Source organism: Corynebacterium sp. KPL2825, assembly GCF_037908445.1.
Taxonomy (GTDB): Bacteria; Actinomycetota; Actinomycetes; order Mycobacteriales; family Mycobacteriaceae; genus Corynebacterium; species Corynebacterium kefirresidentii.
Genome location: NZ_JBBMGI010000012.1, coordinates 1 through 56,717, shown reverse-complemented (window position 1 = coordinate 56,717; position 56,717 = coordinate 1). Strand labels below are relative to the sequence as shown.

Annotated in this window: 52 protein-coding genes (1 of these 52 running past the window's edge); 32 read left to right on the top strand and 20 right to left on the bottom strand. The window is 58.4% G+C overall.

Annotated features, from left to right (window positions below; translation table 11 throughout):
- The 5 genes from WMQ00_RS09940 to WMQ00_RS09920 all read left to right on the top strand — a co-directional run.
- Window positions 1-497, top strand: the 3' portion of a protein-coding gene (locus WMQ00_RS09940; RefSeq protein WP_023021977.1) for a response regulator transcription factor. It extends 202 nt beyond the left edge of the window; 497 of the gene's 699 nt are visible here — the last part of the coding sequence; its start codon lies off the left edge, out of view; its stop codon occupies window positions 495-497.
- On the top strand, window positions 494-2,053 hold the full coding sequence (locus tag WMQ00_RS09935) for a HAMP domain-containing sensor histidine kinase (RefSeq protein ID WP_023021976.1): 1,560 nt from the start codon (window positions 494-496) through the stop codon (window positions 2,051-2,053). Before WMQ00_RS09940 ends, WMQ00_RS09935 begins: the two co-directional genes overlap by 4 nt.
- Before the next feature lie 109 nt (window positions 2,054-2,162).
- A complete protein-coding gene (locus WMQ00_RS09930; RefSeq protein ID WP_200287938.1) occupies window positions 2,163-3,611 on the top strand; it encodes a S1C family serine protease in 1,449 nt (482 codons plus the stop codon).
- An 85-nt stretch (window positions 3,612-3,696) separates the two neighbouring features.
- On the top strand, window positions 3,697-4,305 hold the full coding sequence (locus WMQ00_RS09925; protein ID WP_023021974.1) for a MogA/MoaB family molybdenum cofactor biosynthesis protein: 609 nt from the start codon (window positions 3,697-3,699) through the stop codon (window positions 4,303-4,305).
- 16 nt (window positions 4,306-4,321) lie between these two features.
- Window positions 4,322-4,543, top strand: coding sequence for a hypothetical protein (locus tag WMQ00_RS09920; RefSeq protein WP_023021973.1), 222 nt, complete (start codon window positions 4,322-4,324; stop codon window positions 4,541-4,543).
- Between the two features lie 125 nt (window positions 4,544-4,668).
- On the opposite strand, the gene mscL is transcribed toward WMQ00_RS09920, so the two are convergent.
- From mscL to WMQ00_RS09905, 3 genes are all read right to left on the bottom strand, one after another.
- Complete coding sequence (gene mscL / locus WMQ00_RS09915; protein ID WP_023021972.1) at window positions 4,669-5,163, bottom strand: large-conductance mechanosensitive channel protein MscL; 495 nt, start codon at window positions 5,161-5,163, stop codon at window positions 4,669-4,671.
- A gap of 111 nt (window positions 5,164-5,274) precedes the next feature.
- The gene (locus WMQ00_RS09910; RefSeq protein WP_023027832.1) at window positions 5,275-5,955 is read right to left on the bottom strand and encodes an SAF domain-containing protein; all 681 of its coding nucleotides are present in this window, start codon (window positions 5,953-5,955) and stop codon (window positions 5,275-5,277) included.
- Between the two features lie 48 nt (window positions 5,956-6,003).
- Complete coding sequence (locus tag WMQ00_RS09905) at window positions 6,004-6,579, bottom strand: 5-formyltetrahydrofolate cyclo-ligase (RefSeq protein WP_023021970.1); 576 nt, start codon at window positions 6,577-6,579, stop codon at window positions 6,004-6,006.
- 67 nt (window positions 6,580-6,646) lie between these two features.
- Here WMQ00_RS09905 and WMQ00_RS09900 point away from each other — a divergent pair, with 67 nt between their 5' ends.
- The 4 genes from WMQ00_RS09900 to sepX all read left to right on the top strand — a co-directional run bounded on the left by WMQ00_RS09900 (window position 6,647) and on the right by sepX (window position 11,191).
- The gene (locus WMQ00_RS09900) at window positions 6,647-7,573 is read left to right on the top strand and encodes a UTP--glucose-1-phosphate uridylyltransferase (RefSeq protein WP_340440993.1); all 927 of its coding nucleotides are present in this window, start codon (window positions 6,647-6,649) and stop codon (window positions 7,571-7,573) included.
- Window positions 7,574-7,629: 56 nt separating this feature from the next.
- Window positions 7,630-8,940: a molybdotransferase-like divisome protein Glp gene (glp, locus tag WMQ00_RS09895; protein ID WP_023021968.1), complete on the top strand. Its 1,311-nt coding sequence runs from the start codon at window positions 7,630-7,632 to the stop codon at window positions 8,938-8,940.
- Window positions 8,940-9,650 (top strand): GNAT family N-acetyltransferase, encoded by a 711-nt coding sequence (locus tag WMQ00_RS09890; protein WP_023021967.1) that lies wholly within the window; start codon window positions 8,940-8,942, stop codon window positions 9,648-9,650. Before glp ends, WMQ00_RS09890 begins: the two co-directional genes overlap by 1 nt.
- A 143-nt stretch (window positions 9,651-9,793) precedes the next feature.
- Window positions 9,794-11,191, top strand: coding sequence for a divisome protein SepX/GlpR (sepX, locus tag WMQ00_RS09885; RefSeq protein WP_239207980.1), 1,398 nt, complete (start codon window positions 9,794-9,796; stop codon window positions 11,189-11,191).
- A 14-nt stretch (window positions 11,192-11,205) separates the two neighbouring features.
- On the opposite strand, the gene WMQ00_RS09880 is transcribed toward sepX, so the two are convergent.
- Window positions 11,206-11,922: a DNA-3-methyladenine glycosylase I gene (locus WMQ00_RS09880; RefSeq protein WP_023021965.1), complete on the bottom strand. Its 717-nt coding sequence runs from the start codon at window positions 11,920-11,922 to the stop codon at window positions 11,206-11,208.
- 154 nt (window positions 11,923-12,076) lie between these two features.
- On the opposite strand from WMQ00_RS09880, the gene WMQ00_RS09875 reads away from it, so the two are divergent.
- Both WMQ00_RS09875 and WMQ00_RS09870 read left to right on the top strand, forming a co-directional pair.
- Window positions 12,077-12,490, top strand: coding sequence for a DoxX family protein (locus tag WMQ00_RS09875; RefSeq protein ID WP_023021964.1), 414 nt, complete (start codon window positions 12,077-12,079; stop codon window positions 12,488-12,490).
- Window positions 12,477-13,178: a zf-HC2 domain-containing protein gene (locus WMQ00_RS09870; protein ID WP_023021963.1), complete on the top strand. Its 702-nt coding sequence runs from the start codon at window positions 12,477-12,479 to the stop codon at window positions 13,176-13,178. The genes WMQ00_RS09875 and WMQ00_RS09870 overlap by 14 nt, the downstream gene beginning before the upstream one ends.
- 17 nt (window positions 13,179-13,195) lie before the next feature.
- On the opposite strand, the gene WMQ00_RS09865 is transcribed toward WMQ00_RS09870, so the two are convergent.
- Entirely contained in the window at window positions 13,196-14,815 is a 1,620-nt protein-coding gene (locus WMQ00_RS09865) for a dolichyl-phosphate-mannose--protein mannosyltransferase (protein WP_023021962.1), read from the bottom strand.
- Between the two features lie 24 nt (window positions 14,816-14,839).
- On the opposite strand from WMQ00_RS09865, the gene rsmI reads away from it, so the two are divergent.
- The 3 genes from rsmI (at window position 14,840) to metG (ending at window position 19,782) form a co-directional block, all read left to right on the top strand.
- Window positions 14,840-15,694, top strand: a complete 855-nt coding sequence (gene rsmI / locus WMQ00_RS09860; RefSeq protein ID WP_340440992.1) for a 16S rRNA (cytidine(1402)-2'-O)-methyltransferase — start codon at window positions 14,840-14,842, stop codon at window positions 15,692-15,694.
- Window positions 15,695-15,941: 247 nt separating this feature from the next.
- A complete protein-coding gene (locus WMQ00_RS09855; protein ID WP_340440991.1) occupies window positions 15,942-17,798 on the top strand; it encodes a BCCT family transporter in 1,857 nt (618 codons plus the stop codon).
- 151 nt (window positions 17,799-17,949) lie between these two features.
- Complete coding sequence (metG, locus tag WMQ00_RS09850; protein WP_284798969.1) at window positions 17,950-19,782, top strand: methionine--tRNA ligase; 1,833 nt, start codon at window positions 17,950-17,952, stop codon at window positions 19,780-19,782.
- A gap of 113 nt (window positions 19,783-19,895) precedes the next feature.
- Here metG and WMQ00_RS09845 read toward each other — a convergent pair whose 3' ends face one another.
- Window positions 19,896-20,396, bottom strand: a complete 501-nt coding sequence (locus tag WMQ00_RS09845) for a GNAT family N-acetyltransferase (protein ID WP_023021958.1) — start codon at window positions 20,394-20,396, stop codon at window positions 19,896-19,898.
- A gap of 10 nt (window positions 20,397-20,406) precedes the next feature.
- Entirely contained in the window at window positions 20,407-20,901 is a 495-nt protein-coding gene (locus tag WMQ00_RS09840) for a GNAT family N-acetyltransferase (RefSeq protein ID WP_316359885.1), read from the bottom strand.
- 25 nt (window positions 20,902-20,926) lie between these two features.
- On the opposite strand from WMQ00_RS09840, the gene WMQ00_RS09835 reads away from it, so the two are divergent.
- From WMQ00_RS09835 to WMQ00_RS09820, 4 genes are all read left to right on the top strand, one after another.
- Window positions 20,927-21,754, top strand: a complete 828-nt coding sequence (locus WMQ00_RS09835; protein ID WP_232212582.1) for a TatD family hydrolase — start codon at window positions 20,927-20,929, stop codon at window positions 21,752-21,754.
- Between the two features lie 285 nt (window positions 21,755-22,039).
- A complete protein-coding gene (locus WMQ00_RS09830) occupies window positions 22,040-23,221 on the top strand; it encodes a resuscitation-promoting factor (RefSeq protein ID WP_023021955.1) in 1,182 nt (393 codons plus the stop codon).
- 71 nt (window positions 23,222-23,292) lie between these two features.
- On the top strand, window positions 23,293-24,153 hold the full coding sequence (gene rsmA, locus WMQ00_RS09825) for a 16S rRNA (adenine(1518)-N(6)/adenine(1519)-N(6))-dimethyltransferase RsmA (protein WP_239207985.1): 861 nt from the start codon (window positions 23,293-23,295) through the stop codon (window positions 24,151-24,153).
- The gene (locus tag WMQ00_RS09820; protein ID WP_239207986.1) at window positions 24,153-25,133 is read left to right on the top strand and encodes a 4-(cytidine 5'-diphospho)-2-C-methyl-D-erythritol kinase; all 981 of its coding nucleotides are present in this window, start codon (window positions 24,153-24,155) and stop codon (window positions 25,131-25,133) included. The genes rsmA and WMQ00_RS09820 overlap by 1 nt, the downstream gene beginning before the upstream one ends.
- Here WMQ00_RS09820 and WMQ00_RS09815 read toward each other — a convergent pair whose 3' ends face one another.
- Window positions 25,134-26,477 carry a hypothetical protein gene (locus tag WMQ00_RS09815; protein WP_248099115.1) on the bottom strand — a complete coding sequence of 448 codons (1,344 nt, stop codon included), beginning with the start codon at window positions 26,475-26,477 and terminating at the stop codon, window positions 25,134-25,136. It lies immediately after the preceding gene.
- Window positions 26,478-26,569: 92 nt separating this feature from the next.
- Here WMQ00_RS09815 and WMQ00_RS09810 point away from each other — a divergent pair, with 92 nt between their 5' ends.
- Together WMQ00_RS09810 and WMQ00_RS09805 are read left to right on the top strand one after the other, a co-directional pair.
- Complete coding sequence (locus WMQ00_RS09810) at window positions 26,570-28,378, top strand: ABC-F family ATP-binding cassette domain-containing protein (protein ID WP_316359880.1); 1,809 nt, start codon at window positions 26,570-26,572, stop codon at window positions 28,376-28,378.
- Window positions 28,345-30,078, top strand: coding sequence for an alpha/beta-hydrolase family protein (locus tag WMQ00_RS09805; RefSeq protein ID WP_239207989.1), 1,734 nt, complete (start codon window positions 28,345-28,347; stop codon window positions 30,076-30,078). Before WMQ00_RS09810 ends, WMQ00_RS09805 begins: the two co-directional genes overlap by 34 nt.
- 4 nt (window positions 30,079-30,082) lie before the next feature.
- Here the strand turns inward: WMQ00_RS09805 and WMQ00_RS09800 are convergent, their stop codons facing one another.
- The gene (locus tag WMQ00_RS09800; RefSeq protein ID WP_239207990.1) at window positions 30,083-30,997 is read right to left on the bottom strand and encodes an AEC family transporter; all 915 of its coding nucleotides are present in this window, start codon (window positions 30,995-30,997) and stop codon (window positions 30,083-30,085) included.
- A 167-nt stretch (window positions 30,998-31,164) separates the two neighbouring features.
- Between WMQ00_RS09800 and WMQ00_RS09795 the strand changes: the two genes are divergently transcribed.
- Window positions 31,165-31,755, top strand: coding sequence for a hypothetical protein (locus tag WMQ00_RS09795; protein WP_200287916.1), 591 nt, complete (start codon window positions 31,165-31,167; stop codon window positions 31,753-31,755).
- Window positions 31,756-31,841: 86 nt separating this feature from the next.
- Window positions 31,842-32,165, top strand: coding sequence for a putative quinol monooxygenase (locus WMQ00_RS09790; RefSeq protein ID WP_023021947.1), 324 nt, complete (start codon window positions 31,842-31,844; stop codon window positions 32,163-32,165).
- A gap of 184 nt (window positions 32,166-32,349) precedes the next feature.
- On the opposite strand, the gene WMQ00_RS09785 is transcribed toward WMQ00_RS09790, so the two are convergent.
- Both WMQ00_RS09785 and WMQ00_RS09780 read right to left on the bottom strand, forming a co-directional pair.
- Window positions 32,350-36,042 (bottom strand): acyltransferase family protein, encoded by a 3,693-nt coding sequence (locus WMQ00_RS09785; protein ID WP_200287914.1) that lies wholly within the window; start codon window positions 36,040-36,042, stop codon window positions 32,350-32,352.
- 120 nt (window positions 36,043-36,162) lie between these two features.
- Window positions 36,163-36,960: a Cof-type HAD-IIB family hydrolase gene (locus tag WMQ00_RS09780; RefSeq protein ID WP_023021945.1), complete on the bottom strand. Its 798-nt coding sequence runs from the start codon at window positions 36,958-36,960 to the stop codon at window positions 36,163-36,165.
- Window positions 36,961-37,028: 68 nt separating this feature from the next.
- Between WMQ00_RS09780 and WMQ00_RS09775 the strand changes: the two genes are divergently transcribed.
- On the top strand, window positions 37,029-38,072 hold the full coding sequence (locus tag WMQ00_RS09775) for a 3-hydroxyisobutyryl-CoA hydrolase (protein WP_340440990.1): 1,044 nt from the start codon (window positions 37,029-37,031) through the stop codon (window positions 38,070-38,072).
- Here WMQ00_RS09775 and WMQ00_RS09770 read toward each other — a convergent pair.
- Genes WMQ00_RS09770 through WMQ00_RS09760 form a run of 3 tightly spaced genes read right to left on the bottom strand, consistent with a single transcriptional unit; the run spans window position 38,049 to window position 42,237 of the window.
- Window positions 38,049-39,224, bottom strand: a complete 1,176-nt coding sequence (locus tag WMQ00_RS09770) for a DUF6882 domain-containing protein (RefSeq protein ID WP_239207992.1) — start codon at window positions 39,222-39,224, stop codon at window positions 38,049-38,051. The two genes, WMQ00_RS09775 and WMQ00_RS09770, sit on opposite strands and share 24 nt — an antisense overlap.
- Before the next feature lie 42 nt (window positions 39,225-39,266).
- Window positions 39,267-39,866, bottom strand: coding sequence for a TetR/AcrR family transcriptional regulator (locus tag WMQ00_RS09765; protein WP_340440989.1), 600 nt, complete (start codon window positions 39,864-39,866; stop codon window positions 39,267-39,269).
- Window positions 39,859-42,237, bottom strand: coding sequence for an MMPL family transporter (locus WMQ00_RS09760; protein WP_239207994.1), 2,379 nt, complete (start codon window positions 42,235-42,237; stop codon window positions 39,859-39,861). The genes WMQ00_RS09765 and WMQ00_RS09760 overlap by 8 nt, the downstream gene beginning before the upstream one ends.
- A 231-nt stretch (window positions 42,238-42,468) precedes the next feature.
- On the opposite strand from WMQ00_RS09760, the gene WMQ00_RS09755 reads away from it, so the two are divergent.
- A complete protein-coding gene (locus WMQ00_RS09755) occupies window positions 42,469-43,122 on the top strand; it encodes a hypothetical protein (RefSeq protein ID WP_200287906.1) in 654 nt (217 codons plus the stop codon).
- On the opposite strand, the gene WMQ00_RS09750 is transcribed toward WMQ00_RS09755, so the two are convergent.
- From WMQ00_RS09750 to WMQ00_RS09740, 3 genes are read right to left on the bottom strand one after another with little or no spacing between them, the layout of a single operon-like run.
- Entirely contained in the window at window positions 43,119-43,658 is a 540-nt protein-coding gene (locus WMQ00_RS09750) for a gamma carbonic anhydrase family protein (protein ID WP_200287904.1), read from the bottom strand. The two genes, WMQ00_RS09755 and WMQ00_RS09750, sit on opposite strands and share 4 nt — an antisense overlap.
- A gap of 20 nt (window positions 43,659-43,678) precedes the next feature.
- Window positions 43,679-44,056: a hypothetical protein gene (locus WMQ00_RS09745; protein WP_200287902.1), complete on the bottom strand. Its 378-nt coding sequence runs from the start codon at window positions 44,054-44,056 to the stop codon at window positions 43,679-43,681.
- An 11-nt stretch (window positions 44,057-44,067) separates the two neighbouring features.
- Window positions 44,068-44,409 (bottom strand): hypothetical protein, encoded by a 342-nt coding sequence (locus WMQ00_RS09740; RefSeq protein WP_234288113.1) that lies wholly within the window; start codon window positions 44,407-44,409, stop codon window positions 44,068-44,070.
- A 25-nt stretch (window positions 44,410-44,434) separates the two neighbouring features.
- On the opposite strand from WMQ00_RS09740, the gene WMQ00_RS09735 reads away from it, so the two are divergent.
- A complete protein-coding gene (locus WMQ00_RS09735; protein ID WP_259824449.1) occupies window positions 44,435-45,304 on the top strand; it encodes a patatin-like phospholipase family protein in 870 nt (289 codons plus the stop codon).
- A gap of 152 nt (window positions 45,305-45,456) precedes the next feature.
- A complete protein-coding gene (locus WMQ00_RS09730; RefSeq protein ID WP_259824448.1) occupies window positions 45,457-47,022 on the top strand; it encodes an aspartate-alanine antiporter-like transporter in 1,566 nt (521 codons plus the stop codon).
- Window positions 47,023-47,104: 82 nt separating this feature from the next.
- Here WMQ00_RS09730 and WMQ00_RS09725 read toward each other — a convergent pair whose 3' ends face one another.
- Both WMQ00_RS09725 and WMQ00_RS09720 read right to left on the bottom strand, forming a co-directional pair.
- Window positions 47,105-48,739 (bottom strand): peptide chain release factor 3, encoded by a 1,635-nt coding sequence (locus tag WMQ00_RS09725; RefSeq protein WP_239207997.1) that lies wholly within the window; start codon window positions 48,737-48,739, stop codon window positions 47,105-47,107.
- Window positions 48,740-48,763: 24 nt separating this feature from the next.
- On the bottom strand, window positions 48,764-49,600 hold the full coding sequence (locus tag WMQ00_RS09720) for an SDR family NAD(P)-dependent oxidoreductase (RefSeq protein ID WP_239207998.1): 837 nt from the start codon (window positions 49,598-49,600) through the stop codon (window positions 48,764-48,766).
- Between the two features lie 80 nt (window positions 49,601-49,680).
- Here WMQ00_RS09720 and WMQ00_RS09715 point away from each other — a divergent pair, with 80 nt between their 5' ends.
- Together WMQ00_RS09715 and WMQ00_RS09710 are read left to right on the top strand one after the other, a co-directional pair.
- The gene (locus tag WMQ00_RS09715) at window positions 49,681-51,033 is read left to right on the top strand and encodes a TrkH family potassium uptake protein (RefSeq protein ID WP_023021932.1); all 1,353 of its coding nucleotides are present in this window, start codon (window positions 49,681-49,683) and stop codon (window positions 51,031-51,033) included.
- The gene (locus WMQ00_RS09710; RefSeq protein WP_023021931.1) at window positions 51,026-51,718 is read left to right on the top strand and encodes a potassium channel family protein; all 693 of its coding nucleotides are present in this window, start codon (window positions 51,026-51,028) and stop codon (window positions 51,716-51,718) included. The genes WMQ00_RS09715 and WMQ00_RS09710 overlap by 8 nt, the downstream gene beginning before the upstream one ends.
- Here the strand turns inward: WMQ00_RS09710 and pth are convergent.
- On the bottom strand, window positions 51,715-52,362 hold the full coding sequence (gene pth, locus WMQ00_RS09705; RefSeq protein WP_340440988.1) for an aminoacyl-tRNA hydrolase: 648 nt from the start codon (window positions 52,360-52,362) through the stop codon (window positions 51,715-51,717). The genes WMQ00_RS09710 and pth overlap by 4 nt on opposite strands.
- A 35-nt stretch (window positions 52,363-52,397) precedes the next feature.
- On the opposite strand from pth, the gene WMQ00_RS09700 reads away from it, so the two are divergent.
- The 4 genes from WMQ00_RS09700 (at window position 52,398) to WMQ00_RS09685 (ending at window position 56,485) form a co-directional block, all read left to right on the top strand.
- Complete coding sequence (locus WMQ00_RS09700) at window positions 52,398-53,381, top strand: nitronate monooxygenase (RefSeq protein WP_248099084.1); 984 nt, start codon at window positions 52,398-52,400, stop codon at window positions 53,379-53,381.
- A 64-nt stretch (window positions 53,382-53,445) separates the two neighbouring features.
- Entirely contained in the window at window positions 53,446-54,900 is a 1,455-nt protein-coding gene (locus tag WMQ00_RS09695) for a glyceraldehyde-3-phosphate dehydrogenase (RefSeq protein ID WP_023021928.1), read from the top strand.
- 343 nt (window positions 54,901-55,243) lie between these two features.
- Window positions 55,244-55,837: a recombinase family protein gene (locus WMQ00_RS09690; protein ID WP_284799022.1), complete on the top strand. Its 594-nt coding sequence runs from the start codon at window positions 55,244-55,246 to the stop codon at window positions 55,835-55,837.
- 396 nt (window positions 55,838-56,233) lie between these two features.
- Complete coding sequence (locus WMQ00_RS09685) at window positions 56,234-56,485, top strand: hypothetical protein (RefSeq protein ID WP_340440987.1); 252 nt, start codon at window positions 56,234-56,236, stop codon at window positions 56,483-56,485.
- The last annotated feature ends 232 nt before the right edge of the window (window positions 56,486-56,717 follow it).

Here is a 56,717-nt window from a genome sequence, read left to right as displayed (position 1 = left end):
GCGAAGGCTGGGACCGTCCGATTCTCGTGCTGACCGCGCGCGATGGCGTATCGGACCGCGTAGCTGGTCTCGATGCTGGCGCCGATGATTACTTGCCAAAGCCATTCGCACTGGAAGAGCTCTTGGCGCGCGTGCGTTCCTTGGTTCGCCGCGCTTCCGCAGATTCCATCGCTGCTGAGGCTCCGGTGGAGAGCAAGCTTAGCTTCGAAGACCTAGAACTCGACGCTGATACTCGTGAAGTAAGCCGCGGTGGCCGCTCAATTTCTTTGACGCGTACCGAATTTTCCCTACTGCAGCTCCTTATGGAAAATCCCCGCAAGGTGCTTTCTCGTAGCAAGATTCTGGAGGAGGTATGGGGCTATGATTTCCCTACCTCTGGCAATGCGCTCGAGGTCTATATTGGCTACCTACGTAAGAAGACGGAGGGAGACGGCGACTCGCGTCTTATCCACACTGTCCGTGGCGTTGGTTATGTCTTGAGGGAGTCTCATCCGTGATCTTAAGGAAGCCCGCTTCCCCTGCAGTGGCTTCCGGGAAAGCACAGCCCACACCTCTTACTGAGTTCTCTGAAAGTCAAGGGAGCTGGGCTTCACGGGCGCCACTGCGGTGGCGCCTTGCTACTGTTACTGGCCTTGTGGTGGCCGTAGCCGTTGCCGTAATGACCTTGGCAACGTACTGGGTAGTATCTATGTCCCTGACTGCCTCCGTAGATGACCGCTTGGAGGCCAAAGCGGATGCCTTGTTGCGCAAGAGCCAGGACCCGCGGTTTATCGACAACGTGGATCAGGAAATTGAAGAATTTAAGTCCTATAACCCTGATACGCGCGTTTCCTTATCGCCGCCCTCAACGAGCTTGTCCTATGGCGATACTATTCCCCTCGGTGGAGACTTCCATCGGACGGAAGACTATACAGACACCTCCGTGCGTACGGTCGGCGGCGAACGTGTTCTGGCCAAACGCCACGATCTAGGCTCTACCGTTATCGTTGCGCAATCTCTGGCTCCGACCCAAGAATTCATCGCCATCCTCGGCACAGTTTTGCTGATTATTGTTGCGCTTGGCATTTTGCTCGCCATCTTTGCTGGTCTCATCGTGTCCAAAACCGGCATGCAACCCATTGCGCGCTTGAAACGCGCAGTGGATTACGTGACGCAGACCAATGATCTGCGCCCCATCGAAGTATCCAATAATGACGAGATGGCTCAGCTGACCACATCCTTTAACCAGATGCTGGAAGCTCTGCAAGAGTCTCGGTCGCAGCAGGCCCAGTTCGTCGCCGATGCCGGGCACGAGCTGAAGACGCCGTTGACCTCAATGCGTACCAATATTGAGCTTTTGATGATGCTTAATCGCGCCGGTGGCGGCTTTGGCATGAGCGATGAGGACCGCAAGGACCTTGAAGATGACGTCATGTCCCAGATGAACGAACTCTCCACCTTGATTGGTGACCTCGTTGACTTGGCGCGTGAGGATGGCAACGAACGAGAACCGGAACCGGTGGACCTGTGCGAGGTCATGATGTCTTCCTTAGAGCGTGCCCGTCGCCGCCGCCCGGACGTGGAATTTCTGGTGCGCTTTATCCCGTGGGAGCTGGATGGTGACCCCTTCGCATTGGGCCGCGCTACGTTGAATCTGATGGACAATGCGGCTAAGTGGTCGCCGGCTACTGGCACGGTACGCGTGTCCATGGAACAGCTATCTTCCCACGAGGTGCGCTTGCGCTTTGATGACTCCGGTCCGGGCATTGCGCCGGAGGAGCGGGAGAAGGTTTTCGAGCGCTTCTACCGTTCGGCAGAGGCGCGTTCTATGCCTGGCTCTGGTTTGGGCCTGGCTATCGTGAAATCGGTGATTGAGCGCCACGACGGCACGATTAAGATCCGTGAGTCTAATGATGGTGGCACGCGCATGGAAGTAGTCCTGCCGGGCAAGCCCGTGTCCGGAGAAATCTTTGTCGATGGTTTGGCAGAACCGCATGAGGGGCAGCCGGGCGGCAATGAAGATTCCAGCGATCGCGGTGAAATCTTTGCTCAACGCTGGTTTAACCAAGGGTAGGCTGCGGCCTTTTATACTGGTGATCGCATACAGCTACCTTTCAGGAATTCCTAGTAGGTTGGCAGATCAGTAACAGTCTTGACTAAGCGAAGTGAGGCATAGTTTTCTCATGAACATGAGGAATGACGATTACCGCGGCTTTGATGGTTCCTTCCCGGAGGGAGCGTCCCAAGAAGGGCCGGGTAAGGCCGAGCCGGTACACGGTGGTCCGAACTTTGGAGACATCGGGCAGCCAAACCCAAACGCTGGCACCGCCGGCCCCTATAGCAGCGACGCCGACGCGCAGGAATATGGGACTGGCTCGTATTCACAAGGCTGGAATCAACCACGCGGCGGTGCAGAAGGAGCTGATCCCAGCGCGCTAGGTTCACAGGCGCCGTACCCGCAGGGCCCGCAGACCCAAAGCTTTAATACTCAGGGCCAGGAAGGTCCGATGGTCACCCCGCTGCCCCCGCAACCGGAACAAAAGAAAAAGATTGGCCTCGGCGCCGCAACTGCCTTGGCTGCCGTAGCCGCAATCGCCGCGGGTTCAATCGCTGGAGCCGTGGTCGGTATGAATTCTGGGGGAGGCAACAACGATACGTCAGTGGTCAATGAGGCGCTCAAGGCCCAGCCGGCCAATAACAGCACCGGCAAAGAACCAGAAAAGGGCTCCGTTGAAGAGGTAGCCTCCAAGGTTTTGCCGGCGGTGGTTTCTATCCAGACGATGACCCGGACGGGCGGGGCAGAAGGCTCCGGTTCCGTTATCTCCCCGGACGGCTACGTGCTGACCAATTACCACGTGGTTGCAGGCGCTGAGCACGGCGGCATGATGCAGGTGACCATGAACGACGGCAGCAAGCATGATGCTGACGTGGTGGCTTCCGATGCGAATACTGACGTGGCCATTGTGAAGATAAAGGATGTCAAAGACCTGCCGTTCTTGCAGTTCGGTGATTCTGATTCCGTCGCCGTGGGACAGGAGGTTGTGGCCGTGGGCTCTCCTCTGGGCCTTAATGCGACCGTGACTTCCGGTATCGTTTCTGCCAAAAACCGCCCAGTGCGCGCCTCCCAAGAAGGCGGCGAGTCTTCCTTGATTGACGCCATTCAGACTGATGCCGCGGTCAACCCGGGCAACTCCGGCGGTCCACTGGTGGACCGGGACGGAAATATCGTGGGCATGAACTCCATGATTGCTTCGCTGTCCAGTAATTCCACCGGGGAGGGCGGATCCATCGGACTGGGCTTCGCCATCCCGTCGAACTTTGCCAAGCGCATGGCGGACGAGCTCATTAATGATGGCAAGGTCACTCACCCGACCCTAGGCGTGAAGGTGCTGGCGCGTGACGACGGCAATGGTGCCCGTATCGCCGGGGTTGAGCCAGGTGGCCCAGCAGATAAGGCGGGCCTGAAGGAAGGTGACATCGTCACCCGCGTCAATGATCGCTTGATCGAGAATGCCGATGCCCTGATTGCGGCGGCGCGGTCGCAAGATTTTGGCGCGACAGTGACCTTGGAGGTTACACGCGAAGACTCGGATGAGTCTCGTCAGGTAGAGGTAACCCTCTCAGGCGAGTAAATTACTGTGCAAGACCTCATTAGGTGCTGAATGCACCGTACCTCACACCGCCGAAAGGCCCTACTGCCTTAAATTAAGGAGAATAATGCCAGATTTGCAGCAGGACTTGACCGACTCCGCGCAACCGGAAGGCGAAGGCAAGCACGATTCCTTGATGGATGTTGCCGAACCCGATGATGCCTTCCTGCTAGCGAGCGAGCAGGAGGATAGCCTAGCCGCGCCACGCCGTGCTCTCATCGTTATTGTCACTGATCACCCTGGGGAGCAATCCGATAGCACCTCTCAGTTGGTCAGTGAGTTGCTCGCGGAAGCTAACTTCCGTGTCGATGGCGCCATCGTGGTGCGTTCCAAGAAGTCCAAGATTCGCCAGGCCATTGAGACCGCCGTGGTCGGTGGCGTGGATTTGGTGCTGACCGTAGGCGGCACCGGTGTAGGCCCGCGCGACAAGACCCCGGAGGCTACCCGCTCCGTCATTGACAAGATGGTTCCGGGCGTGGCCCAGGCGCTGCGTTCTTCCGGTCAAGCCTGTGGCGCGGTGGATGCTTGCACGTCCCGCGGCTTGTCGGGCGTTTCTGGTTCGACTGTAGTGGTCAACCTTGCCTCGTCGCGCGCTGCGGTTCGCGATGGCATGGCTACCTTGGCACCGCTGGTGCACCACCTCATTGAGCAGCTGCAACAATCCAGCGTTCAGTAATCACAAGGCATAGTCTATGACGTTCCGGAAAAATCGTCGGAGAGTCTTCCGTCAATCGGAAGCTGCCGATTATGACCGTAGTGCTGATAAGCCCGGCACATCGGCTGCCCACGGGGTCGATGAGGATCGAATTGTTAACGTTGATGACGCGGAATCGGCCACCGCAGCAGAAGGGGAGTCTGGTCAGCGCGATGAGCAGTTCTACCGCGAGAACCAGCCCCCACACTATGGCGGCTAGTGCGAAGGAGAAGAGTGCAATCACGCACTCAGTAAAGGGATAGATAAAAGCCCGCGGTTCCTACTTCCTCGGAAGCGAAACCGCGGGCTTTGTGCTGCGAACAGCGACAGGCGTATAGCGAAAGGCTACTTGGCCTGGTGGCGGCCGCCGCCGGTGGAACCGTAGTCTGCGTCCTCTGCGGCGTGGGAGGAACGGCTAGTGCCGGTTCCCGGGATGTCCGTATCGGAGACATTCTGGGCTTCGAGCAGATCGCGGATTTCTGCCAGGAGCTCCTCGGAGGTTGGGGCGGGAGCCTCAGGGTCGACACCGTGGCGGCGCTTAGCGGCCTCGGTGAGCTTATTAATCGGCATCACGATGAGGAAGTAGACTACTGCGGCGATAATGAGGAAGTTGATCGCCGCGGAGATGACGGCGCCGAAGTCCACAAAGGTGTTTTTCGCCTCCGTGATCTGGAAGCCAACGGCCCCAACCTCGGCGGAGCCGAGGGAGTTAATGATCGGCTGGATAATAGAATCCGTAATGGATTTGACGATTGCGGTAAAGGCAGAACCGATGATGACTGCGGTGGCAAGTTCGATGACGTTGCCACGCATGATGAAGTCTTTGAAGCCCTTGAGCATGGTGATAAGCACCAACCTTTCTGGGAATAACTAACGGTAGGTAAAAACCATGGACACTGCGAAACCTTAATGGAGCCGGTAACCGACCACAACTGTTGTGGCTGAAAAGGTCTAGTGTTGCTGCGGGTGAGCGCGATCACCAACTATGACCACCGTGAGCGGCTGGCTTAACGACGCCGCGGCAACATCATTAGCGTGATCTTGGGGCAATGCGAGTAAAACGGTCGACGAGGAAGCCTCGCCTTCCGGGCTGGAGGTAGACACCACGCGTCCGCCTGAGGCGATAACGCGTGCGGTAGGGGTTGCGGCGGCCGCCCCCGCCTCAACTGCGGTCACCACGTCCACGGTGTCGCCGTGATGCAAATGGGGGATGATATCGGGCTCGGCAAGTTTGACCGGAATCATCCGCCCGGCCTCGGCCCCTGTGCCACCCACCAAGCTGGAGACAAGATCTTCTCCTAGAAGGCGAGCACCGGTAATCACTTCGCCCTTGTTGGCGGCGGCGGTAATAACGCGGCCACTTAGTTCTTCTGGCTTTTCCGTTAGCGTAGAATCGGGGATAGAGGAGGCAGGAAGCCGGGCTAGGTCGACGTCGGCAAGCGCAAGCTCTGCTCCCGCCGGCAGATCGCGGCTAAAAACGGGAACGCGCGGTAGCTCCTTGGCCGCCGAAAGGGCCGAGGCTAGCGCGGCAATAAGGAGGGCCACCGCAATGGCGCGGCGCACTAGTACGCCGCGGCGGTGGCCAGGGGTGCGGAGGGTATCAACGAGGCGGGGAAAATGAGAAGTGGGCATACTTTTTTAGACTGTCCAAAACCGCTCATGGTTCCCGTACCCCGGAAACTAGAAGCGAGTGATGCCGTGGGCGGTGACGACGGCATCGACCTTGCGGTCGTGGTCCTCGGTAGGTAGCTCATCTAGCAGCTCGGTGGGGTAGACCATGGCGAAGACCGGTGGCTTGCCGTGGGGAAGTGGCTCTAGTGCGCGGTCATAGTATCCGCCGCCTTTGCCCATGCGGTTGCCCTTGGCGTCTACGGCCATGGCTGGGGCGAGTACCAGATCGCACTCGGCCAGGACGCTGCTATCAAAGCTTGGGCCTTGGGGCTCATTCAAACCCATCGCGCTTTCGTGCATTGCTTCTTTGCCGCGGTATTCAGCAAAGGTCAACGTGCCATTCTCGCCGGAAATTGGCAAGAGGACGCGGGAGACATGCTCCTTGAGCCACGGCACAAAATCGGCGCCGCCCGGCTCCGAACCCAAAGGCCAGTAGGCAGCCACGGTCATGGACTCGGTGAGTTCGGACTCGAGATGCTTACGCACGCCAGCAGTAAAGGCGTCGTGGTCTTCGGCGGAAAGTTCGCGGCGGGCCTGGACCAAGCGGGCCCGCAGCTCGTTTTTAGCAGTCATGGAAGAGGTCATAAATTAATCATAACCCCGCGGCGTAGCGGTGCACGGGAAAATAATGTGGCGTTGTACGCTATTACGCATGGCTATAGAACGCGAAGATTCCGCCCGCGGAATCACCACGGTTGTAGTTCCAGCGGCAGGTATGGGCACCCGATTTTTGCCCGCCACCAAGACGGTTCCCAAAGAACTGCTTCCCGTTGTTGATACTCCCGGCATTGAACTCATCGCAGAGGAGGCGGCCTCTGTAGGCGCCCGCCGCCTTGCGGTGATTACCGCGCCCGATAAGCAAGAAGTCATGCGCCACTTCGAAGCTTTCCCAGAACTGGTAGACACCCTTGAATCCCGCGGCAAGGACGAGCAGGTTGCCAAGGTTAAGCGCGCTAATCAGCTCATTCACCCTGTTGCGGTGGAGCAGGAAAAGCCACTGGGCTTGGGCCACGCGGTGGGCCTGGCAGAAGAGGTACTCGGCGAAGATGAGGATTCTTTTGCCGTCATGCTTCCAGATGACATCGTGCTGCCTGCCACCGTCATGGCAGACATGGCTCGCGTGCGCGCGGCTTTGGGCGGTAGCGTGCTGTGCGCCTTCGAGGTCCCGCGCGAGCAGACCTATAACTACGGCGTCTTCGACGTAGAAGATACCAATGCCCCCTGCGTTAAGAAGGTCGTGGGCATGGTGGAAAAGCCGGCGGTGGAAGATGCCCCGTCTAATCTCGTGGCCACCGGTCGCTACCTATTGGATCGCAAGATTTTTGATGCCCTCCGCCGTATTAAGCCAGGCAAGGGCGGCGAGCTGCAGCTTACCGACGCCATCGAGCTCCTCATCGAGGAAGGCGAGCCCGTGCACGTGGTAGTCCACCAAGGAAAGCGTCATGATTTGGGAAATCCCGGTGGGTATATCCCCGCCAATGTGGATTTTGGTCTGCGCGATGAAAAGTATGGCCCCACGCTGTATAAAGCGATTAAGCAGATTGTGGCCGAGTATGAGGATGAGCACGGCCTAAACTAGGGAGATTTCCCAAGGGCAGAGGACATGAAAGCGAAGAAAGGGCTGGCATAGACCTTATGCGTTCAGTTGATGACCAGTTGGCGCTGGTAACGGATGCGGCGAACACGCCGGAGCCGGTGCGCATCGGTATTTCCAACGCGTTGGGGTTAATGTGCGCCGAGGAGGTGCAAGCAAACCAGCCCCTGCCGGGCTTTCCGCAGGCAGCCATCGACGGCTATGCGGTGCGCGCCGTTGATATTGGAGGCGAGCGCGGCCTAAGGCTCCGCCGTCCCAAGGAGCAGGAGGAGCAGGCTGCGGAGGGGGAAGAAGAGAAGGCACCCCAGCAACCGGAGGTCGAGCGTTCCTTGCCTGTGGTGGGCGAGGTTCCGGCCGGCTCCAAGCAGCCGTTGCGCCTGCAGCCCAAGCAAGCCGTGCGTGTGTATACGGGTGCGCCTTTGCCCACGCTTGCCGACGCCGTCCTTCCCCTCGAGTGGACCGACCGCGGCCGCAAGCGCGTCACCGCCCATCGCCCGGTGCGCTCCGGTGACTTTGTTCGCCGGGTAGGCGACGATATCCAACCTGGCGATGTGGCTGTATCTTCCGGCACGGTTTTGGGCCCCGCCCAGATCGGCCTGCTGGCCGCAGTTGGCCGCTCTAAGGTATTGGTCTATCCGCGCCCGCGCATCACCATCATCTCCTTTGGCCGCGAACTGGTTGATTTGGACCAAGAACCGGCACTGGGCCAAGTCTTTGACGTCAACTCTTATTCCCTCGCCGCCGCGGCTCGCGAGGCTGGGGCAGAGGTGCATCGCGTTGGCATTGCCGAGGGGGAGCCGCGCCGCATCCGCGAAGCGCTGGAAAAGCACATCGCTCGCAGCGAGGTCCTGGTCATCTCCGGTGCGGTTGGTGGAGCCGGCGCCGAGGCCATCCGTGAGATTCTTGATGACCTCGGTGATATCGATACCTCTCGTGTTGCCATGCATCCCGGCTCCGTCCAGGGGTTTGGTCTGGTGGGCGAGGAACGCATTCCTACCTTCTTGCTGCCGTCTAATCCAGTATCCGCGCTCGTGGTCTTCGAGGTATATATCCGCCCGCTCATTCGCTTGGCACTGGGTAAACGCAATGCGCACCGCCGTGTGGTGCGTGCCCGCGCGCTGAACCACATCGATTCCCGCCCCGGCCGGCGCGGCTTCATCCGCGCTCGTTTGATGCGCGATGCGGAAACCGCGGATTATCTGGTGGAAGGGCTGGGCGGTGCCGCGGGTGCCCCAGCGCACCTATTGGCCGGTCTTTCGGAGGCCAATGCCATGATTCGCGTGCCGGAAGAGGTAACGGAAATCCGCCCGGGCGATGTGGTCGATGTGTTGTTTTTGACCCAGCGTAGCTAATGCTCGATCCCTTCGGCACTGCGGCGGATAGGTTCCGCCTTCCCGCTACCGGCCCCACGGATGACATGCATCCGGGATGGCCGGAATCTACTCCTTTTGTTAGGCTTCCCGCTTCCGCTGTCTTCCCTTCGGGGGCGCGGATGCGCCTGCGGCCGCTGCTGCGATCTGATGGGCATGAGTGGCGGCGCCAACGTATCGAAGATGAAAGCTTCCTCCGCTCGGTCGAGCCGACCCAAGCGGCACCTTGGGCGGCGGCGCATAGCCAGCAGGCGTGGTGGAATCATCTGATGTACCTGCGTACCGCCGCCCGTGAGGCACTGGTGGTCCCACTTGTCATTGAAGTGGAGGGCCAATTCGTAGGCCAAATCACCTTGGGGAATATTCAGCATGGCAGCATTCGCGATTGCTGGATTGGTTACTGGGTTTATTCCGCTATCCACGGCGCCGGGGTGGCTACGGCTGCCACCGCCTTAGGCGTGGACCACGCCTTTGGACGGGTGGGCCTACACCGGGTGACCGCTACCTATCTAGAGAGCAATCCTGCCTCTGGTCGCGTCTTAGCCGCCAATGGCTTTCGACACGAGGGATACTTGCGTCGCAATTTGCATATAGACGGTGCCTGGCAGGACCACCATTACGTGGCTTTAGTTAAAGAAGACTATGCCTCCACGGCTGTCGAGCGCCTGCGCCAGGCTGGCCGGTTGGCGTGAAATAGCTCCACAGTTGCTGGGATTTCGACCTCAATTTTCACAGAAGTCACAACATTGTAATTTGTGGGAATTTGGGGTGCTATGGTGCGGTTTCACCGTTTAGAGTGGAGTAATCATCTGTATTCAAGGGGAAGGTCCTTTTCGTGTCGACAGCTGTGCCGGTTATCGCGATCATCGTGGTGTGGCTCTTCGTCCTCGCACCATGGATTCTGGGTAGGAATAACCGCCCAATGAGCCATACTGGTGAGGCCTTTGAAGATACTCGCGTCCTTTTTGAAGGAGATTCTGGCAAGGTCGCTGGCCGCCGGCGTCCACGCCTGCGTGCCGATGATGTGCACCGCCGCGAGGACCAGGACGAGGCGGACTATGAAGTAGTAGAGGCCGCAGACACCGGCGTGGATGAGTCGGATGCCGAGGCTACTAAGCCCTCTTCGCGCTCCGTGACTATTGCCGGTGCTGCCCGCCGCGCTAAGTCCCAGCCTTTCGGTACCGGCAGCCGTGCGTTTTCTGCGGCGTCTTCCTCCGCAGCTGGTGAGGACACTCAGCCAGAAGCAGATACTATCGACGGCGAACTGGTCGAGGAAGCGACTGTAGAAGGCGACGATTCTGCAGTTCAGCCCCAAGCAGTCGCGGTCCCAGCCTCCCAGCAGGCTGATACGGCGGCAGTTGGTGACGACACCGAATTCGATGATGCCGATGACGTACTTCTTGAGGACGAGGAAGACGCCGCAGACCAGGCCGCAAAAGATGACTCTACCGATATTGCTGCCGCCGAGTCAGAGGTCTTTAGCGCTCCCGCAGTCTCTACCGTGGCGAGTGATGCCTATGACTACGACGAGACTTATACCTCGCCGGTGGACCTTATGTACCCCGGTGCCGTAGATAAGGCCGAGGTCGCTGAGAAGGATTCTGCCGATTCGGAAGTTGCGGCTGACGCTGAGCCGGTATCCGTGGACAAGGCAGAGGCCGAGGACTCTGGGGAACTCATGGAAACCGCTGCAGCAGACGACGCCGGTATGGATACCAACCTGTCCGAGGATGAGGTGGAATTCGCGCAGCGTCGCATGGGCCGTGGCGGCTGGGACCCGGTAGCAGAAAAGGAAAAGTCTGTTACTCGTTACCAGCGCCGTCAGCGCACCCTGCTGGGCCTAGCCGTGGCCGTGGTACTCACGGTGGCCCTGGGGATCGTGGCCGGCGGCTGGACCTGGTGGTTGGCTGCGGTGGCCGGTGCGCTCACCGTTGTCTATCTGATGGCTCTTCGCGCTCAGGTCCGTCAGGAGCGAGCCCTGATGCGCCGCCGTGTGCGCCACTTGCGCCGCGCCCGTTTGGGCGTGCGCAACGCAGAGGATGAAGCTTTGAAGATTCCGCGCAACTTGCGCCGCCCAGGCGCTGTGATCGTGGAGATCGATGACGAAAGCCCTGACTTTGTGCACCTTCCGCTGCGCTATAACGATGGGGAAGACGGCGATTTTGATGGCCCCCACGCCGGGCCCGACGGCTATAGCCGGCGCGATGACCTAGCAGCCCGTCGCGCTGGATAGGAACTGGTGCCGACTTAGCAGGCCGCGTTCCGGAGTTCAGTGGAAGGCGCTGACCGCGGGTTCGTGAGCGCGTTGTATTCCTGCGCTAGGCCATAATGCGGCACACCGCTGTCGTGCCATACCCCGGAGGTTCCGCGGCGGTGAGAGCCGATGAGATGGGTATCAATCATGCCGATCGCCTCCATGAGTGCGAAACAGGTGACGGGGCCGACAAAGCGGAAGCCCTTCTTCTTGAGTTCGCGTGACATCAACTTGGATTCGTAGCTCTTTTTCGGAATATCTTCCATTGCGGTGGGGTAGAGGTTCTCCGGCGGTTGGAAGGACCAAATGAACTCCGCCAGCCCGCCCTCTTCGCGTAGGGCGATGGTGGCTTTGGCGTTTGTGATGGCGGCGCGGATTTTGGTCTCGTTGCGAATAATGGAGGCGTCGCCAAGCAATCGCTCAACATCCGGTTCGGTAAATTGAGCGACTTTTTCAGGATCGAAGTCGCAAAAAGCCGCACGGAAGGCCTCGCGCTTTTTCAAAACCACCGCCCAGGAAAGCCCGGATTGGAAAGACTCGAGGCTCAAACGCTCGTAAAGAGCTGCTTCATCAAAAATAGGCAGGCCCCATTCGGTGTCGTAATACTCCTTCAACATCGGCGAGGACATTGCCCAAGGCGGGCGGCCAAGTCCATCATCGTCATAGACTAAGGCGGTGCGCTCTGCGGACTGCGTAGCTGGTTTGCTCATGGTGTTCTCCTTTAATCTTTCTGCCTGGTTCCCATTGAAACAGTCCGCGTGACTATATGCCGTTCCTTCCCCGGCAAAGGGCGAAATTCCCAGCAGTATGGGCGTAGGCCATTGCCTTCGCATCGGGTGAGGGGTTCAGGGTAATCTGTTCAGCATGAATAGACCTGCCGTACGCGATGCCGCTTTGCTTATTTTTCGAGCGGTCCTCGGATTAATCTTTATCGCACACGGCGTGGACAAGATGTTTATGACCGGCATGGACGAAACCGTGGGGCAATTTTCCGCCCTTGGGGTGCCGCAGCCACAGCTTTCCGGCTATATCGCCGCCATCGGGGAGATGGTTGGGGGCGCCTTCCTCGTCGTCGGTTTGCTCACCACTTTTGTGGCCGGCGCGCTTGCCCTGCTGATGGGGTGCGCACTGTACTTTGTGCATTTGGGACATGGTCTTTTTGCTGCCGAAGGCGGAATCGAATACCCACTGGTATTGCTGATGTCCTTATTGATGATCGTGATTTTTGGCTCCGGTCGAGCCAGCATGGACGGGGTGCTCAGCAATGTTGACGCATAGCCAAGTCCAAGCGGCGATTTCTGCGCAGCTGGACGGTGAGCACTCAGATCTGGCAGAGGACGTAATCGATGCACACTTGGAAAGCTGCGCCGAATGCCGCGCCTTTCGCGATAAGGCGGCCGCGCTTTCGCGATCATTGCGTTTTGTGGAGCCTGCGGAATCCGGTATGGCGCCGCCAACGGATCTCTCCGAAGTCATTTTGGCCGGTGTGGAGCCGGAATGGCGGCGCACCTCGAGCGCTCGCCAGGCCAACCTGACGGTTGCGCGTGCCGCCATGGTGCTCATGGGCGCCATCTTTGCACTCTGGGCAGTAGCGCTCATCGTCCATTCCTCCGGGCTCGTACCGTTGGGTGAGGAAGGAAAGGTTTTAGATCCCACGGCGGATCCGGAACGAGCCAACCTGTTGATGGAAGGCGCAGCCGTACGCTTTGGCATGGCCTGTGGCCTATTTTTTAGTGCCTGGCGCCCCGCAGCGCTTACCGGCCTGCTCCCGGTCTCGGCCACGATGTTTGCTTTCCTCTTCGGGTTCGGCATGCGCGATATTGCGCTGGGCACCGTAACCATCGAACAGGTATATTTTCTTATCGCTACCGCGCTGGCGACCTTCAGCTTGGCGTGGGCTTGGGCGGCAGAAAAGGGCTACTTGGTGCGCGCCTGGTGGAAGTCCCTCAACGCACAACCTCAATAAGCCCCGCTTTCGTGCGGCTAGGTCCAGCTAGGCAGCCACATCATGGAGTGGTACCAAGAATCTGGAATCTTGTAGCCGTACAAAATGGGAGAGAAATAGAAGAACATCGCCACTACCAGGGCTAGGTAGAACACGGCGGCGATTGTTCCCCAGCGTACAGGGCCGCCTGCCAAACTCTTGAGCCATCCCCACTGCACTGGCCTGCCATGGCCGATGAGCTGGCCGAGTGCTAAGGCAATGAGCACGATGACAAAGGGGATAAACGCAGTGGCATAAAAGAAGTACATCTGGCGGTCAAAGGCTGCAAGCCAGGGCAAGAAACCTGCCCCAAAGCCCACCAAGGGGATGAGGAAGCTGCGATTGCGACGAATGATAAGTGACCACAGTCCCCACAGGACGGCCGGGATGACCAGCCACCAGATAGCCGGCGTGCCAAAAAGGTAGAGCATCTTGCGGCACTCGTTGCTGCCATCACCGCATTGCAGGTCGGTGGAGGAGTAGTACAAGATGGGGCGGGCGGCTACCAGCCACGCCCAAGGCTTAGAATCCCACGGGTGGTGGTGGCCACCGGAGGAAGTCAGGCTGGCGTGGAATTCTAGGACAGAGGAATGGTAGTAGAACCAGCCTGCCAGGGATTCAGGCAGGTGCATCAGCCACGATCCATCCTCGATCGTTCCATCTACTTTGGCGTGGCGGTACACGGCGGTTTCGGAGGAAAACCACGCTCGCCAGGTCCAGGCGTAGAGCAGCACCGGCACCAGTACGAGGGAGGCTAGGGCAGCAGGAGTATCGCGCACGAGGGTGCCCACTATGTAGCGGCGTACGCCATAGCGCTTGCGCAGGGCAAGATCGCTAAAGACGGACATGAGGCCAAAGAACATGATGAAGTACAGGCCGGACCACTTCACCCCCAGGGAAAGGCCAAGACAGACGCCCGCGAGGAGTCGCCACCAGCGGAATCCAAAGCGTGGTCCGAAGGCGGAGGAGCCCAAACGATTTTTAAGGAAAGCGCTGTGGAGGCGCTCGCGCATCTGATTATGATCGCGAGCAAGTGCCCAGGCGGCCGAGACAACAAAGAAGACCTGGAAAATGTCCAACATGCCGAACTTGGAAGAGACCAAAAGCACACCATCAAAGACGGCGATGAGGCCAGCCAGGGTTGCTACCTGCCAGGATAAAGAGACGCGGCGGGCCAGGGACATCGTCAAGAGCACGGTGGCTGCGCCGAAGAGGGCAGTCATAAAACGCCAGCCCAGTGGGGAATAGCCAGCGACCCATTCGGACAGCGCCACAATCTGCTTGCCCAGCGGTGGGTGAACCACCAGGCCATAACCGGGGTTGGATTCTATACCTCCGATGAAGAGGTTATCCCAGCTTCGCACCATGTCCCAGGCTTGCGGAACGTAGTGCTTTTCATCAAAGACAGGAGTGCCCTTTGATACGGGCGCGGTCAATCCGGCAAAGCGGGTAATGAGCGCGAGTACGCCAACGACGCTAGTGCTTATCCAGTCAGCCTTGCCCCACTGATAGGTGCGGGGCGCTGGCGGGGCCACAGTGTCGTGCGTGGTGCGCGATGGGGCAGCGGTAGCAATAGTCACTTGGTTGAGTCTAGGCGACAAGGCACCGCGCCCGCGCATTAGAGAGTATGGAATGCTAGAGATATGTCTGTTTCAGGTCTGGATCCACTACCGCGCGGGGTCATCCTCGCCGCCACGCCGCTGGGAAACGTGGGAGATGCCTCCGCGCGTTTAATGCATGCCTTGCAGCATGCGGACGTCATTGCGGCCGAGGATACGCGGCGCGTGCGGAACTTGGCGCAAGCTTTGGGCATCGAGATTTCCGGGCGGGTGGTGTCCAATTTTGATCACAATGAAAAGGACCGAGCCCAGCAGCTTATCGACGCCGCCGCAGCCGGCACCGTCCTCGTCGTTACGGATGCCGGCATGCCCATCATTTCTGATCCAGGACTGTCTATTGTGGCTGCAGCAGCTGACCGGGATATTCCCGTGACTTGTTTTCCTGGCCCTTCTGCCGTCCCAACGGCCTTGGCGCTGTCCGGCCTCGGCGTGGGTCACTTCCTCTTCGACGCCTTTCCTCCCCGCAAGCCCGGACCTCGCAAGGCCTGGTTAGAGTCACTGCGTAACGAAAAGCGCGCCATCGTCTTTTTTGAATCCCCACACCGGGTAGCCGAAACTCTAGCCGAGGCCGCGGATATCCTCGGCGCCCAGCGCCCGGCAGCGGTGTGCAGGGAGCTTACTAAAACCTATGAGGAAGTCCGGCGCGGCAGTTTGGAAGAGTTGGCCGAGTGGGCGGCTGGAGGGGCACGGGGAGAAATCACTGTGGTGATCGAGGGCGGAACCGCCGCGGCCGCTACCGCCGCAGATTTGGTTCCCCAGGCGATGGAATTGGCGGCGGCGGGGATGCGGCTAAAGGATGCTTGTAAGCAGGTAGCGAAAGACACCGAGGTTTCCAACCGCGAGCTTTATGACGCCGCTTTAGCAGCTCGCAAGGACTAGCCCCTATCGACGTGCTGATTAAGTCACAACTTTTGGTACCCGCAGATGGCTTCACTAAAGCAAACTTTGTAACTGAATTGTTATAGTGCTCGGGCGTGTGGGTGGCTTAAAGCGCTATTTACATGGGGAAATGAAGCGTAAAAACTGTTCAAATTAGCGTGGAAAATTCCTGGGAAATGGCGCTGAGCAGCGAAGTTTCTTACTGCTTCGTTTGATAATTGAGTAGTTCCGCACCACTGTATAGTTCATGACAAACTCGGAAAATATGGGCACAGGCGTGCCAGAAGAAGGAAAGGAACCGGTCGGCGCACATGCGCAGCCGGCTTCGGCTTCTTCGAGCGAGCAGCCTATTGAGAATTATCAGACTGTAGACGAACAGCTGGACGCACAATCTGCCACCGGCCAGCTGCAGGATATGATTCACTCCGACGGTTTCCACCCGGAGCGCTACGACGATCCTGAGGTAGAAATTGCGGCCGATCGTGACAATATGCCAATCGATTGGTCCATCGTCGGCATCGCCGGCGTGCTTGTTGCCGCGATCGTCGTCTGGGGTTTGGCTGCCCCGGATAACTTTGCCAACTTCTCCGCTTCGGCCCTGACCTGGGTAGTCGACAACTTTGGTTGGGCATACATTCTCTTCGGCACCGTCTTTGTGGTGTTCGTTGTCTTCATTGCCGCCTCCAAGTTCGGCTCCATCAAGCTGGGCCGCATTAATGAGGAGCCGGAATTTTCCACGCCCTCATGGATCGCCATGATGTTTGCCGCCGGTATGGGCATCGGCCTGATGTTCTATGGTGCCTCCGAGCCGCTAGCTAACTACCGTGACGGCACCCCAGGTGAGGGCACCGGCAACGTTGGATCTTCCATGGCCTATGCAATGTTCCACTGGACGCTGCACCCTTGGGCGGTCTATGCCATCGTTGGCTTGGCCATTGCATACTCCACCTTCCGCATCGGCCGTAAGCAGTTGTTGAGCCAGGCTTTCGTGCCGCTGATTGGCGAGCGTAATGCTAATGGTGCAGTGGGCAAGCTCATTGACATCCTGTCTATCTTCGCCACCGTCTTCGGCACCGCCTGCTCCCTGGGCCTGGGTGCCCTGCAGATTCAGGCCGGACTGAAGGCATCCGGAATCATCGATAATCCCACCAACTCCGTGGTTATCGGCATTGTGTTGGTTCTGACCCTCGCGTTCATCCTGTCTGCGATGTCCGGCGTGGGCAAGGGCATTCAGTATATCTCCAATGCGAATATGGTCCTCGCCGCAGTGTTGGCGATCTTCGTGTTCATCTTGGGCCCGACCGTTACCATCCTGAACCAGATTCCTGGCTCCATTGGTAGCTACCTCAACTACTTCACCGAGATGATCGGCCGCACCGCCGAGTCCGAAAACGGCGCCGCCGCTGAGTGGCTTTCCGGTTACACGATCTTCTACTGGGCTTGGTGGGTTTCCTGGTCCCCGTTCGTGGGCATGTTCCTGGCTCGTATTTCCCGCGGCCGTTCCGTCCGCGAATTCTGCTTGGGCGTCCTGCTCATCCCAGCCGGCGTATCCACCCTGTGGTTCGCTATCTTCGGTGGCACCGCCATCCACATGGAGCAAAACGGCGAATCCATCACCGGCGAATCTGCCGAGGAAGAGCTGTTTAACCTCCTGCAGTCCATGCCTGGCGGTTTCGTTGCCGGCATCGTTGCAGCAATCCTGTTGGCTACCTTCTTCGTTACCTCGGCAGACTCCGCGTCCACGGTGATGGGCTCCATGTCCCAAAATGGTGCCGCTACTGCTAAGCCGTGGCTTTCCGCCGCGTGGGGTGGATTGACTGCCTTGGTAGGCCTGACCCTGCTCTTGGCCAATGAGGATGCACTGTCTAACCTGCAGAACGTCACCATCGTTGCTGCACTGCCATTCCTGTTCATCGTGGTTGGACTGATGTTCGCCATCTACAAGGCGTTGAGCGAGGATGTTATCTACCTCGAATACCGCGAGGCACAGCAGTTCCAGCGCAAGATGGCCCGCGAGCGCCGCCTGCACCGCGAGTACCAGCGCACGCAGGTTCTGAAGAAGCGCCGCAACGAACGCCTGAAGCACCCGATGAAGCGGAAGTAAATCGCTTTCTTCGCGGCTGCTCTAAAGCGCCCATTGTTTCCTTAGTGGTAGGGAAGCGGTGGGCGCTTTCTGCTGAAAATGCAGTTCACCTGCGGGAGAAATGTCTGCCCTAATCGTGTGTATAGGAGTCGGCTTCGATAAAGTAGAACCCATGACTGAGTCTGTAGTAGTTAATGTTGCTTGGCCCTACGCCAACGGCCCGCGCCACATCGGACACGTGGCCGGTTTTGGTGTTCCTTCCGACGTCTTTGCACGTTTCCAGCGAATGCGTGGCCGCAACGTACTCATGGTCTCGGGTACGGATGAGCACGGCACTCCGCTATTGGTACAGGCGGATAAAGAGGGCGTTTCCGTTCGTGAGCTCGCAGACCGCTATAACCGTCAGATCGTTACTGACTTGGCCAACCTTGGCCTGTCCTATGATCTCTTTACTCGCACCACCACCCGTAACCACTACTCCGTGGTGCAGGAGCTGTTCAAAGGCCTGTATGCCAACGGTTACATGCTCAAAGAGACCACCAAGGGCGCTATTTCGCCGTCTACCGGACGTACCCTGCCGGACCGCTATATCGAGGGCACCTGCCCAATTTGCGGTGCGGATGGCGCCCGCGGTGACCAATGCGATGAGTGCGGCAATCAGCTCGACCCCGTGGACCTTATCAACCCCGTATCTAAGATCAACGGTGAGACCCCGAAATTCATCGAAACCGAACACTTCCTACTGGATCTGCCAGCCATCAAGGATGAGCTGCAAAAGTGGCTTTCTACCCGCGAAGATTGGCGCCCGAACGTACTGAAGTTTTCCCTGAACCTGCTTGAAGATATGCGCCCGCGCACCATGACGCGCGATATTGACTGGGGAATTCCTATCCCCGTCGAGGGCTGGCAGGACAATAACGCCAAGAAACTCTACGTGTGGTTCGATGCGGTCATCGGCTATCTGTCTTCCTCCATCGAATGGGCGTACCGCACCGGTCAGCCCGAGGCCTGGAAGGACTTTTGGCAGAACCCAGACGCCCGCCACTATTACTTCCAAGGCAAGGACAATATCACCTTCCACTCCCAGATCTGGCCGGCCGAGCTATTGGGCTATGCCGGTAAGGGCAACAAGGGCGGGGAACTCCACAAGTACGGCGAGCTCAACTTGCCTACGGAAATCGTCTCCTCCGAGTACTTGACCATGTCTGGATCCAAGTTCTCCTCGTCCAAGGGTGTTGTCATCTATGTCAAGGACTTCTTGGCGGAGTTCGGCCCTGACGCCCTGCGCTACTTCATTGCCGTGGCTGGCCCTGAAAACAATGACACGGACTTTACCTGGGATGAGTTCGTTCGCCGTATCAATAATGAGCTGGCAAATGGCTGGGGTAACTTGGTCAACCGCACCGTATCTATGGCCTTTAAGAACTTCGGAGAGGTTCCCGCACCAGCAGCATTAGAAGAAAAGGACAAAGAAATCCTGCAGCTGGCGGAGGAGACCTTCGACACTGCCGGTGGTTTGCTGGAGCAGTCCAAATTTAAGCAGGCGATTACCGCTATCATGCACGTCGTCGGCGAGGCCAATGCCTATATTGCAGACCAGGAGCCATGGAAACTAGCCAAGGATGAGTCTCAGCGCGAGCGTCTAGCCACCGTGCTGTGGACCGCCCTCCAAGTCGTTTCTGACTGCAATGTCATGCTCACGCCCTACCTGCCGTTTACCGCGCAGAAGGTGCACGAAACCTTGGGCCGCAGCGGCGTGTGGGCCGCCCAGCCGGAGGTACACGACGTCAAGGACGATATTCCGGTAGAACTCGTGGGCGCTGGTTTACCGCCAGAGGGCCACGAATATCCGATTATCATGGGTGACTACACCCAGCAGCAGGCGAAGTGGGAGCGCATCCAAGTAGAGCCGGGCACCGCTTTGACAAAGCCTAAGCCGCTCGTCTCCAAGCTGGACCCAGAGCTGGGTGAAACCGGTCCAGAGTGGGCGCCTGTCTCCAAGTAACACCATATAAATAGCCGCGTTATCGCCCGATTTTTAGGAAGTTAAGGGCATAACGCGGCTATTTGTGTGCTCCAGTGCTGAGGGGCGCGGAGCGGCGGGGAAAAACCTGGCGGTTAGCGCTGGAAATCGCGCTGGAGGTGTACCAGGCCGAGGCGGACGCCGTCTTTGGTATGGATATTCGGCATACGGCCGGTCTCGGTAAAGCCGAACTTTTTATGCAAGGCGATAGAGCCTTCGTTGGTATCGACGATATAGGTGATCATCGTCTGTACGTAGCTGTCATCAGCGGCGTAGTCCATGAGGGCGTCGAGAAGCTCGGAGCCTACGCCCTTGCCCTGGGCGGAGGGAGCAATGTAGACGGAATCTTCGACGGTGCCGTAATAGATGGCAGGGGTCACGAACTGGAAATAGGCGGCCCAACCAATGATTTCATCATCGTGTACGGCTACGAAGACCGGGGAGCCGGCCTCAAACATCTCCTTGAGCCACTTTTCACGGTCAGCCACATCTTCTTGCCAGGTGACCAAGTTGGCGGCGGGTTTCGCTGCGGAGCCGGCGTTGTAGATGGCGGTGAGCGCGGGGGCGTCGGCAAGCTCGGCAGGGCGGATATGCATAGAAATTCCTTTACACCAGAAGTTGTAGGTGGGTGAGGCTCAGCCAACGATCGAACTTGTAGCAAACCTCTTTAAGAATACCCACGTTTTCAAACCCAAACTTTTCATGCAACTTAAGTGATGCCGCATTGGTGGAGACGATGAGGGCGAGCAGCGAATGAACCTTTTTATCGGCGCGCGCCGCCTTTACCAAGGCGCCAAGTAAAGCAGTGCCTACGCCTTGGCCCTGAGCGGTGGGGGAAAGATAGATGGTGGTTTCATAACAGCCTGTCCATACCTGCGGATCGCGGTAGGGGTGGTAGAGCGCCCACCCCAGGTAGTCGCCAGAATCGGACTCCGCGACGAGACATGGGCAGTCCTTTTCCCACAGCTCGCGTTGGTAGTCTTCGCGCTCTGCGATGCTGGCCGGGGTAGCGCGGAAGATGGCGTCGGTGTGTGCGATGGCCCAGTTGAGGGTTTCGGTCATGGCGGGCACATCCGCAAGGCCGGCGGGTCTGATCAACATGGCAGCCAATATTACAATTGCGTGCATGGCTAAAAAGAAGCGACGACCCACTCCCGTTCCGGCACCGGGCCTCAGTGGCCTTATTGATGCGCACACGCATCTTTTCTCGCACAAGGACACCGATGAAGTGCTGGTGAATCGCGCACGCACCGCCGGTATCAGCCGCATGGTGACGGTTGGTGATGACCGCCGCGAATCGGCAGCGGCTCTGGCGACTGCACATGCCTTCCCGGATGTTTATGCTGCCTGTGCCATCCACCCAGTGCGCGCTAATGAGTTGGATGCGCCGACCAAGGCAGCGCTGGAAGAGATGGTGGCGGATCCGCGCTGCGTCGCGGTGGGGGAGACAGGACTGGATGCGTACTGGGTGCAGCATGAGCCAGAGACCACCGCGACCATGGCCCAGCAAGAGGAATCCCTGCGGTGGCATATTGACCTTGCAGTGCGCCATGGCAAGACGCTGATGATCCACAACCGCGAAGCGGATGCGGACTTGCTGCGCATCCTTGCCGACGCCCCCGCTCCCCACACCGTCATGCTGCACTGCTTCTCCTCGCCGCTGAAGGTAGCAGAGGAGGCCTTGGAGCGCGGCTACGTGTTGTCCTTTGCCGGCAACGTAACCTTTAAGCGCAACGCCGAGCTGCGGCGGGCGGCTGCCAAGGCGCCGGCCGGCCAGCTGCTGGTGGAAACTGATGCACCGTATATGACGCCAGAACCCTTCCGCGGCCAACGCAATGAACCGGCTCTTATCGGGCACACATATGAATGCATCGCCCGTGTACGCCACCAGACGGTGCAGGCGCTAGCGGCGGAGGTTAACGAAACCTTTGACCGCGTCTACGGCCTGGGCTAACTCCTGGGTGATGGTTTTCACAATTTCAAAACCCGCTGGCCAGGGGTGGCGTGGGTGTTTGGTGTGGCGGTTGTGTGCTCAGTGAGGCATGTGGCGGATTGGTTCTCGACTTTATGTTGCTGTTATCGTATTGTTATTAATCGTTCGTTTAGGTTTTAGGGATCCGCAGCGCCGCCCACGGTGCGGCAGCAGCAGATCTGAGCAATGCAATTGCCTGCGCGGAAATTCTTGCTGGCCTAAACTCTAATAATTGTTGAAACCTGCACTATCGGAGATTCATTCAGCATGTCACCTCATCAAATCAAGCGCATCAATAACTCCCGCTCGCTGCCACTGCGTCTGGCAACGGGTGGCGTCTTGGGTACCTTGGCCGTGGGCGGCGTCGTTGCCGTTGCGGCACAAAAGGATGTCACCGTCGACGTTAACGGCGACAAGGTGGAACTGGCTACCTTTGCCAAAGACGTTGACGGCGCGCTGGAGGCAGCTGGCGTTCAGGTGAGCGAGGAAGACATCGTCTACCCGGCACCGTCCGAGTCTGTGGGCGATGGCGATGAGATCTCCGTTCGCACCGCCAAGCCGGTGGCCGTGACTATCGACGGCGTGCAGCAGCAGTTGTCCACCACCGACCTCACCGTTTCTGACCTATTGGGTAACTTGAGCGGCGTGGCCAAGGGCGCTTCCGTCAAGTCCGGTGACGCTGACGTGGACCAGGATGCCCAGCTGGAAGAGGGCATGGACCTAGAGGTCGTTTCCCCGAAGATCGTCAAGATTAATGATGGTGGCAAGGTAACTTATACCAAGATTGCTGCTAAGACCGTCGAGGACGTTCTTAAGGCGCGCAATATCGACGTTGATGACGATGATCGTGTCTTCCCGTCCAAGGACACCAAGGTTACCGATGGCATGTCCATTAAGGTGGATCAGGTTTCCACTACGACCTATGACTCTGAGGAAGAGTTCGAAGCCGAGCCTAACTTTGTTGATGACCCGGAGCTGGAAGAGGGCACCGAAGAGGTCCGCGAGGAAGGCGTTAAGGGCAAGCGCGTTATCACTCGCAAGCTGGTGATGAAGGACGGCGCCAAGGAATCTAATGACGTCATCAAAGAAAAGGTGACCGTAGAGCCTAAGGCTGCCACCATCGCCCGCGGCACCAAGAAGGCCGAAGAAGAAAAGCCAGAGGAGGGCGGTAACTCTGGTGCTGCTGCTCCGGCTGTCGCCGATGGCTCCGTCTGGGATTCCATCGCACAGTGCGAGGCTACCGGTAACTGGGCTATCAATACCGGCAATGGCTTCTCCGGTGGCCTGCAGTTCACTCCATCCACTTGGGCCGCATTCGGTGGCACCGAGTACGCACCGGAGGCATGGCAGGCTTCCCGCGAGCAACAGATTGCCGTGGCACAGAAGGTGCAGGCGGCGCAGGGTTGGGGCGCTTGGCCGGCATGTACTTCCAAGCTGGGCCTGCGCTAGACTGAAGCGCTTTATCGCCGCACACCTAAGTGGTGTGCGGCTTTTTCATCTCTTCTACTAAGTTAGAAGGCATGACTGATTCCACCGGCGCCGCGCTTTTGGGCCCCGTAGAGATCCGCGCCCTCGCGGAGAAGCTCAACATTGTGCCCACGAAGAAGCTAGGGCAGAACTTTCTGCATGATCCGAATACCATTCGGCGCATCGTCGCTGCGGCCGAGTTGGATCCCGCAGACCGCGTCCTCGAGGTGGGGCCGGGCTTGGGCTCGCTAACCCTCGGCCTGGTAGAGGCTGTGGAAAAAGTTACCGCGGTAGAAATCGACTCGCGCCTGGCTGCACAGCTGCCCGATACCGTGGCTGAGCGCGCCCCGGAATATGCCCAGCGTCTTCAGGTGGTGGAAAAGGACGCACTGCGGGTAACAGAAGCTGACGTCACTGAGCCGACCGCTCTGGTAGCCAACTTGCCGTATAACGTGGCCGTCCCGGTGCTGCTGCACCTATTGGAGACTTTTCCTTCCATTTGTCGCGTGCTGGTTATGGTCCAGCTAGAGGTGGCGGACCGCCTAGCTGCGCAGCCGGGCAGCAAGGTGTACGGCGTGCCTTCGGTCAAAGCGGGATTTTATGGCAAGGTCTCCAAGGCGGGCACTATTGGTAAGAACGTCTTTTGGCCTGCGCCCAATATTGAGTCTGGGTTGGTGCGTATTGACGTCTTCGACTCTGCTCCGTGGCCCGTCACTGACGAGTCGCGTGCTAAGGTCTGGCCGGTTATCGACGCCGCCTTTGCCCAACGCCGCAAGACCCTGCGTGCGGCATTGTCGGGTCACTTTGGTTCGGGAGCAGCCGCCGAGGAAGCATTGCGAGCTGCGGACATCGATCCGAAGCAACGCGGCGAAAAGCTCGCCGTGGAGGACTTCGTACGATTGGCAGGAATCTAATGACCGCCCCCATCGATAACGAACCATTCGTCTACACGGCGCGGGCTCACTCCAAGGTCAATATTCACCTGGGAGTGGAGGAACCGCGAGAGGATGGGTTTCATGAGCTTGCCAGTGTTTTTCAGTCCTTAGAGCTACATGACACAGTAACGCTGACTGACTTGGGGAACCCCGAGGTAGATAAGCCACGCATTCAGGGCCTGAAGGTTACAGGCCCTCACGCGCAGGGCGTGCCAGAAGACTATACGAACCTAGCGTGGACCGCGGTAAACCGTATCATGCAGTACCTGTACAGCACCCATGGGCCGAAGGCGCTGCCGGAGGTAGCGCTGGAAATCCACAAAGCCATTCCTACCGCCGGTGGCATGGCAGGTGGTTCGGCGGATGCGGCGGCCGCGCTGCGATTGGCCGAGCGCTGCTATGGCGGCTATTACGGCATCGATTCGGTGGGGGAGCCAATCCTAGACGCGCTGGGCGCGGCATTGGGCTCGGATGTTCCCTTCACCTTGCTGGGAGGCACCGCGCTCGGCACGGGGCGCGGCGAGCAGCTGACCCCGATGATGACGCGCGGTACCTACGATTGGGCGCTCATCGCCTCGGACCGTGGGCTTTCTACCCCGCAGGTCTTTCATAAGCTCGATGAGATGCGGGAAAAGGGCCGCGGCGGTGAGCCACACCTGGACACCGCAGCGGTATCGCAGGCGCTCATCTCGGGCGATCCGCACCGAGTGGCGCAGCACTTGCATAACGATTTGCAGCCGGCAGCGCTGTCGTTGCGCCCAGACCTGCGCAAGACCTTGGAGGCCGGTGTGGCCGCCGGAGCCCTAGCAGGGATTGTCTCCGGCAGTGGTCCGACCTGTGCCTTCCTTTGCGCTGGGGCAGAAGAAGCTCAGGAAGTAGTGTCCCAAGTGACGGTGGAGATTCCCGGAACCAAGGGAGTGGCTACCCAGGGGCCAGCTAGCGGCGCCGTGGTGCTGTAGCTAGAGCACCGTCATTTCGGTGGGCTCGATGTCGAGGTCGAAGCGGTTGACTTCCTTTTCCTGCAGGAGGTCAATGACTACGAGCTGCTTCTTCTGGGCGTCAGTGATAAAGGCATAGCCATCGGCAGCCTGAAGGATAGGTCCTGGTTGCTGCCATTCCTTGTTTTCCTTCCACCGGGAGATGGCATCAATCTGCTTGGTGATTTCACCGGAATCTGGGTCGATGACGTTGAGTTTGCCGTCGGTGGTCAGCACAAGTGCCTCGCCCAGCGGGCCGCGGGCTAGGGAGCGGAACCAATAAGAAGCATCGAGGTCTACCTTCTTGGCCGAAAAATCCTTGGTATCTACCAAGGTTACGGAGGTAGGGCGTTCGAGCTCTGCGTCTTTGTCGGTCTTATTATCGGCCAGGATGACATCGGATTCCTCCGAACCGGCGGCATTGCCAGAGCGCTGGTAGCCGCCTGCACCGGCATAAGCAGAGGCGTCTACCTTGTGGAACTCCTTGCCATCAAAGACCACCGGGCCGTCTTCGCAGCCAAAGAAAATATTGCCGTTTCCAGCGGCAGCCTCGCCGTGGACACCAGGGCATTTGGTGGTCTCAGTAAGAACTTTGCCCTCCTTATCCAGATGCTGGATGGTGTGGCGCTCGTCCTCGGTGCCCTTAGTGATGACCACCGAGCCATCCTTCAGCGGTACGGCCACGCCGTGGTGTGCGGCCCCGGTGTCAACGGTATTGACTGGCTGGGCGTCCTTTTTGCCAATGTCTTCGGTCTTATAAATCTTTGCCACGCCATCACCATCGGAAAATAGTGCGGTAAAGCCATCGTGGTGGACCACGTGGCCGGCATGCGGTGCCTTAATGGGGGCGTCGCCAAGCGCGGGCTCAGCGGTGTAGTAGTGGTTGTGATCGCCATGGCCCTTGGTGATGCGCCCAGTGTCGTAGGTGAGGAAGCTATCGCCCTTAGTGACCATGACGTGGCGATTATCGCCGGCATCGCTGAGACGAAGGAAGGCATTCATCTTGTCCTCGCCGATTACTTTGCCCGTTTTGGCGTCATAGGCGGTTAGACCATCCGCATGGGAGATAACGATGCGGGTGGGCAGCTGGGCTACCTCGGTTTCTCCCTCTTCGGCTTCAAAGCCTTCGTGTGAGTGTCCGGCGTGGTCATGGCCGTGCTCGTGGTCATGGTCATGGTCGTGTTCATGGGCATGCTCGGCTTCGCTATGTGCGTGGTCGTGGGAGTGCAGTGAGTCCTTTTCTTCCTCGGTGGGGGCAGAGCAGGAAGCGATGGCTATCGCCGCAGTGGAAAGCACGGCGCAGAGAGAAAGTGTGTAGCGTTTCATACATTGGCAGAGTATTGGACTTGAAAATCAATAGCAATAGGTTGCAGAAATGCGGGGGTACAGGCAGGGAGGTATTAAGATGGACACTCGTTATGGCAAACCTGATTAACCTCGAGCAAGTCAGCAAAACTTATGGATTAAAAACCCTTTTAGACGGGGTGTCCCTAGGTGTGCAAAGCGGCGATCGCATCGGCATCGTCGGCGTTAATGGCGGTGGCAAAACCACCTTGCTGGAGGTACTTACCGGCATCGAACCACCCGATGCCGGCCGCGTATCCCATACCTCTGATCTACGCATGGCCGTGGTCACCCAGCGCTTCGATCTACCCGATGAACTGACCATCGCCCAAGTCATTATCGAACCCCTCGAACTGGAAACCTATGAGTGGGCATCCAATGCCAAGGTGCGCGATGTCTTGGGCGGCCTGGGCATTGTGGATTTGGGATTGGATACCCCAGTTGGCTCACTCTCCGGTGGCGAGCGCCGCCGCGTGAACCTAGCCGCCGCGCTGGTACAGGACTTGGATCTCGTGGTGCTCGATGAGCCCACCAACCACCTTGACGTGGAGGGAGTGCAGTGGCTCGCAGATCACCTCCTTAAGCGCAACTTGGCCGTAGTCGTGGTCACCCACGATCGCTGGTTCCTCGACACCGTAGCCACGTGGACCTGGGAAGTCCACGATGGCGTGGTTGATACCTACGAGGGCGGCTACAACGATTGGACCTTCGCCCGCGCCGAGCGCGCCCGCCAGGCCGATGCCATGGAACAGCGACGCAAGAACCTCGCCCGCAAAGAGCTGGCATGGTTGCGTCGTGGCGCGCCTGCCCGCACGTCCAAGCCGCGCTACCGGATTGAAGCTGCCGAGGCGCTCATCGCAGACGTGCCGGAGCCGCGCAATAAGGTCGAGCTCATGGCCTTTTCTAAGCAGCGCCAAGGTCGCGTGGTCATCGAGCTTGAGGATGCCACCGTGAAGTCCCCAGACGGTCGCACCTTGGCGGATCACCTTACCTGGCGCCTAGCCCCCGGCGAGCGCATTGGTTTGGTAGGCGTCAATGGCTCCGGTAAGACCACGCTGCTGCGCACCCTGGCCGGCGAATACGAGCTGGCGGCCGGCAAGCGCATCGAGGGCCAAACCGTGCGCCTTGGCTGGTTGCGCCAAGAGCTCGATGACTTGGATCCGCAGCGTCGGCTTATCGACGCCGTCGAGGACGTTGCCACCTATGTCCAGCTCGGCAAAAAGGAACTTTCTGCCTCCCAACTTGCTGAGCGCCTAGGGTTTTCCGCCAAGCGCCAGCGCACCCCGGTGGGGGATCTCTCCGGCGGCGAGCGCCGCCGCTTGCAGCTCACCCGCGTACTGATGGCCGAGCCCAATGTGCTGTTGCTCGATGAGCCCACCAACGACCTCGACATCGATACCCTACAGGAACTGGAGTCTCTCCTTGACTCTTGGCCGGGCACGATGGTGGTTATCTCGCACGATCGCTACCTCATTGAGCGCATCGCGGACAATACCTATGCGCTCTTTGGTGATGGCAAACTCACCAACCTTCCCGGCGGCATCGATGAGTACCTGCGCAAGCGCGCCGCACTTGAGGCGCAACACAACTCCGGCGTGCTCAACTTGGGCGAAAGGAAGCCAGACAGCTCTGCTCCTAAGCCGGAAAAGAAGCTCTCTTCCCAGCAAGAACGTGAAATCACAAAGAAAATGAACGCGCTGGAGCGCAAGATGCACAAGCTCGAGAAGGCGGCCGCGCAGATTAATGAGAAGATGGCGACTGCCGCGGAAAAGGTCGACACTCAAGCCTTGACCGAGCTAGACGGAGAACTAAAGGACAACCGTAGCGCCTACGAGGAACTGGAGATGGAATGGCTAGAGTTGGGGGAGAAGCTCGAAGGGTAGAAGCCCGCATCGCCGATATCGTCGGCCACCTTGACCTGTGGGGCATTATCGGCGCTGCGGCGCTTTTTACCCTAGGCCTTACCCCATCCCTCCTGCCGCGTGACTGGCTCTACCAAGGGCTGGTCTCCGGCATTGCCGCAGGACTTGGTTATACGCTGGGTGTTGCCCTCAAACACGTGTGGTACCGCCTCGTAGTGCGTTATGCGGCACCACGGTATTCCTGGCTCGATGCCACCACGTGGCCGCCCCGGCGCTACCGCCTTGCTTCTCGCATCGCCACCGGAGTTTTTGTGCTGTGGATGGTGGGCTTTGCGGTCTTCGCCGTGCGCTGGCAGCGTCAACTTGCAGATGCCCTAGCCGCCCCAGCGCCGACCATTGCCAGCTATCTTCTTGTGGTTCCGCTCGCTCTTGCAGTATTCACTGCTTTCCTTTTTATTCTGCGCGTGCTGCGCTTTTGCGTGCGTTGGCTCTCCAGCCACTTTCCCCACCGCTTTCGCGCCGCCTACCGCGTCGTGGGTGCGGTGCTCATCGTTGCCCTAGTGGGCACGTATACCGTGGAAAACCTCATCCCTGGCGCCATCGTTGGCGTGGGCGAGAGGATCTTTACCGCTCAAAACGCCGACCCCGATCCCGCCATGAAGCGGCCTATGTCCGCAGAGCGCAGTGGTTCCCCGCAGTCCCGTGTGGACTGGAACGGCGTGGGCCTGCAGGGCTCGCGTTTCCTTTCTTCCGGTGCGCACCGCGCGGAATTGGAGAAGGTAAGCGGAAAGCCTGCCAAGGAACCCATCCGCGCCTATGCCGGATTGGGCAATCGTGACTCGAATGAGGAGCGAGCGCAGCTGCTCATCGACGAACTCGAGCGCACCCACGCCCAAGACCGCAAAGCCCTGCTTCTCATTATGACCACCGGTACGGGCTGGGTGTCTTCCTATTCTGCTCAAGCCTTCGAACTACTCTACGGTGGCGATACCGCCATTGCGGCTGCCCAATACTCCGCTATGCCTTCCGCCCTGCACTTCCTATCGGGCGGTGGCCAGGTAGAGCGCGCCGGGGAAGAGTTCATCAACCCCATCGTGGACTGGTGGAACGGTCTGCCAGAACGCAAGCGCCCGAAGCTCTACTTATACGGCGAATCCTTGGGTACTACGGGCATCGAAGCAGCGTTTTCTGGAGTGCGTGATATTGCCAATTCTGTGGACGGAATCCTCCTTACCGGCCCGCCGCACTTCAATCGCCTGCGCACGCAATTTGTGGAAAGGCGTGATCCCGGATCCTCCGAAATTTCCCCCGAATACGCCGGGGGCCTCGTGGTGCGTTTTGCTAACGATGACGCGCAGGTACGCCAGTGGGGACCGGTGCCGGAAGAAGAGTGGGGACGCACCCGCATGCTCTATATCCAACATCCCTCGGACCCAGTGGCCTGGTGGTCTCCACAGATGGCTTTCAAAGAGCCGGATTGGATGCGCGAACGGACGCCGTATTCTGCCGAGCGCGTGATGCGATGGATGCCCATCATCTCCTCTCTCCAAGTGGCGGCCGATCTGCCCGGTGCAAAAGACGTTTCCGATGGGCACGGTCACAACTATGGAGCATCGGTACTTGATGGCTTTGCCGCCATCGCAGGTCCAGACGTGGCAGGAGCCATCGACCCCGATGAGCTACAGCACGAATTCGCCGCGCTCGACGTCGGCGTTTACTAGGTGTTTAGCCAAACAGGGCCGCGATCGCCAACATCGCCGGCAGCGAGAGGAAGGTCGTGAGAAAAACCGTATCCCGGGCTACGGTTTCTCCTACCTCATAGGTGGCGGCATAGTTGTACACGTTCTGTGCCGTGGGCAAGGCAGCCAGAATTAACGCAGCATACAACTCCGCGCCGTCAAGACCTAGCGCTGCACCAACGGCCAGCGCGATAGCGGGCATTCCCACCAACTTCAATACCGTCGCGGTAATGGTGGGCAGGCGGTCTTCCTCCAGCAGCGCGTCGCCCTTTAAAGAGGCACCAAAGCTCATGAGAATCATGGGGATAGAGGCGCCGCCCAGAATCTCCAGTGGCTTCATTATTACTTCCGGTACCTGCCACCTTGCCGCGGAGACTATGAATCCCGCCACCGCTGCCAACACTACGGGCGCGGTAACCCCTGAGACTACGGAGCGCCATATAGATTGCAGGCTTGTACCCTGCGCATTGAGCCCCGCGATGATAAACGGAGAAAGCACCGCCATTTGCAGAACTAAGGCCGGGATAGCATACGTGGCATCACCAATGACATAGGTAGCGATGGGCAGACCGATATTGACTGAGTTGTAATAGCTTGCCGCTGCGGCACCGGCCATGGTTTCGGCACCGCTGCGGGAAAAGAATAGCTGGCTACACAGCCAATACAACGCAATGGTGGCGATGGATGCAGCAGCTATAACAGCCACCACTGGGGACACGAAGGCAGAGGTATCGGATTTAGCCACGCTGGAGAAAATGAGTGCCGGCGTGGCCGCCCAAAAGGCCGTTCGATTGAATTGCAATCGTGCCTCGCCTTTGCCAATAACGCCCCTGTGCGCCAGCACAAATCCCACACCGATGACTACGAAAATGATTGCAAAACCGGTCAATACGTCCAGCAACAGTCAACAACCTTTCGCAGTACTAAAGAAAAATTCGCTGTGGGCAATTGTCCCATTATCTCTGTCGGTCATAAGACACGGGGGACCATAACAAAGTTGTATCGAAATGCCTGAGCACCACGGAAACGCCTTCCACACTGCTTGTGCTTTATGGCACGGTGGAGGGCATGAAGCTTTCTCACCGCGCAATCGTAGCCACCGTATCCACCGCTCTTGTCGTCACCGGTACTTCCACCGTGGCCTCTGCTCAGCCGGCCTTGCCGCCACAGATCCAGCAGGCTTCTTCGCAGGCTCAGCAGCTTTCTTCTGATCCTTTCGCCGCTTTAGAAGATTTCCGCCTCACCCTGCCGCCGCAGGCCTATGAGCTGGCTGAGAAGTACAATATCCCGCTGCCAGAATTCCTCGCCAAACCGGTGGGCCAGGCGCCCAAGGTTGCCGGCCAGCTAGGCGCCGCCACCACCGCCCACCTCGAAAAGGCTGGGCACCATAAAGATGCGCGTGCAGCGGCTATCGCCCAGGAATGGGCCAATCAAGGTGCTGCCGGCAAGCTTGAGTACAAGGGCGGCATTGCTCACGGTTTGAATCACAAGGACGAGGGCCAGGGCACAGTTCGTCGCCTTAGCGAACAGCAGGCGCAAGATCGCCTGAACTGGTTCAACCGCGATGTCCCGGTCAACGCTGCTCCCCAGCACGGCTTTGGCGTGGCAACCGCCTACGACGGGACCTACATCTATGTTGCGGAGTTCTTCCTCAACTAAACTTTTCCCCAAGCCTCGATTCCGCCGCGTTCTTAGCATTCATCTGCAACGATGACGAAGCCGCACGGCGCCGGTAGAATCGGGGCATGATTTTGATCAACGTACAGTTCCACGTCAAGCCCGAATACGCAGAGACCTTCCTCGATGAAATCAACTGGTACACCGAGGCCTGCAATGCAGAGCCGGGCTGCATCGACTTCAAGTGGTTCCGCGATCCAGAAGATCGTCAGCGTTTCTTGCTTCTGGAGTCCTACGCCGACGGCAAGGATGTCGAGCACGTCCAGAGCGAGCACTTCCAGCGCTCGACCGAGGAGTTCCCGAAGTACCTCGTGGAAACCCCAGACATCATTAACGTCCATATTGACGGCCGCACCGGCTGGGACAAGATGGGCGAATTTTCCGTCGACTAATCCTAAAGAGAAAAGGCTCGTCCTCTACCACGTGGTAGAAGACGAGCCTTTTCCTTTAGCTCACTACCCTTCGCGCTCACTGTGGTCGTTGCTATCCGTGGAGCACGAGCCCTCCGTGAGCGCGAAGGGCGGGGGAGGGGCTAGGCGCTTGCCGACGCCGTTACCTCCCCATATTGCCTTTGCCTTACTGCGGCACGCACTGCGAGGACACGGTCTTGTCGTATTTCGAGTACTGCTGCAGAGCATCGTAGAATGCGTCCGAGTACTCGCCGGTGCGCTCTGGCATTGGGTGAACACCATCGGAATAGAGGATTGCGGGGTCGCTCTGAGCGTGTCCGCACCAGTCAGCGACGTATACATTGTCGTATTCTTTGGCTGCGTCGAGGACATCCTGCTGGGACTGGGACATCCATTCACGGTCACCATAGGGTACAGCCATGACAACGGTGCGGTCTTTGCCGATGATATCGAGAGCTTCCTTGATCTGATCCGGGAAGGCAGGGCCATTGGTACCGAACCCGAGGAAGACGGTATCGCGCAGCTTTCCGGAATCCTTGAGCTGCTGCAGAATCTGAATGCCTGCAGTGTAGTGGCGGGATACGTCTGCGTCGACGTAAATCTGCGGGAAGCGTTGTTTGAGGGCGCCGCTAGAAGCCAGCATCACTGAGTCACCGATGGCGGTAATGTCCTTGCCCTGCGGCATGGGGCGGGTCTTCGTATTCTTCGAGTCATCCTTGTCGGCGTCGCCCGCGACAGGCGGCTGCGGGGCAGCATCATTAGGTTGAGCCGGAGCATTGTTGCTGCTCTGGTTCTGCTGCTGAAGCTGCTCTAATTGCTGCTCCAACTCGGTCTTATCGCTGGAGTTAATTACGCCGTAGACTACCCCGGCCACCGAGGCGATGACGAGGAACGGGACTACCGGCCACATGGTTTTGCCAAATCCGTCGCGCAATTCGCTAAAACCTGGGCGGGACGACCAGTAGGTGTTCCATGTCTTCTTATAGCCGCCGCGGCGGAAAGGATTCTCAATGAACTGGTAGGAAATCTCGGACAGTAGCAGCGAAATAGGTACGGCCACCAGGCCCAGAATCCACGATTTATCGGAATTCTGGTTGCCCTCGAAAAGCGCCTTGAGCATCATGATGACCGGCCAATGCCAGAGATATAGCGAAAAGGACCGCTGACCAAACCAGCGCATGACCTTGGTCCTAAATAGCGGGGTCATAGGACCGTATTCGCGGACCACGCCCCACACCATAAGGACACCGAGCACGCTGGTGAGGAAGAGCCCACCGCGGTAGGTGAACTCCGCGTCATCCGGCATGAGGAATAGCTGCGCACCGTAGCCGATGAGAGCCAAAGTGCCGATGACTCCAGCGATGCGGGATTCAGCCTTGCCCGCCGCGGCCCAAGAATCGGCCTGTGGATTCGATTGGGTAGAAGTCATCAGGAGAGACAGCACGGCGCCAGTGAGCAGGCCAAAAGCGTGGGTGTCTGTGCCGTAGTAGACACGCGTCGGGTCCTCACCGGGCACGAAGATAAGCGCCATGGCCACGGCGGATCCGAGGGCTAAAAGCGTGGACACGAGGATAGGAAGTCGGCGCGGCTTATGGCGAGAAATGAGGAAAATGCCCGTGATAAGGAGCGGCCAAATTACATAGAACTGCTCTTCCACGGCCAGCGACCAATAGTGGGCAAAGACCTGAATCTCATTGTCCGCGAAGTAGGACTGGGAGGTCGCAATCTGTGTCCAGTTATTGACAAAGAACAAAGTGCCCAAGAACTGTTGGCGCAAGCCCACCGCTAAGTCCCCGCCGATCCATGCCACCAGTGCGGTGCACATGACGAGAACTGATACTGCGGCTGGGAGGATACGCCGGAATCGTCGCACCCAGAAGTCCTTCAAGCTAATCCTGCCGGAGGTACGGAATTCACGCACCAGCAACGAGGTGATGAGGAATCCGGAAAGGACGAAAAAGAGGTCAACGCCCAAGTAACCTCCGGGAAGGAGGGCAGGGAAGAAGTGATAGAGCACCACGGCAATGACCGCGAGGCCGCGCAGTCCGTCAAGCCCCTTGACCTGGCGGAGGCGGGCATGGCGCTTCTTCTTGACTACCTTGCTCTCCGGCGGTGTCGCCAGCGCCTCAGGGTCCTTGGTCTGTTTTTGAAGCGGATATTTGGACTTGCCTTCTGACTGCCCAGCCGGAGCCTTCTGAGGTGCAGGTTTATTCGCAGCCGCTGGTGCCTGCGTCGCCACAGCTTGGGCCTTTTTCTTATCGGACGCTGGTTGCTGTGACTGGGGCGACTGCGCGTTTTCGCGCTTCTTCTCTGCGGCGGTAGCGGCTACCGCACCCGACCCCGCGATGGCACCCTCAGCCGCGGACTTGCCTGCCTTGGCAGATGCTCCCTTAGAAGCAGCTTGGGGCTTTACCTGCTTCGGCTGAGGCTGTTCAGGCTGTTGCTTATCCTTTGACTTCTGGGCAGCGCGTGCTGGATTTTGCTGAGCCGGGGTGGGAGTGCCTACCTGTTGTGACTTTCGGGCCAATCCGCGGCTGATATCGTTTGGCTTTACCTGTGGACGCAGCTTTGTAGCCTTCTTGGCCTTGCCCTGTGGCATAGACTCCTTGGGCCGTGGCTGCTGTCCCTGCGGCTGCTGCTTGTGGAGGTTGGTTTGTGAAGGGCTGCCTTGCTGAGGCTTTGCTGGCGCTGCCTTCTCCTCCTTGGCGGCGGATTTATTCTGAGCCGGCTTAGTTTGCTTTTGGGGAGCGTTCGCTGCGCCCTTTGGGGTGTTTTCCTGTGGCTTTGGGGCAGTGGTGCCCTTCTTCGGCGCTGGGGCGTTCGATGATGCTGCTGGGGCAGACTTCTGCTGTGGTGCCGTAGGCGTGCGCGATGAACTTTTGCCTTGAGATGGCTGGGAACGATTAGAAGGCTGAGCCTTCTTCTTAGGTGATGATGGCTGTGGCTTGGACTGTTCCTTTGTCGGGTGTGTCTGTACGCGTTTCTGTGGGCCTGGCTTGTGCGTTTGCTGTTTACTTGGGGACGGTTTGGTGGTGGCAGGCTTGGGCTGTTGCGGATGGGATTTTTGTTGTGCGGCCGGTTTAGAAACCGTCTTTGCTTCAGTTGCGGACGAGCGCGGTGCCGCCGCTTTCTGGGAAGCCTTTTTTGCGCTAGGCGGAGTGGATGGCTTGGGAGGCTGCGCTGGCTTTTGCGTGGCAGGCCGAGCCTGCTGTGAGGGCCTTCCGGTCTCTTGCCGAGAAGGCTTTGCGGCAGGTTTAGGGGAAGCACCACGGGCAGAGTCGTCTTTTGAGGCGGCCTGGGTAGGCGGGGTACTAAAATTCGCACCGCGGCGTGGACGCTGAACCGGCTCATGTGCGTTGCGCTGTGGCTTCTTTTCCGGCGCGCGCGATTCTGCCTGCTTCTTTGTAGCTGCTTTAGGAGAAACCCCTGGCGCGTCTTGCTTGGCGCCGGCAGGCTTAGGCGCAGACTTTTGAGTGGCAGGCTTGGCCTTTGGCTCCTTGGCTGCAGGTGTCTGCGCGGACCGCTTAACCTGTTGCGGTTGAGCGGAATTGGTCTGAGAAGCGTGCGGTTTCGCGGTGCTGGGGCGGGGGGTGCCCTCAGCCGCGGGTTTGGCCTCGGGGGCCTTTGTAGGCTTCTCCTTGGCTTGGTCCTTGGACTTGCCTTGCGGCGTCGTGGGCTTTGCACCGGTGGTGGACTCGGTGTTGTCTGATTTTTGGGGCGCGGAGGCCTTGTTCTCAGAAGGGCGAGATGTACTGGTGGAGCCAGCTTTGGGCTTTACTGCCTGATAGACCGATGGGCGTGGTTCATCTGAACGCCCAGGTTTCTTCTTGCCCAGCAGTGAGCGCAAAATCTGCTTCACAAAAACTCCCAAAGCACTACGTATATTTTCTAAACGGACTATTTTAGCCTGCGTACGAGGTTTTCTCCCATGAGGGTGAAGTAAAGAAGCGGCACGCGGGCCGGAGACGAAAATTCGATTCTAGGACTCTTCGCTGTCAAAAAGCTGACGCAGGACTGTCATGACACCAAATTCGGTATTGGGTGGGGCTATGAGATCGGCGATTTCTTTCAATTTTGGGTGCGCATTTTCCATTGCGATAGCAGTGCCGGCCTCGCGGAGGAGCTCGTAGTCATTCAGGAAATCGCCGAAGGCGGCGGTGCGAGACATGGGAACCGCGAGGAGCTCGGCCATGGTGTGTAGCGCTTCGCCTTTATTGACGCCCGCGGCCATGACGTCGAGCCAGACGGCGCCGGAAATGGCGATATTGTGCTCCGGAACGGCCGCGAGGAGAGGCTGGTGGAGGTGCTTTTCGCTGCCGTCGGCGCAGTAAGCCGCGATTTTGATGATGTCCGCGTCGAGAAGGGCACCGAGGTCATCTACCCATTCCACTGACCTGTAGTACTTGGAAATTTCTGCGCGGGCCTGCTCATCGGCGCCCTTGTGGACAAAAGCGGTATCTGGGGTACACAGCACGACGGTATGCGCGGCGTCGACAGTGCGGAGAGCGGCAACGGCAGCGCGGACTGCCGCGGTGGGCAGGGTAGTAGCGCTAATGACCCGATTATCGTGCACGACGACGGAGCCATTTTCTGCAATGAAGGTATCTTCATGCGGAAACATTTCTTGCAGGGTGGCAAGCTGGCGGCCCGAGGCAGGGACAAGGGTGACGCCGAGCTGGCGGGCGCGGGTGCTGATCGCGGAAAAATCTGGTGGAAGTTGGCCGTTGCCGTCCAGTAGGGTGCCGTCCATATCCAGGGCGATGAGCTGTGGGAGCAAAATCCGAACCTATCTGTGAATCAATCAATGGTGGCTAAGGGGGTGAGCTGTGTGTCACACTAGGGGGTATGACCAACGCTTCACCCATCGTGTCCTCAATCCGTAACCATACCGGAGTGATTGAACTCAACCGTCCCAAGGCTCTCAATTCCCTCACCCCGGAGATGGTAGAACTCATCGCGGCGTCGCTAGCGCAGTGGCGTGAAAACGATGAGGTGGAGCAGGTGCTTTTTCTCTCGGCCAGCCCAAAGGCATATTGCGCCGGTGGTGACGTCCGCTATGCCCGCGAAAGGGTCCTGGAAGGAAAATTAGGCGAAGTCGACACGTTCTTTGCGGATGAATACACCTTAAACGGCGATATCGCGGAGTATCCCAAGCCAGTTATCGCGCTCATCGATGGCATCGCTATGGGAGGTGGCCTGGGTATCTCCGCCCATGGATCCCATCGAGTAGTTACGGATAAGACCTTTGCTTCTATGCCAGAGATGAATATCGGCTACGTCACCGACGTAGGCATGGCCTATGCCGCCCAGCGCGCGGTGGGAACGCGCGGAAAGGCCTCGCCCGAGCTAGCGAAGTTCTGGGGTATTACCGGGTATCGCATGTACGCCGCAGACCTCCTGTGGAGTGGGTTGGCCACTCACTACGTGGCAGACGCAGAGGCTTTTGCTCACGCGGTAATTGAGCAGGACATGGCCGCAGCGCTAACCCAGCACGCCACCGAACCCGCGGGTGAGCCCGCTTTGATTGAGCTTATTGATTCCATCGAAGACGCCTTCTCCCACGAGACCTGGCAGGATATCACCGCGGCCTTGGATAGTCACCCAGAGCTCAAGCAGCTGGTAGGGGAGCTGACTGCGCAGGCCTGCCCCACCTCTATCGTCGCAGCCATGGAGCTATTCCGCGCCGAGCAGGAGTGCAGCAGCGTGCGGGAGGCGCTGGACATGGAAACCAATCTGGGCGCCTTTATGTATCGGCGGGCGGACTTCGCCGAGGGAGTGCGTGCGGTTTTGGTAGACAAAACCAACGATGCAGCGTTTGAGCCAGCTGCGCTTGACGACGTCGACGTGGACGCCATCCGCAGCGCCCTACACGTCCACCCCGCGAAATGACGCGTAGGCGGCGCGGGCACGATCTGCATCGAGCCAATCGGGAGGGCTAACTTCTAACGTTGCCGCTGTGGCGGTGGGCGTAGGCTTGGGCAAGTGCAGCTCCGGCGCATCGAGGAGGACGAGGCCCACGCGGCCGTCGGAAAGCGTAGTGCCAGCCAGCGTCCAGATGCCAAGGATAGGCAAAGCCAGGTGGGGCAGTTGTTGCCTGCGCGCCAGCTGGAGCGGAAGGTGTGGGCGAACCAACTCGGGGACGACCTCGTTCATGCCAAAGCGTGCCAAACTGCCTGCCCACCGGGCGGCCGCAGAGTCCTTAAGCGAAGGATCGGCCCAAGCCCAGGTGAATTCCTCAGCGGATATGGTGGCTATAAGCACCGCCTTCGCCGCAAACTGCCCACCGCGATAGGACACGGTAGCGGTGGCCTTGTCTACATCGAGGTCAATTGTGGCGGCGGGGAAACGGCCCTGGAAATAGAGTTGGTTCTCCACACCGAGATAAAAGGCATCCTCGAGGATGCTGGTGGCGCTAAAACCCGGGGTGATGCTGGAAATCTTGTGCACGCCGTGGTCGGCTGGTTCGAAACACACCGTGGTGCCATCGGAAAAATGCACGTACGGCTCTTCCTCGGTGGAGTCCATGTCCAAGTAACGAGCAAGGGTGAGGGTAGGGGCCTTTTCATCCTCGTCCGCTCTGCTGTGCCGCAGGCCGTGCAGCAGGGCCTGGCGAAACTCCAGGCGAGGGTGAAAATCTACCGCAACGATAGCCACGTGCTCACCCTGCTGGGCCCGAAGTATCGGCATATTGCCCACGATGAGGGAAGCTAAAGCAATCATGCTTTCAGGGTCTCTCGTCATCGAGATACTCTGTGGCAAATCAGCACAATTCTCGGTGGCCGTGGTGGTCCAGTGCCAGGTGTCGGCAGAAATGACGGCTAGCCGCACGCCACGGAAATCAGAAACCTGCTGCGTGGAACTTATCCTCGCCTCCACTAGCTGATCGGTGACAAAATCGCCTTTACCATCCGTGGAGGGGCCGAGGAAATTAAATTCCACGTCGGTCGCCTTCCCAATGCGGTCTTGAAATGCGGCATTAACGCCCGCCTGAATGAAGCGGGCGTTATGCGCGGTGCTCGATATAGGGGCTTTCTTATCCATAACTACTGCCGAGCATACGGATTAAAGCGCCCATTAGGCTAGCTAGTCGATGGCGCGCACGGCAGCAAAGGCCGTGCGTACTATCTCATGCTTGGCGTGAGCACTCAGTGATTCTTCGGCCTGGGAGCGGCGGTGGATTTCTTTCATGCTCACCGCGGCGGCGCCCGCACAGGCCTGGAGGATGACCGCGACCTCAAAGCGCGATTTATCCGGAACGCGTTGGTGGAAAGCTTCCAAAACCTGCTCGGATACGACCTGGAATTGTTGGCGCTCTTCGGTGGTATGGCTCAAGTTTTCTAAAGCCTCGCCGATAGTGAAAAGAGAGGTGATGGAATGCAACTCTTTTCCTTCATTTTCGGTGGCATCGAGCGTTACCTGTTCGAAGAATTCAGAAATGGATGAGTTAGGAAAGACGGTGGGCACTTCCTTAGAAAACTCGGCAAGCACATTGGTGCCAAAGGACAACAGCGGATCAGAAACCGAGGAGAAGTAGTTATGGAAGGTGCGCGGGGAAACCCCGACGGCGGCAGTGATGCCTGAAACCGTGGCAGCTTCAGCGCCACCCTCGAGGACGAGGCGCGCTGCCGCATCGGCCATGGCCTGACGAGTAGCTCGCTTCTTTTCTTCGCGCAGACTAGTCACGGTGTGTTTCGCCTACCTTTTCTCGTTGGGTGCGCAAGAGCTCCTCGCGCTCTGAGTGCAAAGCCTCTCCCTCAATATCCATGTTTGGGGTGATCTTATCCAACCAACGCGGGAACCACCATGCCTTCTTATCCAGCACGAACATGGTGGCTGGGATGATCATCATGCGGACCACGAAGGCGTCGATAAGCACGCCAGCAGCCAGGGCAAAGCCCATGGTCTTAATAAACGGCTCGTCCATCAAAATGAAGGCGGCGAAGACCGAAATCATAATCAGGGCCGCAGCGGTTACCACGCGGGCGCCGTGCTTAAAGCCATTGGAGGTAGCGTTGCCAGCCGTTTTGCCATTGACAAATCCCTCGCGCATGCGGGTGACCAAGAAAACCTGATAGTCCATGGCCAGGCCGAAGGTAAGGCCGATGAGCATGATGGGCAGGAAGGAAAGAAGCGGCTGCGGGTCATCGACGATGCCGAACATACCCTCCTGCCAAATGGCTACGGTGATGCCGAAGGTCGCGGCCATCGACAAAGCGAAGCCGGCTGCGGCGATAAGCGGTACCCAGATGGAGCGGAAGACCAGCATCAAGACGATGAAGGCCAAGCCCAGCACGATGGCTACATAAGGAATGAGCACGTTATTGAGGCGCTCAGAAATGTCATCGAAGATGGGGGTGATGCCGGTGATGCCATAAGAGCCGCCGGTCTTTTCAAACTCACCCTGGTAATCGCGCAGGTGGTTGAGGGTCTCGGTGGTTTCTTCATCGGTGGCGCCAGTGGTTGGCGTGATCATGATCTGTGCAGCATCACCGTTGTCAGTGGTCTGCACGATCTGGGCGTTTTCTACACCCGAAGTGCTATTGAATTCCTGCAGCAGGTTTTGGAACGCCGGCATGCGATCCTGTTCGGACACGTTAGCTACGTCAACGAAGGCGATCATTGGCGCATTGCGGCCTGGGCCAAAGGCATCTGCCGTAATCTCATAGGCCTCGCGCTGCGGGGTACCCGGCTTCGCGGTGCCATCGGTGGGCATGGCCAAGCGCAGCTGGGCGAATGGTACAGCCAGGATGCCCAGCAAGACGACGCCGGCGATAAGATGCAGCCACGGATGGGCGCGCACACGGCGCACCCAACGCAGACCCATGGTGGGCTTTTCGTCCTCTGGGTCCGGCACCTTGGGGCCGGGGACGCGGCCGGCAAAAATCTTGGTGCCCAAAAGTCCCAGCAGGGCAGGGATAAAGGTATTGGCAACGAGCACTGCGATGATGACCGTTGCTGCCGCGGCGATCGCCATGGTGCCCAGGAACGGAATGCCGATGATGGTCAGAGCGGCCAAGGCAATGACCACGGTGGTGCCGGCGAAGACGACGGAACCGCCCGCGGTACCCAGCGCCATGCCCATGGCGTGAGCACGGGTGGCCTTATCCATCTTCTTGAGCTCTGCGGCTAGTTCCTTAGGCGAAAGATCATTGAGGCCAGAGGAGGTAATGAGCTCATTGCGGAAACGGTTAACAATAAATAGTGCGTAATCGATGCCGACCGCCAAGCCGATCATGGAGGCCAAGGTCGGGGTCATATCGGAAATGGTATCCGTGAATACGGTGGAAACCTGCACGCCAAGGATGCCGATGCCCACACCGATGATGGCGGAAATAAGCGGCATGCCGGCGGCGACGAAGGAACCGAAGGTAATCAGCAGCACGATTGCGGCAACGATAAGGCCGATAATTTCGGCGCTGCCACCCATCTCTTGACCAGCGGAGTTAAAAGCATTGCCCTGGTACTTGACCGTGAGCTCGCCCTCGTCGTACTTGTTCAACACATCCGTTACCGCAGTCATATCCTCTTCCGGGATGTCCATGACATTGTCGGAGTTGAAGGTAATAGTGACGGTACCGGTAGTTTTATCCTCGCTGAGAGGGGAGAGCTGTTGCAGGTTCTTCTTCACCTGCTCCTCCGGCATGTGCTGGGCCTTCATTTTTTCGCCCATTTGCTTTTCCATGCCAGCGGCGGCCATAACCGGGCTGACCAGCTTGTCTTGGTCCTTGAGCGCACCGGTGTCCTTGAGGTCACCGAGGAGGTTATCCACCTCGCCGGCCACCTGCTTATCGGTGAGGTCTTTGCCCTCCGGTGCTTGGATAACCACTGTGCCCTCGGGAGCGCTCATGGCATCGGTGTCTTGGCCAAAGCGTTCCATCATCTTGTCTTGGGTGGTGGTCGAATCCATCTCCGGCATGGAGAAGTTGGGGTTCGGCGACTTGGCAAAGCCGGCGGTTAGGCCCACCATGGCCACCAAGACGATAAGCCAAAAGGCCAGGAAGGGCCATACCTTGCGGTATGACCAACTTCCTAGTCGGTAGAGAAATTTAGACATATGCGTGCTTTCTAGTCGAGTGAACGGGCAATGTTATGCGCGCGGATAAGCGCGGATATGCGATCCGCGAGCAAAGATTGCATTTCATAAGAAACATTGCACAGTCTATGCAAAATTACTGAGTGTACGCAAAGGTACGTGTGGTGCATCATAAATTGACGCTCTCGAGAGATAAAACATTCAATCTCTGCAGCGTCGGAGATTTCGGCGTGGAGCGGTAGACTATCCGGCATGCTCCATGCCGTTAGTTTCGCCCTTTTGGATTCCGTTAATGCCTTGCTTATTGGCATCCTTGTGGCCATCGGCATCATCTTGCCCCGCGGTAAGTACCGGCGCATCGCCGCATTGGTGGTGGTAGGAGATTGGGTCGGGGTGCTCGTTGCAGCGGCCGTGGTCATGTTTTTGCTGCTTGGGGTAAAAGATCAAATTGAGGCCATTTTGAGCTCGCCCATTGCCGGCTGGGTGCTGGTCGCAGTTGGCATCGCCGTGGCTATCGGCTCGTGGCGCTCCAAAGGGAAACCCAACGCCTTGGTCAACCGGCTACTAGAGCCGCTCCGCACGCCGTCGCTGATTACGGCACTCATCGGCTTTGTGATGGGTGTGGTGCAATCACTGACCTCGGTGCCTTTTTATTACGGGCTCATGCACTTGGCCACAGAAGATATCTCTCCAGCAGCACAATATGGAGGCCTAGTGTGGTATGCCAGCCTAGCTCTATCCTTGCCTACCATCTGCGGCCTATTTATCGCTGTGGTGCGCGCACATCCCGATTCGGCGGCGGGCAGGCTTTTTGCCGCTGCCCGTGCCAATAGCACCCAAGTGGCGCTCTTTGGTGGTTACCTCGTGGCGATCTTTCTTATCCTCATGGGCGTATTGTCGCTCTAATCAAAGAGGACTTCATCCAGGCTTAATGCCTCATTAGATTGGCGCTGGGCGCACTCCACGTAGCGCGCCGCATGTGGGATGAAAGCTTCCGACTCCTCTGGGCTGAGTTCGCGGCGGACCTTGGCCGGCACGCCGACGGCGAGGCTGCGCGGCGGGATTTCTGTGCCCTCCAGTACCACGGCACCGGCGGCGATAAGCGAGCCCGCACCTATAGTGCAGCGCGAAAGTAGCGAGGAGGACATCCCAACTAAAGAACCTACCTCCACGTGTGCGGCGTGGACCATTGCCATGTGCCCCACCGTGACATCATCTTCCAGTACGCAGGGGGTATCTTCTTCCACGTGGAAGACACAGTTGTCCTGAATATTGCACCGCGCACCGATCCGAATTTCCCCAACATCACCGCGCAGCACGCTGCCATAAAACACGGAGGATTCCGGGCCGATTTCAACGTCTCCAATGATGGTGGCATTAGGGGCAATCCACGCGCTGCGATGGATGCGTGGCTTCTTTCCAGCAAAGGGCAACAGGAGCATGTGCGGATTCCTTTCAAAAGTTATTCGACTACTAAAGCCAAGGCGGGGGAGAGCTCATATTCGCCGGGGCGGGGAAGGTGGTCTAAGAGGGCGTCGGCAAGCGCGGGCGTAAGCGGAATAACCCAGCCGCGCCGGGGATCCTTGATGGGCAGGGCATCCTTCTTCGCAGCCGGGAAATGAACCGTTGCGGTGGGAGAAACCAGGGTGGCCGACTCGCGGGAGCGGGCTATCTCGCGCAGAACCTCCGCGCCGGGCTGATTGGTGACCACTATGATCAATGAGCCGGCGGTGTGGATTTCCAGCCTTTCCACCTGGGCAGTGGGGGCAGTGGAATCGGGGTGCGCTAAGCGCGGGGACTGCGTGCCGGTGAGCCGAGCAAGTGCATCTTTTAATCCCATAAGCCTCTAGCCTAGTGAGCGCGCACGGTAACGGTGTGGCCGCGCTCTAGATCGAAGTAGGTGCGTTGTCCCGTGGCGGCAACGTGCTCGCGAGCGAGAGATTCGTCTTGGGTAACCGACGTAGCAAAAAATACTAAAGGGCCGCCTGGGTGGCGCCAGGTACTGAAATAGCGTGCGCCCTCTCGCCTGGCTCGTGCGAGGGCTGTGCGTATCGCGTCCGGAGTGGGCTCATCTGCTTTCAGTAGCGCCGTTGCGGTAGGGGCGTAGGCAAACCCGGTGCGGGGTTGCTGGCCGGTTTCGATATCGAAGGTGCCTTCCTCGTCCGCGAGTAATTGCCGGAAAATGCGCTTCATTGGGTCCAGCGTAGTATGGGGCATCATGATTGACGCTAAGAACACCGCACTCGTTATCGAAGGCGGCGGCATGCGCAATTCCTATACCGCCGCCTGCATGGTTAAGCTCATCGAAGAAGGCGTGGACTTTGGTTGGGTAGGCGGTGTTTCAGCCGGGGCATCCCACACCGTTAATTATTTATCGCGCGATGCTCGGCGTGCGGAAGAGTCGTTTACGGACTTTGCCAAGAATCCTAGTTTTGGCGGTGTGGGGTCGCTGGTGCGTGGAACGGGCTATTTTAATGCGGAATATATCTACGAGCGCGCCGCGGATAAGGACCTGCCTTTTGATTGGACGGCTTACCGCGAGCACCCGGCCGATATGGTGCTGGCGGCAGCGCGGGCGGATACCGGCGAGTCCGTTTATTGGACTCGCGAGGATGTCCACACCCCAGAGGATCTTTTTGTGCGGGTGCGAGCCTCTTCCACGCTCCCGCTGATTATGCCGATGCGTTTTATTGACGGCGCTCCCTATGTCGACGGCGCTTTAGGCTCTTCCGGCGGCATTACCATCGCGCAAGCGGAGGAGGCCGGCTACGAGAAGTTCCTTTTCATCGGTACTAAGCCGCGTGGGTATGTACGTCCTGAGGTGGCGCGCCCGGCCTTAATCCGCCGCATCTTCCGCAGGTACCCCGCTATTGCCGACGCCCTGATAGCCCGCCCCGCTATCTACAATGCCGCCAAGGACCGCCTTGTGGAATTGGAACGCCAAGGCAAGGCCCAGCTATTTTTTCCGGAGGACATGCAGGTCGTCTCTACCGAGCGCAATGTGCACAAGCTGAGCGCGAATTATCAGGCGGGCAAAGCCCAGACCTATACGGAGTGGCCGCGGTGGAAGGAATTCCTCCTCGACTAGTTCACTTTGGATAGTTGCTGTGAGATGTACCGCTGCTGGGGGTGGTCGGTCGACGGTGAAACTGGTCTAAGCAGTAGCGATGCCGAGTGCAGGCTTTGAAGAAAGTGTCTTTCACGTGGCACTTTGCTGGAAAATGCCTAAACTATTCCAGCGTGTTAGCAATTTTTGATGGAAATATATGGCTGAGCATCTTTTTCATAGTGCTGCTCGGCACGTTATTTGGCATGATTCCTTTCGGGCCGCTGCGCTTTGGCGCGGCCGGCACGCTTTTTGTGGGTTTGGCCCTCGGCTCGTTTATTGACCTGGACAAAGACATCCTAAGCTCCCTGCAAGAGCTGGGCTTGGGACTCTTTATTTATATGCAGGGGCTCTCCGCTGGTGAGCGCTTCTTCAAGGGCTTTTCCAAGCAGATGAAGCACATGCTCACGGCGGCCATTGCGATTGTGGTGGCTGCGGGCGCAGCCCTCCTCTTTGGTGGCATGCTGGGGCTGGATACCTTGGCTTCCGTTGGTGTATTTGCCGGCGCCACGACCTCGACGCCGTCGCTGGCAGTTGCCCAGCAACAAACCGGTGAAGAGCTACCCGCCGTGGGCTACTCGCTGGGCTATCCCGTGGGCGTGGCGGTGGCCATTTTGGTCGTGGCATTCCTGCTCAAGCAGAATTGGCCCGCCAAGCACGATAAGGACAATTCTGCCTCCAAGATCTTCCGTTCCCGCACCATTCGCGTTACCAAAGACGTGAACTACGATGATTTGGAAGAACAGTTCAAGGATCACTTTGTTATCGCTACCATTCGCCGCGGTAATAAGGTCCGGGTTGCCGGCGATCGCCCCGAATTGCACAAGGGCGATATCCTGCGCGTGATGGTCACCAAGGCTAAGGCCCGTGAGCTCACCCAAATGCTGGGCAAGCGCCAGCCGCAGACTCCGTTCGTGGATAAGCGCCTGGTCATCGAAACCGTGGCGGTATCTAACCAGGATATTGCCGGTCGCACCGTAGAGGAGTTGAACCTGTTTTCTCGCTATGGCGGCCGCATCGTGCGCGTACAGCGTGGCGACGAGGAGTTCCTAGCCAATAATGAAACCCACTTGGCCTCTGGCGATACGCTGGAGCTCATCGTGAAGTTTGACCGTTTGGGCGATATCCGGGATTACTTCGGTGACTCCGTTAAGTCCTACTCCGAGTTGAACTGGGTGGCACTAGGCGGCGGTCTTTTCTTGGGCTACCTGCTCGGCCAGGTCGTAGTACCGATGCCGGGAGGCGCTTCCTTCGAACTGGGCTTTGCACTCGGACCGCTGATTACCGGCCTGATCCTCGGCGCGCTGCACCGCACCCGCCGCATCCCGTGGCAGGTTCCGGCCTCCATTAATACCGCCTTCCAGCAGTGGGGCCTCGTCATCTTCTTGGCATCCGTGGGCCTATCTTCTGGTGAGGCATTCCTGTCCACCGCATTCTCCTGGATGGGGCTGAAGTGCATGATCCTTGCTGCCATTGTTACCTCGGTGGCTGCTGTGTTTTTCGCCGTGGCGAATCGCTTCATGGGGCAATCTGAAACTCGCACCGTCGGCGGACTCTCCGGCATTTTTGCCCAGCCAGCCGTAGTCAATTACGCCACGGGGCTTAGCTCCGACTCACGTATTATGATCGGCTACGCCGCCACGATTGTGGTGGCACAGGTGGTCAAAATCGCCGTTGTCCCAGTGATGTTGATGCTTTAACCGGGCAACCGAACAAGGCCGCTTCCCAAGAATGGGAAGCGGCCTTTTGCTTGTCTTGTAGAGAAAAGAAAGCAGTGCTGCTTTAATCCGCCACCAGCGTTTCCATGGTCAGCTCTGGGTGTTCTTTCTCAATGAAGGCGAGCTTCCACTTGTCACCAAAGAGCGCGATGAGCTCGCCGTCTTGGCGGGTGAAAATTTCCACGCCACGCTGACGGCCAAGCTCTGGGGCGGATTCGGCATCGGTGCGGCGAGCTACGGAATAGGGGATAGGCTCGGTGACGGTTTCCACGTTGTATTCGAACTCCATGCGGGCCTGCATAACCTCGAACTGCATGGGGCCGACCGCCGCCATGACCGGCGAGGCATCGCCACGGGCTTCGTTCTTGAGAATCTGAACCACGCCCTCGGCTGCTAGCTGATCCAGGCCCTTGCGGAAGGCCTTGTACTTGCCCAGCGACTTCGCGCGCAGAATCTGGAAAGCCTCCGGGGCGAATTGTGGCATCGGCTTGAACTGGACCTTTTTGCCGGAATAGATGGTGTCACCAGGGGCGAGTGAGCCGGCGTTGACCAGACCCACGATATCGCCGGGATAGGCGGTGTCCACGGTATCGCGTGTGCGGCCGAAGACGGTCAGGGCATACTTGGTGGAAAAGCTGCGGCCAGACTGGGCGTGGTGCACCTGCATGCCGCGCTCAAACTCGCCGGAGACCACGCGCATGAAGGCCAAATTATCGCGGTGCTTTTGGTCCATGCCTGCCTGAACCTTAAAGACGACGCCGGAGAAATCATCGCTTACTTCGCGGACCTCATCGATAGCACTGGTGGCAGCCTCAACCGCTTTAGGATCAGATTCGCGCGAGTGCGGGGCCGGGGCAATGGCACACAGCGTATCCAGGATTTGGTGCACACCAAAGTTCAGCATCGCAGAGGCAAAAATGAGTGGGGAAGTCACGCATTGCTCAAAAAGCTCCTGATCATGCAGGGCACCATCGGCGGCGAGGAGCTCGGCCTCTTCGACCGCGGTTTCCCATACATCTGCTTCCTTCTCACCGGCGGCATCCGGATCGAAGTGCTCTTCTGGAGCAATGGTGGAACCGCCAGCGGTGCGGATAAAATGGATATACTCATCGGCCTCGCCGTCGTCATTGATATGCGCCAGACCGCGGAAATCACCGGCTATGCCCACCGGCCAGTACAGCGGAGTGGGCTGCAGCTGGATTTCGTTGACGATCTCATCGACGAGCTCCAAGGGCTCGCGGCCTACACGGTCCCACTTATTGATCACGGTGACGATGGGCAAGCCGCGGGCCTTGCAGACGCGGAAGAGCTTGAGGGTCTGGGGCTCGAGGCCCTTGGCGGCGTCGATAAGCATGACTGCCGCATCTACCGCGGTGAGCACGCGGTAGGTGTCTTCCGAAAAGTCCGCGTGGCCTGGGGTATCAACCAGGTTGATCATGTAGGGCTCGCCCTCGTGTCCCTCGGGCGCATACTCGAACTGCAGCGCTGAGGAAGCCACGGAAATACCGCGGTCCTTCTCCATGTCCATCCAGTCAGACACGGTGGACTTGCGGTTGCCCTTGCCGTGGACCGCGCCGGCCTCGTTAATAACGTGTGCGTGTAGCGCCAGCGCCTCCGTCAGCGTGGACTTACCAGCATCCGGGTGGGCGATGACGGCAAACGTGCGGCGGCGCGAGGCCTCAGAAACGACAGAACTCATGCGGCATAGTCTAGTGGGTTTGCGCTACCACTCCACATTGAGGCGGCGCCCCAAATCATCAAAGACGCGGCGGGCTACCGATAGCTTCTTCGCAATGGGACGCTGCAGGCCGGGTTTGCGCTTGTCGTTGTAGTATTCGCCGGATTCGAAGTGGATGCCTTCCGTGCCGGTCAGGTAGTAAGCGAGGTTATCGCCGCCTTCGGCAGGCTTGCCAAAGGTTTTGCCGATCAGTCCGGAATATATTTTGGACATCATGCCAGTCGAGGACTTGGAGAAGTCCGTGGCCAGCACGCCCGGGTGGAAAGAGACTGCATTAAGCCCGTGGGCATCGAAATAGCGGGTAAGCAGGATATCCCCCAACTTCGCGTTGCCATAAGCACGCTCGGGGCTAAAGCGCTCCACAGTATCGGGATAGTTTGGCTCAAAGTAGGACATGAGAAAATTGGCCAGCGAAGCGGTCTGGACCACGTTGGCAGAATCTGCGCGCAGCTTCTCGCGCAGCAAAGAGGTCAACAGGAAAGGCGCAACCACGTTGACCTGCCAGGTGCGCTCAAATCCATCAGCAGTGGTGGAGGGGCCATCGAAAATGCCGCCAGCATTATTGCCTAGCGCATGGATATGCTCCAGCTCGCTCAACTCTCCAGCCAGGCGGCGCACCTGCCCCAAAGACTCGAAATCGGCAAGGAAGTACTGGCCGCCCACTTCCTGTGCCACCGCGCGAGTCTTTTCCGGGTTGCGGCCAATAATAACCAGGTTGTCTTGCGGGCGGGTGCGGTGCAACTGGCGTGCGGCCGCGGCGCCCAGCCCGCCCGATGCGCCCGTAATCACAATCGTCTTGGCAGTGCTATGTGGCGAAGTCATAGCCCCAATCTTAACTTCGCGGCGGGGGTGGTGCCTGCTAGCAGTTTCCTTGCACCCCAAGCAGGTCTATACTTCCGCTCGTGAAACATCTGCTTTCCATACGGCAGTGGGGACCGGCGCGCTTAACCGCCGCCGGCTTTCTTTTGCTCATTTTGCTGGGAACGGTTTTGCTCATGCTACCGTTCGCCGAGGCCGGCACCGCCCGCGCTTCTTTTCTGTCTGCGCTTTTTACCGCTACGTCTGCGGTATCGCTAACCGGACTTATCGTGGTGGATACCGGTAGTTTTTGGAGCCCGGCCGGCCAAGTGATCATCTTGGCACTCATCCAACTGGGTGGCTTGGGCATCATGTCCCTGGCCTCGCTATCCGGCCTGCTTTTTACCGGCCGGATTAGCTTCAAAGCACGCAAAACGGGCGCCTATGAGGGGCGCCCCATTGCTCCTGGCGGAATTCGCAAGACGCTGATTTTTACCTTTGCCTTTACCGCCGTGGCAGAGATCATCATCGCTCTCATCGTGGCTGCGCGGTTGATGATTGGCTATGGTCATTCCTTTCCGCGCGCGGTATGGGAAGGCATCTTTCACGCCATTTCTGCATTCAATAACGCGGGATTTAGCACCAACAGCGATAACCTAGTGCCCTTTGTTGCAGATGCCTGGATTCTGCTGCCCTTAGCCGCCGCACTGATCGGTGGCGGCTTGGGATTTCCGGTATGGGCGGAGCTGGTGCGCCTCGTGCGCCGCAACCGTTACGTGGTCCACCGCATCTCCATTACCGCGCGCATGACTCTGGTTGCTACGACCGTGCTCTTGGTAGCGGGTGCGGTCTTTTTCGCCTGCATGGAATGGACCGGACTGTTGTCGTCCATGTCGCTGGGAGAAAAATTGCTCAACTCTTTCTTTGCCAGTGCATCTCCGCGCACGGCCGGCTTTAATGCCATCGATTACGGGCAGGCTCACCCCATTACCCTGATGGGCACCGATATTTTGATGTTCATCGGCGGCGGGTCTGCCGGTACCGCCGGCGGCATCAAGGTCACCACCGCGTGCGTGCTCTTGGCGGCGATGGCGGCTGAGTTCACTGGGCGCGAAACCACGACCATCGGGCACCGCAGCCTTCCGCGCTCGGTAACCCGCCAGGCCCTGGCTTTGAGCTTTGCCGGAGTCATGGTGGTCACACTCGGCGTGGCGGCCCTGCGCTTTTTTGATCCGGAATTCAGTGGTGACCAAGTCTCTTTCGAAGTACTCTCCGCATTCGCTACGGTGGGTTTGTCCACCGGAATTACCGCCAGCCTATCTGCACCCTCGCAGATAGTGCTGTGCCTCATCATGTACCTGGGCCGTGTTGGCCCAACCACCTTGGTAGCGGCGCTGGCGGCAAAAACCGTAAGTCGGCGTTTTAGCTATCCCGAAGAAAGGCCGTTCCTTGGCTAATATTCTCAAGGCGCTGGGCCGCACCCGCGCCGGCATCGATATTCCACCCGTCGTCGTCATCGGCTTGGGACGCTTTGGCTCCTCGCTAGCCCATGAGTTGATGGCCAATGGCGTTGAGGTCCTTGGCATCGACTCCAGCGAAAAGCGCGTGCGCGAGGAAGCGCCTTACCTCACTGAGACCATTGCAGCAGATACTACTGACCCGGAAGCCTTACGTCAGCTGGGCGTGGAGGAAGTCGAGCGCGTCATCGTTGCTATCGGCTCCCACCTAGAAGACTCCATTCTTACCGCATCTAACCTGGTGGAGCTGGGGGTGAAAGATATCTGGGCCAAGGCAGATTCAGAGGCGCATGCGCGCATTTTGAGCCAGATTGGCACCCACCACGTCATCCGGCCAGAGCGAGATACGGGCCGCCGCGTGGCCTACCTTTTGGGCGGGCGTTTCCGGGATTTTGCGGAGATTGCCACCGACTATGGCGTGACCCAAATGGCCGTTCCTAGCTCATTGGTGGGCCGACCGCTCGACCTTTCCGCCATCTGGCGCACCCACCGCGTGCAATTGGTTTCGGTGCGTTGTGCGGAAGGGCAGTGGGCCCCGCTTGCCGACGCCACCGAACTTGCCCCCACCGATTTCATCGTCGCCGCCGGCAGCCCGCAGGCCCTAGAGAAATTCTCCCAGTGTTAACGCGAGTGAATCTGGTTTTGGGCCTTGCCTAGCCCCTCGGTGACGATGAGTCGGGCGGATTCGGCCGCGGTAGCAATGGCGGTGTCGAATCCCGTGCCGGCATCAACTGGGCCAAGCACGTAGTCCGGAATCGACGAGCCCTTGGGCGGCCGCGCAATGCCAATTCGTACACGCAAGTAGTCGCGCGTGCCTAAGCGCTCGGTGAGGGACTTGAGTCCGTTGTGCCCGTTTTCATTGCCACCCTGCTTGAGACGGATTTTATTGGCCGGCAGATCGAGCTCATCGTGGAGGACAATCACATGGTCTGGAGCGATTCCTAATTGCTGCGCTAGCGGTGCTACAGGATCCCCCGACAGGTTCATAAAGGTGCCCGAACGCACGGCAAGTACTTTATGGCCCTCCCAATTAAGCGGAGCTGCCTGGACATCCATCCCGCGCACCGGTTCGAGGACATCTCCACCGGCTGCGAGGAGATCATCGATGGCCATATAGCCCACATTGTGGCGGGTAGCGGCATATTTCGCGCCGGGGTTGCCCAAGCCCACGACAAGCCATTCCGCCTCAAGCTCGGACGGTGTGAGTCCTAGTTGCGGCTTATCCTTCGAGCCAAAGATCCGCGCGAAAAAATCTCCTAAATCTGCCACTGCGCTAGCTTCCTCTCTCGGTAGGGTGGGGTGGTATGAGTCAGGTTATTAGCTCCCTTTCCCGTAGCGTAATTCCCGCGCCCATGGCCGGCGGTCCCACCACCCCGGAACTAGTGCACGCAGCCTATGCGGCTGGGTCTTTCGGCACCCTAGGTTTGGGCTCTGCCAGCATCGACTCTGCTCGCACACAGATAGAACAGTGCGCCGGAATTCCGTTCGGGGTGAACCTCTTTTGCCCTCAAGATCCACTTACCGAGCCGTACTTGGCAGCTGCACGCGAGCTGGCTCAAGCAGAAAACCAGTCGCTACCCGAGCCCGACTATGCCTTTGGCTATGAAGAAAAGCTGGAGCTAGCCCTGCGCGGCGGCGCCCGGGTGGTGTGGTCCATGTTTGGAACCTTTAACGCTGGTCACCTAGAGCAAATTCATGCCGCAGGAGCAGAGGCATGGACCACCGTTACCACCCCTGCGGAGGCAATTGCGGCCGCACGTGGCGGCGTTGACGTGCTGTGCGTCCAAGGTCCGGCCGCTGGTGGACACCGCGGAACCTGGGAGCTTTCCGCAACCCCGGATTCCCGGGGCTTAGAAGAGCTAGTAGCCGATGTGCGCGCCGCTTCTCCAGAACTTCCCCTTATCGCAGCCGGTGGCCTGCGCACCGCGGCTGATGTAGCCAACGCTATGTCCTGGAGCGGAGTTGCCGCCTGCTCTTGCGGGTCCGCCTTTTTGCTCGCTGCCGAGGCTGGCACGAGCGACTATAACCGGCAGCTTCTTCGCCGTGGTGGGAAAACCGTTTCCACCCGTGCATTCTCAGGCCGCTTCGCCCGCGGTTTGGAGACCGAGTACACCCGGAGACACCCTGACTTGCCCCCGGTCTACCCACTTTTGAATCCGGTCCTAAAGAAACGCCGTGCGCAGCACGATGATGCCGTATCCTACTGCCTCGTAGGTACAGAGGTAGGCAAAATAAACGGGGGTACTGTGGCCGACATCCTTAACCGACTATGCCAAAACCCACACTAGTAGGCGCTAATATTTAGGTTTGAAGATTTAATGCCACCCCCGTGACAGAAAAGGAATGAATTTCGTGACTGCGAACGCACATGTTGGCCATGATGATTGGAACGAGCGCCTCGAGCTGGCGCAGCAGATGATTCCACTCATCCACCAGCTGCACCGCAACAATAACGTTGTCACCACCATCTTCGGCCGCCCGCTGGTGGGCCAGACGGATATCGACATCATCAAGTCCCACCGCTACGGCCGCCGCATTGCGCAGCGCCACCTGTCCACGGCGGAGACCCTGCCAATCCTGGTGGAATTGGCGGACATGAACCTAGGCGCCGCCAGCGTTGACCTGGGCCGCTTGGTACTGGGCTGGGAGGAGTCCAACGAGGAAAACCTCCGCATGTACCTGGAAGGCGAGCTATGCGAGATCGTCGGTGCAGGCGTGGATTTGGAAACCACCGACGTCGTCCTCTATGGCTTTGGTCGCATCGGCCGACTGCTTGCCCGCCTGCTCGTCGCCCGCGAGGCAGCCTATGGTGGAGTCCGCCTGCGCGGCATCGTCCTGCGCAAGAAGGGCGATGGGGACATCCTCAAGCGCGCCTCCTTGCTGCGCCGCGATTCCGTCCACGGCGCCTTCAACGGCACCATCTCCGTGGATGAGGAAAATGAGGTCATCTGGGCCAATGGCACCAAGATCCAGATGATCTACGCTAACGATCCGTCCGAGATTGACTACACCTCTTATGGCATCAACAACGCCATCTTGGTAGATAACACCGGCGCGTGGCGCGACCGCGAGGGCTTGTCTCAGCACCTCAAGGCCAAGGGTATCTCTCGTGTGCTTTTGACTGCACCGGGCAAGGGCGATATCAAGAACATCGTCTACGGCATCAATAACGAAAAGATTACCGATGAGGACCAGATCCTCTCCGCCGCGTCCTGCACCACCAACGGCATCACCCCAGTACTCAAGGTCATCAATGACCGCTACGGCGTAACCCACGGCCACGTGGAAACGGCGCACTCGTTTACCAATGACCAGAACCTCATCGATAACTACCACAAGGGTGATCGCCGTGGCCGCGCCGCGGGCCTGAACATGGTGCTTACCGCCACCGGTGCAGCTAAGGCTGTGTCTAAGGCCCTGCCGGAGTTCGAAGGCAAGCTCACCGGCAACGCCATCCGCGTTCCTACCCCGGACGTGTCTATGGCCGTGCTTAACCTTGAACTGGAAAAGGAAGTAGACCGCGAAGAGGTCAACGACTTCCTGCGCAACGTTTCGCTGCACTCTGACTTGCGTCAGCAGATTTCCTATATCGCCTCCCCAGAGGTTGTTTCCTCTGACTTCATCGGCAATACCCACGCTGGCATTGTCGACGGTGTTGCCACCATCGCCTCCGGCAAGCACCTCGTGCTTTATGTGTGGTACGACAACGAGTTCGGTTACTCCAACCAGGTAGTACGCATCGTAGAAGAGCTGGCGGGTACCCGCCCGGTTGTTCTGCCGAAGCGCGTTTCTCCTGCTGAGCTTTAAGGCTCAATGATTTTAAGCCCGCGGTTATCCGCGGGCTTAAGTCGTTTTCCAGGGCTTAGGGCTAAACGTTTGTGATTCAGCGTGTTGGTGGGGTTAGATTTGGTTTTCTTGGATGCTGATTGAATGGTTGGGGCACCCCAGCCGGTGTAGCTGGGGCCCGACCCCGGAAAGTAGACACGTCGGGGGTTAGCTATGCTGCTTGGGGCACTTCATCTTTACTTGCTGACGCTGATGCTCTCGACGGCATTCAGCTTTATGCCCTCTCGGATGCAATCGAGTCGTATCGTGATGCGGTCATAGAACAGGAGAATGCTGCCTTTACACCCTCGCGGGGCGAAGACTAATGGCCAAAAGCTCTGGTTCGCGTGGGCAGCGGGTGGGCTATATCCGGGTTTCCACAGTGGAGCAAAATAATCAGCGCCAGAAAGAACTACTCAATGCTTCCGGCAGGATTGACCGGTTCTTTGAGGATAAGATTTCCGGCCGCACTAAAACTGCACGCCCTGGACTGAGGGAGTGCATGACCTATGTGCGCGACGGTGACGAGCTCGTCGTGTCGTCGATTGACCGCCTCGCCCGTTCGCTGACAGATCTGCGCGGGATTGTTGATGAACTTACCGGCAAAGGTGTGACTGTTACTTTCCTGCATGAGAATCTTATCTTTGCGAAAGGCACCACGGACCCGCGTGCAGATTTAATGCTCGGCATTCTCGGTAGCTTCGCGGAGTTTGAGCGGGCCATTATCCGCGAGCGCCAGGCGGAGGGGATTGCGTTGGCGAAAAAGGCCGGCAAGTTCAAAGGCCGCAAACCTGCTCTAAGCCCAGAGCAGGTGGCGGAGATTAAGCGGCGCGTATTGGCGGGGGAGTCGAAAGCAGCCTTGGCGCGGGAATTCGGAGTCACTCGCCCTACGGTGTATCGGGCGTTGAAAAACGCCTAGGGCGGTGCAGCCGTATCGGTAAATCTGCGCACCTGTCAGTCCCGCCATACGGCAGAAAATACGCTAAAACACCCTCTTGGCACATGCCCGATATGTAGGGAAGTTATTCCGCACAGATTGTTCTCCTGTTATGAAACCTTCGCGATACAGATCGGCCACTCATCCAGTTTGTATTTCATATCACGCATATGAGCATTCCCTTCGTTAATTAGAGAAGGTACTTTTAGGATAAGTAATTTTCTACGAGTGGGAGACTCTATCATGCGGAAATACTGGACCAAAAACGCACTAGGCAAGACAATGGCTGCTCTACTTCTAATGGCTAATTTGTCTTAACCAGCTGCCAATGCATCTACCTCTGCCCCTACAGAAGATTTCGGGGTAATCCCAGGAACAGTGGAAAGCTATGACTCTACAGCGGAGGAAATCTTGTCAGAAGCTGCCGCTTCGAAGAACTTCGACACTTCTGTCGACTCGGAATTATCTTTCTTTGGAAATAAAGGCCCTTACACTATCGTGTCGCAGTGGACGGATAAGAATGGAAAGCTGGTTTACCTTCGGGAGAAGGCTCGGGCGAAAAACCAGAACAAACACGGTCTATCCATTCGTGCTTCACAAGCTTCAACAAAATATGCGCCAAAAAATTAAGCGCTCCGGCGACCGCTATGAATATCGCCTGCCCATGGATCATATTTCCTGCTCAGGTTGGGGACCTTTTAAGAAGTGCCGGAAAGTTGAAACCACAGACATATTAACGGTGGTTGGTTTCAACAAGATAAGGGACGGCAAACCTTACGGAGTTGTGAAGTGCCCCGGGTTTTGTTCCTAGGCATTTGCCTTGATTTCTATTATTGCTTGCGGCGGGTGCTGGTCCCAAAAT

Bases quoted from the DNA above. Each gene is read 5' to 3' on its own strand.
- WMQ00_RS09930 (WP_200287938.1), top strand. From the start codon at position 2,163: ATGAACATGAGGAATGACGATTACCGCGGCTTTGATGGTTCCTTCCCG.
- WMQ00_RS09925 (WP_023021974.1), top strand. From the start codon at position 3,697: ATGCCAGATTTGCAGCAGGACTTGACCGACTCCGCGCAACCGGAAGGC.
- WMQ00_RS09920 (WP_023021973.1), top strand. From the start codon at position 4,322: ATGACGTTCCGGAAAAATCGTCGGAGAGTCTTCCGTCAATCGGAAGCT.
- mscL (WP_023021972.1), bottom strand. From the start codon at position 5,163: ATGCTCAAGGGCTTCAAAGACTTCATCATGCGTGGCAACGTCATCGAA.
- WMQ00_RS09910 (WP_023027832.1), bottom strand. From the start codon at position 5,955: ATGCCCACTTCTCATTTTCCCCGCCTCGTTGATACCCTCCGCACCCCT.
- WMQ00_RS09905 (WP_023021970.1), bottom strand. From the start codon at position 6,579: ATGACCTCTTCCATGACTGCTAAAAACGAGCTGCGGGCCCGCTTGGTC.
- WMQ00_RS09900 (WP_340440993.1), top strand. From the start codon at position 6,647: ATGGCTATAGAACGCGAAGATTCCGCCCGCGGAATCACCACGGTTGTA.
- glp (WP_023021968.1), top strand. From the start codon at position 7,630: ATGCGTTCAGTTGATGACCAGTTGGCGCTGGTAACGGATGCGGCGAAC.
- WMQ00_RS09890 (WP_023021967.1), top strand. From the start codon at position 8,940: ATGCTCGATCCCTTCGGCACTGCGGCGGATAGGTTCCGCCTTCCCGCT.
- WMQ00_RS09880 (WP_023021965.1), bottom strand. From the start codon at position 11,922: ATGAGCAAACCAGCTACGCAGTCCGCAGAGCGCACCGCCTTAGTCTAT.
- WMQ00_RS09875 (WP_023021964.1), top strand. From the start codon at position 12,077: ATGAATAGACCTGCCGTACGCGATGCCGCTTTGCTTATTTTTCGAGCG.
- WMQ00_RS09870 (WP_023021963.1), top strand. From the start codon at position 12,477: ATGTTGACGCATAGCCAAGTCCAAGCGGCGATTTCTGCGCAGCTGGAC.
- WMQ00_RS09865 (WP_023021962.1), bottom strand. From the start codon at position 14,815: ATGCGCGGGCGCGGTGCCTTGTCGCCTAGACTCAACCAAGTGACTATT.
- rsmI (WP_340440992.1), top strand. From the start codon at position 14,840: ATGTCTGTTTCAGGTCTGGATCCACTACCGCGCGGGGTCATCCTCGCC.
- WMQ00_RS09855 (WP_340440991.1), top strand. From the start codon at position 15,942: ATGACAAACTCGGAAAATATGGGCACAGGCGTGCCAGAAGAAGGAAAG.
- metG (WP_284798969.1), top strand. From the start codon at position 17,950: ATGACTGAGTCTGTAGTAGTTAATGTTGCTTGGCCCTACGCCAACGGC.
- WMQ00_RS09845 (WP_023021958.1), bottom strand. From the start codon at position 20,396: ATGCATATCCGCCCTGCCGAGCTTGCCGACGCCCCCGCGCTCACCGCC.
- WMQ00_RS09840 (WP_316359885.1), bottom strand. From the start codon at position 20,901: ATGTTGATCAGACCCGCCGGCCTTGCGGATGTGCCCGCCATGACCGAA.
- WMQ00_RS09835 (WP_232212582.1), top strand. From the start codon at position 20,927: ATGGCTAAAAAGAAGCGACGACCCACTCCCGTTCCGGCACCGGGCCTC.
- WMQ00_RS09830 (WP_023021955.1), top strand. From the start codon at position 22,040: ATGTCACCTCATCAAATCAAGCGCATCAATAACTCCCGCTCGCTGCCA.
- rsmA (WP_239207985.1), top strand. From the start codon at position 23,293: ATGACTGATTCCACCGGCGCCGCGCTTTTGGGCCCCGTAGAGATCCGC.
- WMQ00_RS09820 (WP_239207986.1), top strand. From the start codon at position 24,153: ATGACCGCCCCCATCGATAACGAACCATTCGTCTACACGGCGCGGGCT.
- WMQ00_RS09815 (WP_248099115.1), bottom strand. From the start codon at position 26,477: ATGAAACGCTACACACTTTCTCTCTGCGCCGTGCTTTCCACTGCGGCG.
- WMQ00_RS09810 (WP_316359880.1), top strand. From the start codon at position 26,570: ATGGCAAACCTGATTAACCTCGAGCAAGTCAGCAAAACTTATGGATTA.
- WMQ00_RS09805 (WP_239207989.1), top strand. From the start codon at position 28,345: ATGGCTAGAGTTGGGGGAGAAGCTCGAAGGGTAGAAGCCCGCATCGCC.
- WMQ00_RS09795 (WP_200287916.1), top strand. From the start codon at position 31,165: ATGAAGCTTTCTCACCGCGCAATCGTAGCCACCGTATCCACCGCTCTT.
- WMQ00_RS09790 (WP_023021947.1), top strand. From the start codon at position 31,842: ATGATTTTGATCAACGTACAGTTCCACGTCAAGCCCGAATACGCAGAG.
- WMQ00_RS09775 (WP_340440990.1), top strand. From the start codon at position 37,029: ATGACCAACGCTTCACCCATCGTGTCCTCAATCCGTAACCATACCGGA.
- WMQ00_RS09770 (WP_239207992.1), bottom strand. From the start codon at position 39,224: ATGGATAAGAAAGCCCCTATATCGAGCACCGCGCATAACGCCCGCTTC.
- WMQ00_RS09760 (WP_239207994.1), bottom strand. From the start codon at position 42,237: ATGTCTAAATTTCTCTACCGACTAGGAAGTTGGTCATACCGCAAGGTA.
- WMQ00_RS09755 (WP_200287906.1), top strand. From the start codon at position 42,469: ATGCTCCATGCCGTTAGTTTCGCCCTTTTGGATTCCGTTAATGCCTTG.
- WMQ00_RS09750 (WP_200287904.1), bottom strand. From the start codon at position 43,658: ATGCTCCTGTTGCCCTTTGCTGGAAAGAAGCCACGCATCCATCGCAGC.
- WMQ00_RS09745 (WP_200287902.1), bottom strand. From the start codon at position 44,056: ATGGGATTAAAAGATGCACTTGCTCGGCTCACCGGCACGCAGTCCCCG.
- WMQ00_RS09740 (WP_234288113.1), bottom strand. From the start codon at position 44,409: ATGAAGCGCATTTTCCGGCAATTACTCGCGGACGAGGAAGGCACCTTC.
- WMQ00_RS09735 (WP_259824449.1), top strand. From the start codon at position 44,435: ATGATTGACGCTAAGAACACCGCACTCGTTATCGAAGGCGGCGGCATG.
- WMQ00_RS09725 (WP_239207997.1), bottom strand. From the start codon at position 48,739: ATGAGTTCTGTCGTTTCTGAGGCCTCGCGCCGCCGCACGTTTGCCGTC.
- WMQ00_RS09720 (WP_239207998.1), bottom strand. From the start codon at position 49,600: ATGACTTCGCCACATAGCACTGCCAAGACGATTGTGATTACGGGCGCA.
- WMQ00_RS09700 (WP_248099084.1), top strand. From the start codon at position 52,398: ATGAGTCAGGTTATTAGCTCCCTTTCCCGTAGCGTAATTCCCGCGCCC.
- WMQ00_RS09690 (WP_284799022.1), top strand. From the start codon at position 55,244: ATGGCCAAAAGCTCTGGTTCGCGTGGGCAGCGGGTGGGCTATATCCGG.